Origin of the sequence: Paenibacillus camerounensis (assembly GCF_000723885.1) — a bacterium.
GTDB classification, from domain to species: Bacteria; Bacillota; Bacilli; order Paenibacillales; family Paenibacillaceae; genus Paenibacillus_AQ; species Paenibacillus_AQ camerounensis.
Genome location: NZ_CCDG010000019.1, coordinates 57,672 through 110,205 on the forward strand (window position 1 = coordinate 57,672; position 52,534 = coordinate 110,205).

At 54.1% G+C, this 52,534-nt stretch carries 52 protein-coding genes (1 of these 52 running past the window's edge); 41 read left to right on the plus strand and 11 right to left on the minus strand.

The window, feature by feature from the left end; genetic code table 11:
• Positions 1-279, minus strand: partial view of an NAD(P)-dependent oxidoreductase gene (locus BN3772_RS07590; protein ID WP_042198349.1) — the beginning only. It extends 624 nt beyond the left edge of the window; only the first 279 of its 903 coding nucleotides appear in the window; its start codon is at positions 277-279; its stop codon lies off the left edge, out of view.
• Positions 280-576: 297 nt separating this feature from the next.
• Here BN3772_RS07590 and BN3772_RS07595 point away from each other — a divergent pair, with 297 nt between their 5' ends.
• The 3 genes from BN3772_RS07595 to BN3772_RS07605 all read left to right on the plus strand — a co-directional run bounded on the left by BN3772_RS07595 (position 577) and on the right by BN3772_RS07605 (position 3,276).
• Positions 577-1,932 (plus strand): glucose-6-phosphate isomerase, encoded by a 1,356-nt coding sequence (locus BN3772_RS07595; RefSeq protein ID WP_042173636.1) that lies wholly within the window; start codon positions 577-579, stop codon positions 1,930-1,932.
• Between the two features lie 126 nt (positions 1,933-2,058).
• Positions 2,059-2,691: a YigZ family protein gene (locus tag BN3772_RS07600; protein ID WP_042173638.1), complete on the plus strand. Its 633-nt coding sequence runs from the start codon at positions 2,059-2,061 to the stop codon at positions 2,689-2,691.
• Between the two features lie 3 nt (positions 2,692-2,694).
• Positions 2,695-3,276 carry a TetR/AcrR family transcriptional regulator gene (locus BN3772_RS07605; RefSeq protein WP_042173639.1) on the plus strand — a complete coding sequence of 194 codons (582 nt, stop codon included), beginning with the start codon at positions 2,695-2,697 and terminating at the stop codon, positions 3,274-3,276.
• Positions 3,277-3,425: 149 nt separating this feature from the next.
• On the opposite strand, the gene BN3772_RS07610 is transcribed toward BN3772_RS07605, so the two are convergent.
• On the minus strand, positions 3,426-3,827 hold the full coding sequence (locus BN3772_RS07610; RefSeq protein WP_042198351.1) for a secondary thiamine-phosphate synthase enzyme YjbQ: 402 nt from the start codon (positions 3,825-3,827) through the stop codon (positions 3,426-3,428).
• A 192-nt stretch (positions 3,828-4,019) separates the two neighbouring features.
• On the opposite strand from BN3772_RS07610, the gene cysT reads away from it, so the two are divergent.
• From cysT to BN3772_RS07645, 7 genes are all read left to right on the plus strand, one after another.
• Positions 4,020-4,835 carry a sulfate ABC transporter permease subunit CysT gene (gene cysT, locus BN3772_RS07615; protein ID WP_042198353.1) on the plus strand — a complete coding sequence of 272 codons (816 nt, stop codon included), beginning with the start codon at positions 4,020-4,022 and terminating at the stop codon, positions 4,833-4,835.
• A complete protein-coding gene (locus BN3772_RS07620) occupies positions 4,832-5,629 on the plus strand; it encodes a sulfate ABC transporter permease subunit (RefSeq protein WP_042198355.1) in 798 nt (265 codons plus the stop codon). The genes cysT and BN3772_RS07620 overlap by 4 nt, the downstream gene beginning before the upstream one ends.
• 2 nt (positions 5,630-5,631) lie before the next feature.
• Positions 5,632-6,696: a sulfate/molybdate ABC transporter ATP-binding protein gene (locus BN3772_RS07625; RefSeq protein WP_042198357.1), complete on the plus strand. Its 1,065-nt coding sequence runs from the start codon at positions 5,632-5,634 to the stop codon at positions 6,694-6,696.
• 19 nt (positions 6,697-6,715) lie between these two features.
• The gene (locus BN3772_RS07630; protein WP_042198360.1) at positions 6,716-7,786 is read left to right on the plus strand and encodes a sulfate ABC transporter substrate-binding protein; all 1,071 of its coding nucleotides are present in this window, start codon (positions 6,716-6,718) and stop codon (positions 7,784-7,786) included.
• Positions 7,787-7,981: 195 nt separating this feature from the next.
• Positions 7,982-8,758, plus strand: a complete 777-nt coding sequence (locus BN3772_RS07635) for an MBL fold metallo-hydrolase (RefSeq protein WP_042198363.1) — start codon at positions 7,982-7,984, stop codon at positions 8,756-8,758.
• Between the two features lie 69 nt (positions 8,759-8,827).
• Positions 8,828-9,022, plus strand: coding sequence for a hypothetical protein (locus tag BN3772_RS07640; RefSeq protein ID WP_042198365.1), 195 nt, complete (start codon positions 8,828-8,830; stop codon positions 9,020-9,022).
• Between the two features lie 380 nt (positions 9,023-9,402).
• Complete coding sequence (locus tag BN3772_RS07645) at positions 9,403-9,984, plus strand: GNAT family N-acetyltransferase (protein ID WP_042198367.1); 582 nt, start codon at positions 9,403-9,405, stop codon at positions 9,982-9,984.
• 144 nt (positions 9,985-10,128) lie between these two features.
• Here BN3772_RS07645 and BN3772_RS07650 read toward each other — a convergent pair whose 3' ends face one another.
• Together BN3772_RS07650 and BN3772_RS07655 are read right to left on the minus strand one after the other, a co-directional pair.
• Positions 10,129-10,935 (minus strand): Cof-type HAD-IIB family hydrolase, encoded by an 807-nt coding sequence (locus BN3772_RS07650; protein ID WP_042198369.1) that lies wholly within the window; start codon positions 10,933-10,935, stop codon positions 10,129-10,131.
• A 97-nt stretch (positions 10,936-11,032) separates the two neighbouring features.
• On the minus strand, positions 11,033-11,269 hold the full coding sequence (locus tag BN3772_RS07655) for an EamA family transporter (protein ID WP_042198371.1): 237 nt from the start codon (positions 11,267-11,269) through the stop codon (positions 11,033-11,035).
• A 284-nt stretch (positions 11,270-11,553) separates the two neighbouring features.
• Between BN3772_RS07655 and BN3772_RS07660 the strand changes: the two genes are divergently transcribed.
• The 3 genes from BN3772_RS07660 (at position 11,554) to BN3772_RS07670 (ending at position 14,561) form a co-directional block, all read left to right on the plus strand.
• Entirely contained in the window at positions 11,554-12,270 is a 717-nt protein-coding gene (locus BN3772_RS07660) for a metal-dependent hydrolase (protein WP_042198373.1), read from the plus strand.
• 198 nt (positions 12,271-12,468) lie between these two features.
• On the plus strand, positions 12,469-13,419 hold the full coding sequence (locus BN3772_RS07665; RefSeq protein ID WP_042198376.1) for an ABC transporter ATP-binding protein: 951 nt from the start codon (positions 12,469-12,471) through the stop codon (positions 13,417-13,419).
• Positions 13,416-14,561, plus strand: coding sequence for an ABC transporter permease (locus tag BN3772_RS07670; RefSeq protein ID WP_042198378.1), 1,146 nt, complete (start codon positions 13,416-13,418; stop codon positions 14,559-14,561). The genes BN3772_RS07665 and BN3772_RS07670 overlap by 4 nt, the downstream gene beginning before the upstream one ends.
• Before the next feature lie 88 nt (positions 14,562-14,649).
• Here BN3772_RS07670 and lplA read toward each other — a convergent pair whose 3' ends face one another.
• Complete coding sequence (gene lplA, locus BN3772_RS07675) at positions 14,650-15,654, minus strand: lipoate--protein ligase (RefSeq protein ID WP_042198380.1); 1,005 nt, start codon at positions 15,652-15,654, stop codon at positions 14,650-14,652.
• A 270-nt stretch (positions 15,655-15,924) separates the two neighbouring features.
• On the opposite strand from lplA, the gene cobD reads away from it, so the two are divergent.
• The 4 genes from cobD to BN3772_RS07695 all read left to right on the plus strand — a co-directional run bounded on the left by cobD (position 15,925) and on the right by BN3772_RS07695 (position 20,415).
• Positions 15,925-17,025, plus strand: coding sequence for a threonine-phosphate decarboxylase CobD (gene cobD, locus BN3772_RS07680; protein ID WP_042198382.1), 1,101 nt, complete (start codon positions 15,925-15,927; stop codon positions 17,023-17,025).
• Between the two features lie 730 nt (positions 17,026-17,755).
• Positions 17,756-18,511: an adenosylcobinamide amidohydrolase gene (locus BN3772_RS07685; RefSeq protein ID WP_042198384.1), complete on the plus strand. Its 756-nt coding sequence runs from the start codon at positions 17,756-17,758 to the stop codon at positions 18,509-18,511.
• 229 nt (positions 18,512-18,740) lie between these two features.
• The gene (cbiB, locus tag BN3772_RS07690; protein ID WP_042198386.1) at positions 18,741-19,700 is read left to right on the plus strand and encodes an adenosylcobinamide-phosphate synthase CbiB; all 960 of its coding nucleotides are present in this window, start codon (positions 18,741-18,743) and stop codon (positions 19,698-19,700) included.
• A 10-nt stretch (positions 19,701-19,710) separates the two neighbouring features.
• On the plus strand, positions 19,711-20,415 hold the full coding sequence (locus BN3772_RS07695) for a histidine phosphatase family protein (RefSeq protein WP_052380414.1): 705 nt from the start codon (positions 19,711-19,713) through the stop codon (positions 20,413-20,415).
• A gap of 45 nt (positions 20,416-20,460) precedes the next feature.
• On the opposite strand, the gene BN3772_RS07700 is transcribed toward BN3772_RS07695, so the two are convergent.
• Positions 20,461-21,147: a sialate O-acetylesterase gene (locus tag BN3772_RS07700; protein WP_052380415.1), complete on the minus strand. Its 687-nt coding sequence runs from the start codon at positions 21,145-21,147 to the stop codon at positions 20,461-20,463.
• Between the two features lie 296 nt (positions 21,148-21,443).
• Between BN3772_RS07700 and BN3772_RS07705 the strand changes: the two genes are divergently transcribed.
• Positions 21,444-22,472, plus strand: coding sequence for a glycoside hydrolase family 88/105 protein (locus BN3772_RS07705; RefSeq protein WP_042198390.1), 1,029 nt, complete (start codon positions 21,444-21,446; stop codon positions 22,470-22,472).
• Positions 22,473-23,094: 622 nt separating this feature from the next.
• Here BN3772_RS07705 and BN3772_RS07710 read toward each other — a convergent pair.
• Positions 23,095-24,804, minus strand: coding sequence for a glycoside hydrolase family 2 protein (locus BN3772_RS07710; protein ID WP_042198393.1), 1,710 nt, complete (start codon positions 24,802-24,804; stop codon positions 23,095-23,097).
• Between the two features lie 152 nt (positions 24,805-24,956).
• Between BN3772_RS07710 and BN3772_RS31185 the strand changes: the two genes are divergently transcribed.
• The 9 genes from BN3772_RS31185 to BN3772_RS07755 all read left to right on the plus strand — a co-directional run bounded on the left by BN3772_RS31185 (position 24,957) and on the right by BN3772_RS07755 (position 34,685).
• On the plus strand, positions 24,957-25,799 hold the full coding sequence (locus tag BN3772_RS31185) for a helix-turn-helix transcriptional regulator (protein WP_052380416.1): 843 nt from the start codon (positions 24,957-24,959) through the stop codon (positions 25,797-25,799).
• Between the two features lie 99 nt (positions 25,800-25,898).
• The gene (locus BN3772_RS07720; protein ID WP_042198467.1) at positions 25,899-27,356 is read left to right on the plus strand and encodes an aminotransferase-like domain-containing protein; all 1,458 of its coding nucleotides are present in this window, start codon (positions 25,899-25,901) and stop codon (positions 27,354-27,356) included.
• A 21-nt stretch (positions 27,357-27,377) separates the two neighbouring features.
• Positions 27,378-28,445: a D-alanine--D-alanine ligase gene (locus tag BN3772_RS07725; RefSeq protein WP_086074452.1), complete on the plus strand. Its 1,068-nt coding sequence runs from the start codon at positions 27,378-27,380 to the stop codon at positions 28,443-28,445.
• Positions 28,438-29,625 (plus strand): aminotransferase class I/II-fold pyridoxal phosphate-dependent enzyme, encoded by a 1,188-nt coding sequence (locus BN3772_RS07730; protein WP_042198395.1) that lies wholly within the window; start codon positions 28,438-28,440, stop codon positions 29,623-29,625. Before BN3772_RS07725 ends, BN3772_RS07730 begins: the two co-directional genes overlap by 8 nt.
• Before the next feature lie 306 nt (positions 29,626-29,931).
• Positions 29,932-30,993 (plus strand): nicotinate-nucleotide--dimethylbenzimidazole phosphoribosyltransferase, encoded by a 1,062-nt coding sequence (gene cobT, locus BN3772_RS07735; RefSeq protein WP_042198397.1) that lies wholly within the window; start codon positions 29,932-29,934, stop codon positions 30,991-30,993.
• The gene (gene cobU / locus BN3772_RS07740; RefSeq protein WP_042198399.1) at positions 30,990-31,538 is read left to right on the plus strand and encodes a bifunctional adenosylcobinamide kinase/adenosylcobinamide-phosphate guanylyltransferase; all 549 of its coding nucleotides are present in this window, start codon (positions 30,990-30,992) and stop codon (positions 31,536-31,538) included. Before cobT ends, cobU begins: the two co-directional genes overlap by 4 nt.
• Entirely contained in the window at positions 31,535-32,347 is an 813-nt protein-coding gene (gene cobS, locus BN3772_RS07745; RefSeq protein WP_042198401.1) for an adenosylcobinamide-GDP ribazoletransferase, read from the plus strand. Before cobU ends, cobS begins: the two co-directional genes overlap by 4 nt.
• A gap of 395 nt (positions 32,348-32,742) precedes the next feature.
• Positions 32,743-34,356, plus strand: coding sequence for a cobyric acid synthase (locus BN3772_RS07750; protein WP_042198403.1), 1,614 nt, complete (start codon positions 32,743-32,745; stop codon positions 34,354-34,356).
• Between the two features lie 2 nt (positions 34,357-34,358).
• Positions 34,359-34,685, plus strand: a complete 327-nt coding sequence (locus tag BN3772_RS07755) for a YnfA family protein (protein ID WP_042198407.1) — start codon at positions 34,359-34,361, stop codon at positions 34,683-34,685.
• Positions 34,686-34,831: 146 nt separating this feature from the next.
• On the opposite strand, the gene BN3772_RS07760 is transcribed toward BN3772_RS07755, so the two are convergent.
• Complete coding sequence (locus tag BN3772_RS07760; RefSeq protein ID WP_042198409.1) at positions 34,832-36,520, minus strand: methyl-accepting chemotaxis protein; 1,689 nt, start codon at positions 36,518-36,520, stop codon at positions 34,832-34,834.
• A gap of 386 nt (positions 36,521-36,906) precedes the next feature.
• On the opposite strand from BN3772_RS07760, the gene BN3772_RS07765 reads away from it, so the two are divergent.
• A complete protein-coding gene (locus BN3772_RS07765) occupies positions 36,907-37,632 on the plus strand; it encodes a queuosine precursor transporter (protein WP_042198411.1) in 726 nt (241 codons plus the stop codon).
• Between the two features lie 124 nt (positions 37,633-37,756).
• On the opposite strand, the gene BN3772_RS07770 is transcribed toward BN3772_RS07765, so the two are convergent.
• Positions 37,757-38,851, minus strand: a complete 1,095-nt coding sequence (locus tag BN3772_RS07770) for a M24 family metallopeptidase (protein WP_042198414.1) — start codon at positions 38,849-38,851, stop codon at positions 37,757-37,759.
• Positions 38,852-39,057: 206 nt separating this feature from the next.
• On the opposite strand from BN3772_RS07770, the gene BN3772_RS07775 reads away from it, so the two are divergent.
• Entirely contained in the window at positions 39,058-39,903 is an 846-nt protein-coding gene (locus BN3772_RS07775) for an SDR family oxidoreductase (RefSeq protein WP_042198416.1), read from the plus strand.
• Positions 39,904-39,980: 77 nt separating this feature from the next.
• Positions 39,981-40,484, plus strand: a complete 504-nt coding sequence (locus BN3772_RS07780) for a GNAT family N-acetyltransferase (RefSeq protein ID WP_042198418.1) — start codon at positions 39,981-39,983, stop codon at positions 40,482-40,484.
• 48 nt (positions 40,485-40,532) lie between these two features.
• Here the strand turns inward: BN3772_RS07780 and BN3772_RS07785 are convergent, their stop codons facing one another.
• Positions 40,533-40,877 (minus strand): winged helix-turn-helix transcriptional regulator, encoded by a 345-nt coding sequence (locus BN3772_RS07785; protein ID WP_042198420.1) that lies wholly within the window; start codon positions 40,875-40,877, stop codon positions 40,533-40,535.
• Between the two features lie 90 nt (positions 40,878-40,967).
• Here BN3772_RS07785 and BN3772_RS07790 point away from each other — a divergent pair, with 90 nt between their 5' ends.
• From BN3772_RS07790 to BN3772_RS07830, 9 genes are all read left to right on the plus strand, one after another.
• Positions 40,968-41,228 carry a YqkE family protein gene (locus BN3772_RS07790; protein ID WP_042198422.1) on the plus strand — a complete coding sequence of 87 codons (261 nt, stop codon included), beginning with the start codon at positions 40,968-40,970 and terminating at the stop codon, positions 41,226-41,228.
• 361 nt (positions 41,229-41,589) lie between these two features.
• Positions 41,590-43,038, plus strand: coding sequence for an RtcB family protein (locus BN3772_RS07795; RefSeq protein ID WP_042198424.1), 1,449 nt, complete (start codon positions 41,590-41,592; stop codon positions 43,036-43,038).
• Between the two features lies 1 nt (position 43,039).
• Positions 43,040-44,326, plus strand: coding sequence for an AAA family ATPase (locus BN3772_RS07800; protein WP_042198426.1), 1,287 nt, complete (start codon positions 43,040-43,042; stop codon positions 44,324-44,326).
• Between the two features lie 173 nt (positions 44,327-44,499).
• Entirely contained in the window at positions 44,500-45,003 is a 504-nt protein-coding gene (locus tag BN3772_RS07805; protein WP_042198427.1) for a sigma-70 family RNA polymerase sigma factor, read from the plus strand.
• Complete coding sequence (locus BN3772_RS07810) at positions 44,996-46,207, plus strand: anti-sigma factor (RefSeq protein ID WP_042198429.1); 1,212 nt, start codon at positions 44,996-44,998, stop codon at positions 46,205-46,207. The genes BN3772_RS07805 and BN3772_RS07810 overlap by 8 nt, the downstream gene beginning before the upstream one ends.
• 185 nt (positions 46,208-46,392) lie before the next feature.
• Positions 46,393-46,899, plus strand: a complete 507-nt coding sequence (locus BN3772_RS07815) for a metallophosphoesterase family protein (protein ID WP_042173713.1) — start codon at positions 46,393-46,395, stop codon at positions 46,897-46,899.
• A 27-nt stretch (positions 46,900-46,926) separates the two neighbouring features.
• Positions 46,927-47,391 carry a GNAT family N-acetyltransferase gene (locus BN3772_RS07820; RefSeq protein WP_042198431.1) on the plus strand — a complete coding sequence of 155 codons (465 nt, stop codon included), beginning with the start codon at positions 46,927-46,929 and terminating at the stop codon, positions 47,389-47,391.
• A gap of 24 nt (positions 47,392-47,415) precedes the next feature.
• Positions 47,416-48,126, plus strand: a complete 711-nt coding sequence (locus tag BN3772_RS07825) for an HAD family hydrolase (RefSeq protein WP_086074453.1) — start codon at positions 47,416-47,418, stop codon at positions 48,124-48,126.
• A gap of 307 nt (positions 48,127-48,433) precedes the next feature.
• Entirely contained in the window at positions 48,434-49,378 is a 945-nt protein-coding gene (locus BN3772_RS07830) for an LCP family protein (protein ID WP_244444694.1), read from the plus strand.
• 61 nt (positions 49,379-49,439) lie between these two features.
• On the opposite strand, the gene BN3772_RS07835 is transcribed toward BN3772_RS07830, so the two are convergent.
• Positions 49,440-50,558, minus strand: coding sequence for an FAD:protein FMN transferase (locus BN3772_RS07835; protein ID WP_042198474.1), 1,119 nt, complete (start codon positions 50,556-50,558; stop codon positions 49,440-49,442).
• 279 nt (positions 50,559-50,837) lie between these two features.
• Here BN3772_RS07835 and BN3772_RS07840 point away from each other — a divergent pair, with 279 nt between their 5' ends.
• Together BN3772_RS07840 and BN3772_RS07845 are read left to right on the plus strand one after the other, a co-directional pair.
• Positions 50,838-51,410: a TetR/AcrR family transcriptional regulator gene (locus BN3772_RS07840; protein ID WP_042198436.1), complete on the plus strand. Its 573-nt coding sequence runs from the start codon at positions 50,838-50,840 to the stop codon at positions 51,408-51,410.
• A gap of 102 nt (positions 51,411-51,512) precedes the next feature.
• Positions 51,513-52,534, plus strand: a 1,022-nt coding sequence (locus BN3772_RS07845) for a YhgE/Pip domain-containing protein (protein ID WP_042198438.1), incomplete at its 3' end; no start/stop codon positions are given.

Sequence of the window (52,534 nt, forward strand, 5' to 3'; positions counted from 1 at the left end):
GTCAATGATTACGGCTCCCGGCTTCAGGACCGCCAGTATACCGTCTTCACCGTAAAAAACCTCCCGGATCGAATCATCGTTACTGATCATGGTAATAATAACATCCTTGTCCTGCGCTGCCGCCTGCGGGGTAGCTGCAACAGTTGCACCGGCATCCTCCAAAGGCTTGCACTTCTCTGCCGTACGGTTGTATACCGTAACCTGGTATCCGCCTTTCAGCAGGTTTGCCGCCATGGGAGCGCCCATCGTTCCGAGCCCGATAAAGCCGATCTGTTTCATTCCATCTCCGCCTTCACTCTTTAAAGTTCGCTGCCGGAGCAGAAGCGGCTTGTCCGCCGGTTCAGGTTCTCCAGCTGTGTTTTAATCATTCTATCACGGTACTTGGGGTTGTTCCACCGGGACAGTGGGCTATGTACGTCAAGCAAGCGCTTCCATGTAACTTTCGAAAACTTGTGCCAAAAGCCCGGGATGTGCCCTAAGACCTTGCCAGTCAAGACAAATTAAAGTATCCTAGATTATAATGTTGTAACAAACCGTGTCAAATCTAAAGAGATATACAGGAGGTTACCATAACCGATGTCCAAGAAGATTAATTTTGACTACAGCAAAGCCCTGTCTTTCCTTAACCAGCATGAAGTTGACTACTTTGCTGCTCCGATTAAACTAGCCCATGAGCAACTGCACAACAAAACTGGGGCCGGCTCCGATTTCCTGGGCTGGATTGATCTCCCGACCGCATATGACAAAGAAGAGTTTGCGCGTATTCAGGCAGCAGCCAAGAAGATCCAGAGTGATTCCGAGGTTCTGATTGTTATCGGGATCGGCGGTTCTTATCTGGGAGCACGTGCTGCGATTGAAGCCCTGACACATTCCTTCTACAATAACCTGACTAAGGAACAGCGCAAGACTCCGGAAGTGTATTTCGCAGGCAACAACATTAGCTCTACATATATCACACACCTGCTTGACCTGGTGGAAGGCAAGGACTTCTCCGTTAACGTTATCTCCAAATCCGGGACAACTACTGAACCGGCAATCGCGTTCCGCATTTTCCGCGCGGCGCTGGAGAAGAAATACGGCAAGGAAGAAGCACGCAAGCGTATCTACGCTACTACAGACAAGGAGAAGGGCGCACTCAAGAAGCTGGCTACTGAAGAAGGCTATGAGTCGTTCATCATCCCTGACGATGTAGGCGGACGTTATTCCGTACTGACACCTGTAGGACTTCTGCCAATTGCTGTAGCAGGCATCAACATTGAAGAAATGATGCAGGGAGCTGCAGCCGCAGCTGATGAGTTCAACAATCCGGATGTAGCGACTAACCAGAGCTACCAATATGCTGCAGTGCGTAACGCATTGTACCGCAAAGGCAAGACAACAGAAATTCTTGTTAACTACGAGCCTTCCCTTCACTTCGTATCCGAATGGTGGAAGCAGCTGTACGGAGAAAGCGAAGGCAAGGATTACAAAGGGATTTATCCTTCTTCCGTTGACTTCTCCACCGATCTTCACTCTATGGGCCAGTTCATTCAGGAGGGTAACCGTAACATTTTCGAAACAGTTATCCAGGTTGAGCAGGTTCGCCACCACATCACGCTGGAGAGCGATGCTGATGACCTTGACGGTCTGAACTTCCTTGCCGGTGAAACAGTGGACTTCGTTAACAAGAAGGCTTTCCAGGGAACGCTGCTGGCGCACACAGACGGACAAGTGCCGAACCTGATCGTGACAATCCCGGATCAAACTCCATATACTTTCGGTTATCTGGTTTACTTCTTTGAAAAAGCCTGCGGTATCAGCGGATACCTGCTTGGCGTTAATCCGTTTGACCAGCCGGGCGTGGAAGCATACAAGAAGAACATGTTCGCGCTGCTGGGCAAACCGGGCTACGAGAAAGAAAAAGCTGAATTGGAAGCCAGACTTACTGAATAGCATTACCGTACACCACAGAACATTCATACATTAGTAGTAACTGGGAGCAGTCCATAGGTTATCCATACCGGGGCTGCTCCTAAACTATATTAAGTTATCCCAAGACTAGGTAAGGAATGGAATAGGATGCTGGAACAATATCGGACGGTGCGTTCTCCCGGGTCCCGGGAAGTCGTAATTCGTAAGTCGCGTTTTATCGGGCATGTAATGCCGGTGGACAATGAAGAAGAGGCTATGCAATTTATTGAAGACATCAAGAAGCAGCACCGCAATGCCACGCATAACTGCTCTGCTTACATGATTGGCGAAAGAGATGAGATTCAAAGACAGTCAGATGACGGGGAACCGAGTGGAACGGCCGGTAAACCGATTTTGGAAGTAATCCGCAACCAACAAGTTAAAAATGTCGCAATTGTGGTTACCCGTTATTTCGGAGGCATTATGCTGGGAGCAGGCGGTCTTATCCGGGCTTATGCTGACGGCGCTGTGCTGGCGCTTGAGGCCGGTGAAGTCATTACCCGGGTGCTGAGGCGTGAGGTTTTTGTGCAGATTGATTATACGTGGCTGGGCAAAGTTGAGAATGAGCTGCGTGCTAAAGGCACCAAGACCGGTGAAACCTCCTTTACGGATACAGTGACACTGCTGTGTCTGCCGCGGAATGATGAAGGTGACGCATTTGTAGCATGGATAACGGATCTTACCCAGGGGCAGGCGCTGGTTACAGAAGGGCGGCGGCTTTACTTCAGCGAAGGGGAATAGATTATGGCAAGAAGAGCAGTGGAGCGGGAGTTGTCGAGAGAGAGGATTCTGGAAGCAGCCAGGCATTTGTTTATCACCAAAGGATACCGTGCAATTTCTATGCGCAGCATCGGACAGCATCTGGGATACAGCCATGGCTCGCTCTATTATCATTTCAAAGAAAAAGCGGAGCTGTTCTATGCTATCGTGGTTGAGGACTTTAATCACGTAGCGGGCCTGCTTAATGAGGCAATGAATAACCCGCCTGAACCCGGTATGACCCGGGTGGAGCAGCTGGTAATGGAATTTATCCGTTTTGGACTCGATCATCCGCATCAGTACGAGATTATGTTCATGATCCGTGATGAAGAGCTTCTGGCTTATTGCCGTGCAGAACAGGGACGATGTTTTGAGTTATTCGCAGGTATTGTACGCCGGCATATGAAGGAAGAGGGATATGTTTCCGAGGATTGGCAAAGTGTCCCGCTGACGTTGTTTTTATCTGCCCACGGATTTATTTCTTATAATATTCAGGATAAAGTTTCTTTTGATGATGTTAAGCAGGCCGCCCTTACTCATATTAAGGTGCTCAGCCGGAGTCTTTAGTTTTCCGCATTTTTAGGCCTCCTCACTTTAGAACTGTGCATTGGTATAACTTTGCATAGTGAAAGTGTTATAGAAGCTATAAATTGCATAGAAGCGGCTCCGCCGGAACTGGCGGAGCCGTGTTTAATTAGCTTTATTGACAAGTCCTATTATCCCTCAATAATCTTCACATAACATTGGCGGTGTCTCGGCCCGTCGAATTCACAGAAATAAATGCCCTGCCAGCGGCCGAGCAGCAGGGAACCCTCTTGGATAATAATGCTCTGGGAAGGACCGGCGGTTATTGATTTTAGATGGGAGGCTGTATTGCCTTCGCCGTGACGGTATTTCGGATGCTCCCAGGGGTACACCTCATCCAGCCTCATCAGCACGTCATGCTTTACATCCGGATCGGCATTTTCATTAATAGCAATTCCTGCAGTGGTATGCGGGCAATAGATTACAGCAATGCCATTTTGCACCCCGCTCTTTTTTACATAGGAAATAACTTCACGCGTAATATCACGCAGCTCATCCCGTTTGCTGGTCGAAATCTCAATAGTATGTAACATAATGTTATCCCCTCCCTGTAATATAAATAAAATATACTATAGTTTACCCCAAATTGAACGAAAGTAATTGACGGACACAGGCGGCTTTGGTAAAGTAATGATAATTATAATACCAAGTATATTAATAGGAATAATTATGGGCGTAATGGCTACTATACCGACCGGATATCCGGAGGTGGGGGGACTCTTAACTTGAATTCGCTGCTGAGACACAAGGGCTGGACCTGGGGATTTCGCACAACGATTCTGCTGTATTTTGTCGTGCTGATTGTTTTGCCGATTCTCGGCGTATATTACAATTCCTTTTCGCTGGGCTTCAGCACCTTTATCGAAGCTGTAAGCGACCCGATTGCCTGGAAATCGGTCCTGCTGACACTGAAGCTGGCAGTCATTGCTACTGTTATAAATGTCCTGCTGGGCACGATGATTGCCTGGGTGCTGATCCGCTACCGTTTCCCCGGTAAAGCACTGCTGAACAGCCTGGTCGATCTCCCCTTTGCCTTGCCGACAGCGGTCGGTGGTCTGATGATTCTGCTGCTGCTGGGGCCGGGCAGTCTGATTGGCAGGCTGGCGGAGAGACTCGGCTTCGAGATTGTTTTTCATCAGCCGGCTATTGTAATCGCCATGATCTTTGTAACGTTCCCGTTTGTCATCCGCGCGGTACAGCCGCTGCTGGAGGAGCTTGATCCTTCCGAGGAGGAAGCGGCCTATACGATGGGCGCCAGGAGCAGCCGGGTATTCCGGCGGGTGATTCTTCCCTCGATGGCTCCGGGGATGATCAGCGGCGGTATGCTGGCCTTCTCGCGGGCGCTGGCTGAATTCGGGGCAGTTGTGCTGGTTGCCGGCAATATTCCCGGACGGACGCTGGTGTCCTCAGTCTTTATTTTTGGTGAAGTGGAAAGTGATAATCCGGTTGGTGCTGCTGCGGTATCGGTCATTCTCCTGACCTTGTCCTTCCTGATCCTCTGGCTGATTAATCTGCTGCAGATGCGGGGGAGAAGATCATGAGAAAATTATGGATTATCCTTACCTATCTTGTATTTATCCTGCTGATTGCTGCTCCGCTGGGTAAAATGGCGACAGAGGCTTTCAGTGATGGCTTCAGCGGATTCTGGGCCTCGTTGTCTCGGCCGGAGGCACTGCATGCGCTGATGATGACCGGGTTCGTGGTTGTGGTGGTTACACTGCTGAATACCTTGTTCGGCATTATGCTGGCCCTGTATCTGGTGCGGGCGAACTGGCTGGGTAAACGGCTGAAAGGGCTGCTTAACAGCATTGTCGATCTGCCGTATGCCGTATCACCGGTAATCGGGGGGCTGATGATCGTCCTTCTGCTCGGCCCGGACAGCGCGCTTGGTGCGCTTTTTGAACAAATCGGAGTCAATATTGTTTATGCTTTTCCCGGAATGGTCATTGCCACGCTGTTCGTAACGTTCCCGCTGATGGTGCGTGAGGTGATGCCGGTGCTGCAGGAGATCGGTTCACAGCAGGAAGAGGCTGCTTCGACGCTCGGGGCGTACGGCTGGACAACCTTTTGGAAGGTGACCTGGCCTTCAATCCGCTGGGCGGTTATCTATGGCGTGATTCTGACGGTTGCCCGCTCACTGGGCGAATTCGGCGCCGTACTCGTTGTATCGGGTAACATTATGAATAAAACACAGACTGCAACCACACTGGTCTACCAGGATGTAGAGAACTTTAATGTAACTGCTGCGGGCGGTGTGGCGCTGGTGCTGGCCGCATTCTCCGCAGGCTTGCTGCTGCTGATGGAATGGAGTAAGAGACGAAAGGGTGTGCATTAGAGATGCATGTAGAGGTTCGGGGACTAAATAAGCATTTTGGAGATTTTCACGCCGTGAAGGACGTTAATTTCGGGATTACCAAAGGTCATCTGATCGGCCTGCTAGGCCCAAGCGGCGGCGGCAAAACCTCGATTCTGCGCATGCTGGCAGGACTGGAGACACCGGACAGCGGTGAAATTATTTTTCACGGCAAAACGGTCAACAATCTGCCGCCGCAGGAGCGCGAAATCGGCTTTGTGTTCCAGAACTATGCGCTCTTTAAGCACATGACTGTGTATGAGAATATCGCTTTTGGGCTGAAGGTCAAGAAAGCGAACAAGAATACGATCCGTGACCGGGTTACCGAGCTGGTTGAACTCACCGGACTCAAGGGATTCGAGAAGCGTTATCCGCACCAGTTGTCCGGCGGACAGCGCCAGCGGGTTGCATTTGCCCGGGCGCTTGCGCCTGAGCCGCAGCTGCTGCTGCTGGATGAGCCGTTCGCCGCCATTGACGCGAAGATCCGCCAGGAGCTGCGTTCCTGGCTGCGCGAGCTGATTGAACGTGTCGGCATTACCTCAATCTTCGTCACGCATGACCAGGATGAAGCGATTGAGGTGGCCGATGAGATTATGATCATCAATCAGGGGCGTCTGGAGCAGAAGGGGACCCCGTGGGATATTTACAAAGAGCCGAAGACGCCGTTTGTGGCAACCTTTATCGGTGAATCGACACTGATCGAGAGTGCCAGCGAGCTGAAGGGCTTCAACAATGCGGGCGGCGGTAAGCCGACCAAGGCGCTGATCCGTCCGGAGTATATCGAGGTAGGCCATCTGAATGAGTTTAAAATGGCTTCCGCCACAGAGCAGGGCGTCGTGAAGCACCTGCATTTCCGCGGCAGTGAGTGGCTGGTAGAGGTAGAGGTAAACGGGCATAAGCTGGTGACGTACCGGTCGCTTGAGAAGGAAACCCTTACGCCGGGCCAGGAAATTTCTGTGCTGGTCCACCGTGCCTATCTGTTTAACGACGACCGCAGCTGGATTCAGGAGAACGGGCTGAAGGAAGATCCGATGCCTGTGTTTATCTAAGTAAAGGATGTGTGCCGGTATGAGGGTTCACAAAAGGAGCAGACAACTGCACGGATGGCTGGCAGCCCTAATGCTGGCATTGCTCGCACTGGCTCTGGCCGGCTGCGGAGACAGTAAGGAAACGGTGGATGGTGCAGCGGCTCCGCAGCAGGGGGATCTGACTCTTGTAATCGGAGCCTATAGCGTGGTCAAAGATGCAATGGGTGACATTTTGCCCCTTTTTGCTGCAGACTGGAAAGCCAAAACCGGGCAATCCATCGTCTTTCAGGAATCTTACGAAGCCTCGGGTACGCAGGCGAGAGCGATAGCCGGCGGATTTGAAGCGGATGTGACCCTGCTGGCGCTGGAAGGGGATATCGGGAAGCTGGTCAAAGCCGGGCTGGTTGCGGATACCTGGAAGGAGCATGGAGCAGACGGGATGATCACCCGATCAGTGGTGGCACTGGGGACCCGTGAAGGCAATCCGAAAGGGATTAAGGACTTCTCGGATCTGGCTAAGCCGGGCGTGAAGGTGCTGTATCCTAACCCTAAGACCTCCGGCGGAGCACAGTGGGATATTAACGCCATCTACGGGGCCGGACTGAAGATGTCTGAGGAGCAGACCGGAGTGAAGGACCCTGCGGCTGCAAAAGCTTTTCTGGAGCAGGTACACGCTAATGTGGAATCTCTGGATAAAAGCGGGCGGGCCTCAATGGCGGCCTTTGAATACGGCGTAGGAGATGTTATCGTTACGTATGAGAATGAGCTGCTGGCGCGGATCGCCAAAGGCGTGAAGTATGAAGTAATCATCCCTAAGGATACGATTCTGATTGAAAATCCGGCTGCCGTTGTGGACAAATACGTGGATGAGCGGGGAACTCGTGAAGCCGCCGAGGCGCTGGTCAATTATCTGTCGACACCTGCTGCGCAGGAGGTCTTTGCCGAGTACGGCTTCCGTCCGGTGAACGAGCAGGTCTATGCAGCCAACGAGAGCCGTTACCCGATTCCCGCCGGGCTGTTCGGGATCGATTATCTCGGAGGCTGGACAGAGGTCAGGGAGACGCTGTATTCCAAGCGCGGAATCTGGTATCAGGTGCTGGCGGGGATTTAGCGGCTGGACTGCCGCTCAGGGAGCAAGAATGAAGGTAAGCGTAGCCGTTCCTCCAGAGCTGGAGGGCGGCTTTTTTTGATGCGGGAATGGGGAATGCCCGGGAAGCGGGATGAGATGAACTGTGATATGTAGTGTGATATGTACTATAATGAGGGTTACTAATCTTAGCTGTTGGAACTGAAGGAGCGAGTGCAGATGGATACGTTGGTGTTTTTGGGGACAGGTGACGCAATGGGCGTGCCCCGGGTGTACTGCAGCTGTGAGACCTGCATGGAGGCGAGAACAGGCAGGTTAAATGCCCGGCTGCGCTCATCCGTGCTTATAGATAACGGCAGTGATTTCTTTGCAATTGACTGCGGCCCGGACTGGCGGCGGCAGATGGAGCTGCAGGGGCTGCGCAGCATGCGCAGGCTGTTGATTACCCATGCCCATTTTGACCATATCGGCGGGCTGCCGGAATGGGCGGACGCCTGCCGCTGGATGGGCTACAAAGGAGAGCTGTATGCTCCGGCCGAGGTAATCCCGATTATTCAGCGGCAGTACCCGTGGCTGGGCGGTCATATTGATATGATTCCCTGCGACGAGGGGATTGAGCTGGACGGCTGGCAGATCAGCACCTGGCGGGTGAACCACGGTAAGAACGGCTACTCTTACGCGTACAAGCTGGAGAAGGCTGAGTATACATGGGTGTATTGCTCCGATTCCATCTCACTCGGACCGGAGGAGTACGCTCCTATGCACGGAGCCGACCTGCTGGTGCTGGGGACCAGCTTCTATTATGAAGCGGCTGAGCTGTCCACCCGCTCCGTGTATGATATGACGGAAGCGGCAGAGCTGCTGAAGGCGGTTCAGCCGGCGCGGACAGTCTATACGCATATGTCGCATGATGTGGACATCCGCAAGGATTACATTTTGCCGGAGGGTGTTATTTTGGCGGTCACTGGGATGAGGCTTGCGCTGGAGCGGGTGTAGAGTCGGGCTGAACGGTTAGGAGATGGAGGAAATGCCCTTGATTCCGGTGCAGATCGCGGAATAGGCGAAATGAAGGGCACAAATGCTTTTGATTCCGCCAAGGATGGCGGAATGAGCGAAATGAAGGGCACAAATGCTCTTGATTCCGGCGCAGACGGCGGAATGAGCGAAATGAAGGGCACAAATGCCCTTGATTCCGGCGCAAACGGCGGATTGAGCGAAATGAAGGGCAGAAATGCCCTTGATTCCGCCGCAGACGGCTAAATGAGGGAAATGAAGGGCACAAATACCCTTGATTCCGGCGCTAACGGCGGATTGAGCGAAATGAAGGGCAGAAATGCTCTTGATTCCGGCGCAGACGGCTAAATGAGGGAAATGAAGGGCATAAATGCCCTTGATTCCGCCAAGGATGGCGGATTGAGCTAAATGAAGGGCACAAATGCCCTTAATTCCGGCGCAAACGGCTAAATGAGGGAAATGAAGGGCATAAATGCCCTTGATTCCGCCGCGGATGGCCGAATGGGCCAAATGAAAGGCAGAAGTGCCTTTGATTCCGGCACATAAGATTTATCACTTCCAGAAAAAGGTTTTCCAAATATAATGCCGGAAAGGAGATTTGAATAGACAAATAGGAGGCTAACAATATGTCTGAACCGGTAATTCCAATTCTGCTTGATATTCCTGAAAGTATAGAGTCGGAGCGCCTGCTGATCCGGGCAGCACAATGGGGCGACGGGGCGGAGATGAACGCGGCTATCATGGAGAGTCTGAAGGAGCTGCAGCCTTGGATGATTTTCGCCCAAAAGCCGCAGCCGCCTGAGGAAAGTGAAATTTTCGTACGGGAAGCGCGGATCAATTACTTGAAGCGCACTAACATGCACATGGGCATCTATAACAAGACTGACGGAACGTTCGTGGGCTGCAGCGGGCTTCACCATATCAACTGGGATATCCGTTCTTTCGAAATGGGATACTGGATCAGAACCTCCTGCTCCGGAAAAGGGTATATGACAGAGGCCGTAAATGCAATCACGGATTTCGCCATCCACGAGCTTGAAGCTAACCGGATTGAAATCCGCTGCAGCGGACGCAATGCCAAAAGCGCTGACGTAGCAGAGCGTGCCGGTTATAAGCTGGATGGAATTCTGCGGCTCAGCATCCGCGGCTTTGACGGAGAGCTGCATGACAGCAAAGTGTATGCGAAGGTGCGCGGAGCGGAATTTTAGGCTGAAGCGGACGCCCGAGACGGCGTGGGATTTGCGTGTACCCGGATCGGCCTTATGAGAGTATGACATAACAAAAGAAGGGTGCGCTGCGCCGGTTGATTGGAAAACCGGCGGCAGCGCACCCTTTTGCTGTACATATATAAACTATTCTACTGTCTTCAAAATAAACTTGTCGATCGCATACTTCACGCCGTCTTCATTGTTGCTGAGGGTGACGAAATCGGCAATTTCCTTGAGCGCAGGAATGGCATTGGCCATAGCCACACCAAGACCGGCTGCCTCCAGCATCTCATGGTCATTCCAGGAATCGCCGACAGCAATCGTTTCGGACAGCTCGCAGCCAAAGTGGCCTGCCAGGAATTCAAGCGCGATGCCCTTGGTGCCTTCACTGTGCATGATTTCGAGGAAGTGCGGCTTGGATTTGGTAATGTGAACAGAATCGCCCAGCAGCTCACGCAGGACCGGGGACAGCTCGTCCAGGTAGGCCGGGTCGTCGATGATCAGCATTTTTGGGGTCTTCTGCGGAACAAGCTTGTTCTCCCAGTCTGGTTCAATGAAGTATTGGGTGCGGTTCAGCTGGGAATATTCAATCAGCTTCTGGTTCTCCTCGCGTGCATACAGCTTGTCGTCGATATAAGTCTGCAGGTGCAGATCATGCTCCACACAATACTGGAAAAGCTTGCGCACTGCGTCCTGCGGTACATAACGCTCGTAGAGCACTTTTTCGTCCATCAGGTTCTTAACCAAAGCGCCCTGATAAGTAATAATCGGCACATTAAGGCCGGTCTGGCGGGCAATAGCCTGGGCAGAAGCATAAGCGCGGCCGGTTGCCAGTGTAACTACAACGCCTGCAGCAACAGCCTGTTCGAGCGCGGTCTGTGTAGCAGGGGTTACTTCCTTGTCATCATTAATCAGTGTGTCATCGATGTCGATAGCAATCAGTTTGTACATTCGGGTTCTCTCCTAAAAGTTATTGTTCTAGTATAAATGAAATGATCCGTCTGATGAAGCTAAAGGAACGGCATCCTCTTCTGAGCGTCCGTCCTTGTCAGGCGCAGGACTGCTCGGCAGTAAGCATCGCTGCAAGGATGAGCAGGCAGCCAAGCCCGGCGGAAAGCCCGGGCTTCTCACCGCCAAAGACAAGTCCGGTAAAAGCGGCGAACACCGGCTCCATCGCGTAGATAATGGCCACCCGGGACGGTGTGGTGTATTTCTGGCAGGCGGTCTGAATCCAGAACGCAAATGCGCTGGTCGGCCCGATGGAGATCAGCAGCGCCCAGAGCACATCGGGCTCCCTGAGCAGCCCGACAACAGCAAGCTGCAGCGATTCGCGGGCGGCTCCAAGTCGTCATCCTTTCATGAAATACAGAAAACGTATTAAGTTGTCCAAATTGTATCCTAAAACACAGGGGAGGACAAGCCAAAACTAAAAGGAAGCCCGGCGGCTAAAGGGTTTTGAAGTGAATATTACAGCCGCAGGCTAGACAAAAAAACGCTCTCTTAGTATACTTTGGTAACCGCACATTTGTTCTTATTTTTTTGACAGCTTAGAAAGGGGCGGTTTCAAAGATGATGGGCAAATCCCATTTTATTATCAGCACCGGGATTACGCTCTCTGTGATGAATCTGCTCGGCTATGAGATCACAGTTCCGGCGGCTGCTGTGGCGGCGGTCAGCTCCCTGCTGCCCGATATTGATGAGCCGAACTCGCTGCTGGTACGCAGTGCTGTACCGGAATCGGCGTTGAGGCTGCTGCAGGTGGCGTTGATCGGCGCGGCGATTTATCTTTATTTTGCCGGCATCGCTGAACCGCCATGGCATATCGTGCTGGCACTGCTCGTGGGCAGTGTATCGTTCCTTCCGGGCAGAAGGCTGCGGCAGCTGGTTATGCTGCTGATCGCCCTCGCGCTGTTTGCATTCGCTGACGATTATGATCCTTGGAACTATATCGCGGCCTGCATCCTTGTTGTAGCTTCCGTTGTACCGCACCGGGGGATCACGCATACGTTATATGCGGTTGCAGGCTGGGGCGCGCTGCTCTATTTTGTCTCTCTCGGCATGAATGACGGCGGCAGCCTGTGGATTGCCGGCGGCCTGTCGTATGCGCTGCATCTGCTGGCCGACTCGCTGACCCAGCGGGGGATTACCCCGCTGCCGCCGCTGCCCTTCAAGCTGCGCCTGAAGCTAATGAGCACCGGGACGAAAAAGGGCAGTAAGGTTGAGAAGGTGTGTATTGTACTTACGCTGCTGCTCGTCGCGTATGTATTCGTGATAACTCCCGTTTGATGGGAAAGACCCGGTAAGGCAAGGCCTAAAAAGGTTCTCCGCTGTGTGAAGCGGGAGCCTTTTTTGTCGTTTAGACAGGCTAGGTTGGTGAAGAAGCGGTTCATCCGGACAATGAGCGGTAGCTCACTGCCTCTGCGCAAAAGCTCTGATACATTGGTTGTATCACTATTTTGAAATAAATGGAATAAGAGGTGCTGCATGGAGAATGAGGCGGTTCTGGCGGAGACGGGTCTGAGCAAGCAGTACGGGACGGTGTCTGCCGTAGACAACATAAGCTTCACAGTGCACAAAGGGGAAGTATTCGGCCTGCTGGGGCCCAACGGAGCCGGTAAAACGACCACGATTAGGATGCTGTGCGGGCTGCTAAAAGCGGACTCAGGCTGGATTCATATCAATGGCATGCCAATGACCTCCGGCAGCTATGACCGGATTAAGCCGATGATCGGATTATGTCCGCAGGAGATTGTCATCTGGGAGCTGCTGACCTGCCAGGAGCAGCTGCGTTTCGCAGGTATCGCTTACGGACTCTCTTCCAGGGCAGCGGGCAACCGGGCAGACCATCTGCTGCATGCACTGGGCCTCTGGGACAAAAGAAATAAGCTGGCCCGGACACTCTCTGGAGGGATGCAGCGGAGACTGAATATCGCGCTGGCGCTTGTCCACGATCCGCAGCTGATCATTCTGGATGAGCCGCAGGCGGGACTGGGCCCGCAGAGCAGAATTCTGGTGCGTGACTTCATCAGAGGACTGGCCCGGGATAAGACGGTAATCCTTACTACATATGACATGGACGAAGCTGACAGACTGTCGGACAGGGTAGCCATTATGGATCACGGAAAAATACTGCTGCTGGACACCCCTGCCAGGCTTAAGGCCAAGGCGGGTACGGGAGAGATTGTGCAGCTCAGGGTGACCGGAATCAGCAGGGAGCAGGCTGAGAAGGTTCTGCAGACGATGCCGCCGGAATGCACAGAAAGAACCTACACTGATGGGCTGTTTCTGCTTGGCGGAGGTAACGTACTTGAGTGGATTGGACAGGTGCAGAAGCGGCTAAGGGCTCACCATATTCAGACTCTGGATATGACGATCCGCAAACGGACGCTTGAGGATGCATTCATTGCACTGACCGGAAGGGAGCTGCGGGAATGAAGCTTATAGCAGCAGTTAACAAGTCCGTCAGGGAGAGTATCAGAGACTGGAAAATGCTCGCTATGGTGTTGCTGTTCTCGCCGTTTTTTCTGCTGCTGATGTCCTTTTTTTACGGAGGAGAGGCGGTTACCTATAAGCTGGGCGTTCTGAATCTGGATGCGGGGCGTGCGTCGGCTCAGCTTATCAGCAGTCTGGAGCAGATGGAGGGGCAGGCGGGCGGGTCTCCGGTATTTAATATAAGAGGCTTTCCCAATCGAGATGAGCTGCAGGCTAAGGTGAAGCAAAAGGAGATCGATATCGGCCTGGTCATTCCCGAGGACTATTCAGCGGCACTCGCGTCCGCAGCCAAAGGGGACAATATCAGCGCGGCGCAGGTAAGCTTTTACGGGAGTATGGGGAATGTGAGGTATCCTGTGGCAGCAGTCTGGGCGGCCGAGCAGGTGAACAGGCAGGGAATGAGCGCAGCAGAGATCACGCTTCCGGCTGTTATACAGGAAACCTTTGTTGAGAAAAAGCAGCCCCTAAACGAATTTGAAAGCTACGTCCCGGGGCTGATCTCTCTTGCTGTACTAATGGTTCTGTTCACAGCCTCGGCCTCCATTGTGAAAGAAAATGACAATAAAACACTGCTAAGGCTTAAGCTCAGCCGGCTTGGCGCTTTTAATTTTCTGGGCGGAATCTGTATTACCCAGGCGGCAGTTGCCTCCGGTGCGGTTGTTCTGTCATACTGGACGGCCCTTGGATTAGGTTATGAACCGGAAGGGCATTTTGGCGTTATTCTGGCTGTTGGAGTACTGTCGAGTATCGCTATGGTTGCAGTGAGCCTGATTGTGGCCAGCTTTTTGAACACGGTATTTGATGTGCTGACGGTTGGCTGCTTTCCGTTTTTTATACTGATGTTTTTTTCGGGCAGCATGTTTCCCCTTCCGGAGCTGAATCTCATTACTGTACACGGGCGCGCTTTTAGCATAACAGATCTGCTGCCGCTTACGCATACTGCCAGTGCCTTTAATCAAATTCTGAATGATGGTGCGGGTCTGGCGGAAGTGGGATGGGGGCTTATTATGATCACACTGCTTACTATGGTTTATTTTGCGGCAGGACTCCTGCTGTACCGGAAACGCAGACTAGCCAAGGAATAGGCGGATTGTATTAAAAAACCAGCCGACCCCGGATGCCCGGAATTGGCTGGTTTTATTGTATCAGCGAATAAAAGATAGGCCCGATCGGCTATTCCTCCAGGAATACAAGTCCGATAAAGTCCTCCGGCTCAATCCGTCCAAAATAATGCTTCAGATCAAGCCCGGACAGCGCCTCTCTGACCTCAGCATCCTCGTAACGCTTGCCGCGCAGCGCATTTTCGACATCCGCTACGTCACCGACGCCGAAGAAATCGCCGTAAATCTTGATATCTTTAATGAGGGAATCCTCAATATCCATACGGATATCGACGAGACCGGCCGGGAATTTGCGGGTGTGCTTCACATTGCTCTTCGGCGACAGGCCGTAGTTCCAGTCCCAGTTCTGGTAATGCTCCTTGGAGATTTCATTGATGCGGACCCAGTCATCCATTGTCAACTTGTACTGCGGAACCTCGGAAGCCTCCATGCCAAAGATCGAGCGCAGCAGCCCCTCACGGAACTCCTCAATGGTCATTTCTGTATTGCCGAGCAGGTCTTTGATGTTAGCAACCCGGCTGCGCACGGACTTGGTGCTCTTGGATTTGAACTTCTCCGGGTTCACGTTCAGGGAAGCTTGTACATCATCGAGATTCAGATCGAACATCAGGGTACCATGGCTGAACATCCGTCCGCGGGTGGAGAACTGGGCGTTGCCGGAGATTTTGCGCTCGCCGACCTGCAGGTCGTTGCGTCCGCTCAGCTCAGCATTGACTCCCATGGACTGCAGATAGTCGATGACCGGCTGGGTGAATTTGAGGAAGTTGTGGAACGATTCGCCGTCATCCCTGGTGATGAAGCTGAAATTCAGGTTGCCAAGGTCATGGTACACCGCTCCGCCTCCGGAGAGCCGGCGCACGACCTGGATGTTGTTTTCTTTTACATATTCCTGATTGATCTCTTCGATTGTATTCTGGTGCTTGCCGATGATGATGGACGGGCTGTTGATATAAAAGAGCAGATAGCTGTCGTCCATCGGGAGGTTTTTGAGCGCGAACTCCTCAATGGCCAGGTTGATCGAAGCGTCTGTAATGCCGGTGTTATCAATAAAGAGCATAGTATATTCCTCCGCCTGTACATGGTTAACTTCTGCATTTATTCTAAACTAAAAGCCCGGATTTCACAAAATAGAAAGTGTATTTCAGCTGATATATGAAAGTTGGAACAATTTGGAGCAGGTGCAGGGGACTCAGAGCAGGTCCGGATTAAGGCAGACCGGTTACATTGGCAAAAGAGTCCCACATCCATCATTGACGCGCTTCTGCGGGAAAGGCAATAATTGGGGCTATGGGTAACTCAATACGAGACTGGCAGAGGGAGTGTAACGATGCTTGAAAAATATGGCCACGGCGGGGATCTGCTGACGGCAGCGGAGCTATATGGGGGAGGCAGCGGGGACAGGGATAGCGCTTTTGTTGATTTCAGCGCCAATATTAACCCGCTCGGTCCGCCGCCTGCCGTGCTGGAGCTGCTGCGGGATGCTGAAGCTGCCGTCACGGCCTATCCTGATCCGGGGCACCGCCGGTTAAAAGCGCTGCTGGCCGCCGAACTGGGCGTCAGCACGGAATGGATTACTGTGGGCAACGGGGCTGCGGAGTCCATGGCGCTGCTGCTGCTGGCTGCAGCCCCGCGCCGGGTGGGGATCGTCGAGCCCTGCTTCTCCGAGTACCGCCAGCTGGCCGAGCAGTTCGGCGCGGAGGTGCTCTCTGTACAGGGGACGGCGGAGCAGGCATACCGGGCGGATGCGGAAGATATCGCCGGACTGCTGGAGCAGGTCGATCTGCTGTTCCTCGGCCAGCCGAACAACCCCAACGGCGTCCAGTATGCGCTGGACGACCTGCGGCTCCTGGCCCGCAAGGCAGAGGCCTGCGGGACCTTGCTTGCCGTGGATGAAGCGTTCATCGACTTCATCCCGGAGGAGCGGCGGCAATCGCTGCTGCCGGAGCTGGCCGGGTTCCGTCATACGGTGCTGATCCGCTCGATGACGAAGTTTTTTGCCATTCCGGGGCTGCGGCTGGGCTTCACCATAGCAGCCCCGGAGCTTGCCGCGGGGATGAGCGGCAAGCAGGTGACCTGGAGCGTGAACGGCCTGGCGCAGCTGGCCGGAGAAGCCTGCCTGCGCAGCGGGCGCGGGTATGCGGCGCGCACGCGTGCGCTGATCGCAGCAGAGCGGGAGCTGCTGCGGGCGGGCTTGCGGCGGCTGGGCTGCAGCGTGCCGCCGGGCGAAGCGAACTTCCTGCTGGCGCAGCTGCCGGAAGGGTGGACAGCTGCGGCCATGCAGGAGCAGCTTGGCCGCCGGGGCATCCTCGTGCGCAGCTGCGCGATGTATCCCGGCCTCGCCGCCGGGCATATCCGCGTGGCCGTCAAGGGGCATGAGGACAATGCCCGGCTGCTGCAGGAGCTGGAGGCGGCTCTGTCAGGGAGGTGAGCCTGTAGCGGCCGGCTGCCGCGAAGGCTAATTAGTGCTGTTGTATGCTACTGAATGCTGATGAATGCTGATGAATGCTGATGAATGCGATAAATGCCGCTGAATGCGAATGCAGCTGCTAAATGCTACTGAATGTGTATACAGACTGTGAGAAAAATGGCAAGTGCTGATGAGTTCTACTGAATACTGCTCTATGCTGCTCTATTCTACTAAACGCTGCTGAATACTAAAAGATATGGGAGCAAGCTAATCAATCCTGCGAATGATATAGTTGCTTACCAATGCCAGTGACTACTGCTGTTTTGCAGAAATACAGGCGTCCAGGCTAATGGAGCGGTTACGGTGGGCATTTCGTTAGAAGGCAGGTAAATATTGCAGGTGAAGGATGCTCAGCTGAGTATTTCTGAATCGGATTAGGTGGAAAAACGCCATCTATTTTGGGGACCGCTACAGATAAGAGGGAGTTAGGTGGAAAAAGGTCACTTAATTCTGCTGTTTTTGCCTGTTAGGAGGTGACCAGACGAAAATAAGTGAGTATTTTTCAAATAATCCTCAAAAATCCGGAGAAATGAAGGTATTAAATGGAGAAAATCCAACTAAATATCTGTGTTAGTGTAGCGGAAGTGGCACAGCCGATATGGTGGGCGGAGTGATTGAGTTGGAAGCAGCATAGAATCAGTGGAGTAAAAGTAAAGTGAAAGTATATGAAAAGTAAAGGGCGTGAATTGATATGGCAGAAGTAAAGATTCCCTTTAAGCTTGCTGGCGGGGAGCGGTCGTTCTACTCCAGCATCTGGCCGGGACTGGTGCTGGAGTGGAAAGAGGAGCATCTGCTGCTGGAATTTCCGGCAGAGGCGGACAGTATTTCCAGTGCAGTATACGGCGGAGGAATGAGCCGGCTGAAGCGGGCTGTGAACCAGTATGTCAGCCGCGACTATGAGTGCAGTAATCCTGTACGTGATATGGAGAACAAGCTGACAGAATGGGGTTACCCGCTGGAAGGCTGCGCGGGTCTAATGACGGCAGTGCCGCTGGAGCATGCAGCTGTTGCTGAGGAGAATACAGGATCGGCAGGAATCTTTTGCTGCGTGACTGCGGCTGCGGGCAATGCGGCACGCGCCGGGGTGGAACGGAATGTGCTGAAGGCCTACCGTCCGGGTACGATCAATATTATGCTCGGCATAGACGGTCTGCTTACTCCGTCAGCGATGGTGAACGCCGTGATTACGGCAACCGAAGCCAAGGCCGCAGCCCTGTCCGACCTTGGGATCACCGATTCCGAGAACGGGCTGACAGCTACAGGTACGACTACGGATGCAATTGTGCTGGCAGTCAGCGGGAGCCGCGGCTATGGGGCGGAGCATGTGTACGCCGGTACAGCGACTGATCTTGGGGGAGCGATTGGCAGGCTGGTGTATGCAGCGCTAACAGGCAGCCTCCGCTCGGTACAAGCTGAGCAGGAGCAGGCAAGGATGAACGGCGAATGAGCATTCATCTGCGCCGGATCTTTAATAACCGGCAAATGCACACCCCGTTGAACCCGATATGGCGTGCTGTGAATACAGTTGCCGCACATTACCGATTAGGGAATGCCAAGCCAACATACACCGGCATGAGCCGGATGTGGAGAGCTCGCCAAGCGGAGCATGCGCTGCGCCGGATAGGGCAGTCTCGGCAATTAAGCATTGCGCCGGGCCGGCCATGGAGAACCTGTTCATGACGGCCGCAATCCTGTTGCTTGCCGCCTATGTGCTTGATCGTCTTATTGGCGATCCGAGGAGCCTGCCTCATCCCGTTATACTCATGGGAAAAGCAATCACCCTACTTGAGCGGGCAATCCGCCGCTGCTTCCGCCAGCCGCGCAGCCTGAAGCAGGCCGGTGTCCTGCTGCCCCTGCTGGTAGCAGGCGGCAGCTGGCTGGTAACAGCCGTATTACTCTGGCTCCTGTCACAGATCTCGCTATGGCTGGCATTAGCGGCTGAAGCCTGGCTGATCTCTACAACCATTGCCTCCAAGGGACTTAAGGATGCCGGGATGGCGGTCTATGCAGAGCTGCGGAAAGGTGACCTTCCGGCAGCCAGACAGGCGCTTGGCATGATCGTCGGGCGCGACACGGCTCAACTGGATAGTCCGGAGATTGTACGGGGTACGGTAGAGACGGTTGCCGAGAATATTGTGGATGCGATCATTTCTCCGTTATTCTACGCGCTGCTTGGCGGCGCACCGCTTGCTATGGCCTATCGCGCCGTGAACACACTGGATTCGATGGTCGGCTATAAAAACGACAAATATATTAATCTTGGCTGGGCCTCTGCCCGGTTGGATGACGTTGCTAATTACATACCGGCGCGTATAACAGCGCTGCTGTTAACCCTCTGCGCAAGGCTGCTCCGGCTGGACTGGCGCAGAAGCTGGCAGACCGTGCAGCGTGATGCCCGCCTTCATCCGAGCCCCAACAGCGGCTATCCTGAATCAGCAGTAGCCGGAGCGCTGGGCATCCGTCTCGGCGGAGTGAATGTCTACCACGGTGTGGCCTCGTTCCGCGCCTATATGGGTGAACCAGTCCGCAGTCTGGAACCGGATGATATTATTGTTACTTCCCGGCTGATGCTGCTTTCTTCTACTCTTTTTGTACTCCTTTGTGCAGCAGCAGCCTTCTTATGGAACGGAGGGTGAGCAGGACATTATGAATGGTCTGGCACGGGGAGCATCACACGGAACGCGTCTAATAGAGCTGGTACTACTGCGCCATGGGCACACGCAGTGGAATAAGGAGCGCCGTTATCTGGGGAGCAGTGATCTGCCGCTGCTGCCCGAAGAACGGGAGAAGCTGGCTGCGTACAAAGCGCTGCCGGAGCTTACCGGGGAGTTCTGGCGGATATACTGCAGCGATCTGCTGCGCTGCAGAGAGACTTTGGAGGCAGTGGTGCCATCACTGGCAGCCCGGGCTATATACGATTCAAGGCTGCGGGAGACCTCCTTCGGGGAGTGGGAGGGCTGCACATATGAACAGCTCTGCGATAATCCGCTATACAGAAGCTGGATTGATGATCCGGCGGCGGTTACGCCGCCTGGGGGAGAAGCCTGGGCAGCTTTTGCGGCCCGGCTGGAGCAGTTCCTGGCAACGCTGCTTAAGGAAGCGGAAGAATCAGAACCATCAGGCGTACACCGCCCTGAACCCCATATGGGAAGCGGACAGCAAGGCAGTAAGGAGGCCGCCCCTCACGGTCATGAACCGCATAAGCTGCGCGTCCTTATCGTCACCCACGGCGGCGTAGTCCGCCACTGGTTGGCTAAGATACAGCCGGGGCTCACGTTCCGCACTGCAGCAGCTCCGCCTCCGGGAACGGCGGTAGTCATTCGGCTGCAGCATACGCCAACCCGCGCTTAGCGCGGGTTGTTTGCTTTTCAAGCCTTCGGGCAGAGCAGTCTTATTTTACTGGAAAGTCAGCCAGCCCTCAGCCATGCGCCGGCCGAGCTCTTTTGCCGAAGCAGCGTCGTAATGCAGATAGTCGCCTTTATGGGTGAGCCCAGCCGAATCCGCCAGAAAGAACCTGTCATAAACCGCCGCTGCTGACTCCAGCGCCCGGTTAATCTGATCTGTATAAGGGTATTCTTCCGGCAGGATGAATCCGCCCAATTTTGCTGAGATAAAAGGAACGTCCCCTGCATTCAGCTCCTCCCGCAGGCTGGTGATCAGCTTGAATAAATGGTCTTTATAAGCTGAGGCGTCTGTCTCCAGCTCGGAATCGCTCTCCCCCTGAGCCCACAAAATGCCGCTGAGCTGACCGCTCTCCATAGCCAGACGTGCCCGTGTAACAGCCCGCTCATACAGATCCCCTCCGGGTACCCAGCGTTCAATCTTCGTTCCGCCTACTGCACAGGGAATCAGCCCTGCCGTTTCTCCGTTCAATGTACCCAGCACAATCCGGGCGAAAGTCAATCCCGGTCCTACACCCACCAGTGCAGGCTTATCATTATGAACGGGCTCTTTTGCTTTCAGCCACACCCCGTTATCGTCCAGCTTATAGATATTCCTCTCAGGCTCTGCGTTGGTATCAGGCCCTTCCAGTGGTCCTCTGCCTGCCATATTGGATTGTCCGATTAACAAGAATAAGCGCATGCTGCAACACTCCTGTTCTGATTGTTCAAAACGCTGAATTTCACAAGGATACTAGCATACAAAGTTTAGAATGACAATGACCAGGGATACGTAGACCGGAAGGCCGCCAGGTCAGCAGATAAAAAGCTCGAATCTTACAAATGAAGCTTATTTTTTTCCATTCCAGTGCTTGGGCGGAGCATGATAGGATTCTTATATTAAGAGATTTGTACAGGAGGCAGAAGGCTGTTCTCGTGTATTGAAGGCAGCAAATGTAGTAACGGTAGTACATAAACAACGGGGAGGCTTTTTGAACAATGAAGCTGGACTTAACGGATATTGACCTGAAAAAGGTTACCGACAGCGTAGTCAATTACACACTCGGTATGGATCTGACCTGGAACTGGCCTTGCGGTGTTGCTTATTACGGAGTCAGCCGGGCTTTTGAAGTCACGGGGGAGCAGAGCTATCTGGAGCGGATGGCCGACTGGTGTGCGGAATATATAGAGGCAGGGCTGCCGGCTGAGTGGACGGTTAATACCTGCGCGATGGGCCATATGCTGCTTACACTGTATGAACAGACCAAGGAACAGAAATATCTTGATCTGATTGTAAGCAAGCTGGATTATCTGCAGAACCGGGCTTTGCGATTCGGGGACAGTGTGCTTCAGCATACGGTTTCAGCCAAAAATGACTTTCCGGAGCAGGCCTGGGCCGACACGCTGTTCATGGCAGCGTACTTCGAATTGCGTGCAGGCGTGCTGCTTGGGGAGAAAAAGTGGATTGACGACGCGCTCCGCCAGTTCTTCTGGCATATCAACTACCTGCAGGATGAACACACAAGCCTGTGGTATCACGGTTACAATCACATTGAGGACAATCACATGTCCGGCCTCTACTGGGCACGCGCCAACGCCTGGGCAGCCTACACCATGTCCAGAGTCGGCAAAATCCTGCCAGAAGCCTACCTGTATCCGCCGTATATGCACATTTCCAGCTCACTGCGTGACCAGCTTGCCGCCATCAAAAAGCTGCAGAAGCCTGACGGCCTCTGGGGCACCGTGCTCGACCATATGGAGGCGTATGGCGAGGTATCGGCTACAGCAGGTATTGGTGCGGCTATGGTCATGCAGGGGAATCCGCTGCACGGGAAATATGTTAACCAGGCGCTGCAAGGCCTGCTCGATAATATCGCCGACAACGGCCGTGTGCTGAACGTATCCGGCGGAACGGCAGTAATGAACGACCTGGCCGGCTATCTGGGCATCGACCGGAAGTGGGCGCAGGGCTGGGGGCAGGGGCTGGCACTGGCGTTCCTGTGTGCGGTGATTGAACAGACGCGGTAAGCGGGAACGCCCGTTTAGCATCTGTATCCTGCTCGCAAAAAGTCAGGCGAAGCAAAAGTTAGGTTTCGTTAGGTAACTATTTGCCAAAAATTCAGGTGGAGCATCAGCGAGACTGTGTTAGATGACTTTCGCCAAAAAGGCTAAACGGAGCAGTGTAGCTCTTCATAGGATTATGCCGCAAAAGCCCGGCAGAACAGTGTGGCTCCTTCATTAAGTAACTATTTTCAAAAAAAAACAGGCGGACCAGCGTTACTCCTTGGATGGAGGCGCTGGTTCGCCTGTTTAAATTGTGGCCGGCTCCGCTAACAGACCCAGGAGGCGTTTTTACTGTAGAGTTATCAGTAAGAAAGCCTAGCAGTAAAGATAGGTGCTAGAGTCCAACAGTGGCGTCTAACAGTAGAGTCTGGCACTAAAACCCAGCAGCAGAATACGGCATTAGACTTCTGCGATCTTCTCTCAGCCAGTGAACTCGAACGAACTTGTACGAAATCAGCACCTGCCAGCCAACGGCAGAGAGCCGGAGCCACACAAGATACAGAAAAAAAGCCCGCGCCGTCAGACGTGGGCTTCTAAGCATTAAACACTAAACATTAATCACCAACCGCCAACCGCCAAACAAACCTCAGTCAGTCCATGACTGATAAATCCGCCGCACCTCGCGGAACGACTGCTTGGGCTTGCGGTATTCATTGACGAGGCCCTTGTTGTTGAAGCCGCGGGCCCGGTCGCGGAAGTTCTTGCTGCTGCTCTTCAGGTCGCCGCGGATGTCGGCGAACTGCCAGATGTAGGTGCCGCCGATCTTCGGATCAGCGCGGAAGATGTTCAGCGCTTCGGTCACGATATGCGCCTGATAGTCCTCGCTGAACAGCCGCGGCTCCCAGCCGACATCCCCGAACAGTCCGGCACCGCCGAACTCGGTCATCAGCACCGGCGTGTCGCCCGCTCCCAGCTGCTCCGCACGCTTATGGAACTGCTCCAGCATGCTCTTGAAGCCGCTGACCTCGCCTTCGTACCAGCCAAAGTATTTGTTGATGCCGATCACATCAAACAGCGGCAGCAGAATGTCCTCCAGCGGATGCATGGTCGCATAGGTGACAAGCCTTGAGGTATCCAGCTTCCGCACAAGTCCGATCAGTGCCTCTGTAAAGGCATAGGCTTCCTGCGTGCGGGTATCAATTTCATTGTGCACAGACCAGAATACCACGCTCGGATGATGATAATGGGTCCCGATCATCTCTTCAATCATGGTTAGGGCGCGGTCCCGGAACAGCGGCTCGCTGACGGTCTCATTCGGCAGGAAGCAGCCCCAGATCGGAATCTCGCTCCAGAAAACAAGCCCGTTCTCATCGAGCAGGTCGAGCCAATAGGCGCTTTGCGGATAATGGGAGCCCCGGACGGTGTTGCAGCCCAGCTCCAGAATAATATCCAGCTCTTTATGCATCAGCTTCGGCGGAAAAGCAAAGCCCCACTCCGGATGCTCTTCATGCCGGTTCACGCCCTTCAGATAGACCGGGGCGCCGTTGATCAGAATCCGGTGGTCGTTGGTCTCAATTGTGCGGAAGCCGATCCGCTCGATCTTGTCGTCATGCTCTGTCCGCAGCTGGAACGTATACAATTCCGGCTGGCCGACATTCCACAGACGCACGTCCGCCAGCCGCAGCTTGATCACATGATTTAATATTTGACCAGCTTCGACCTGCACATCCTGCGTATGCAACTCCTGTCCGCCTTCACTGAGCACCAGACGGGTCGCCAGCGCAGTCGTCAGCAAAGAACGCAACTGCACATGAACAGACACCTCAGCCTCTCTACCCTGCAGCTCATAATCAATCTTCAGCTGTTCGATATAGAGGTCCGGCAAAAACTGCAGCTCCACCGAGCGGATAATGCCGCCGTAATGGAACCAGTCCACCTGCTCCGTCGGAATAGTGAAGCGGTCCAGCGTGCTGTCCGTGCGGATAATCAGCTCATGCTCTCCTGCAGCCAAAGACGGCACAAGGAACTCAAAAGGCGTAAAGCCGCCGTAGTGGTAGCCGAGATGCTGCCCGTCCAGATAAACATCGGAGTGGCCCTGCACCGCGTGGAAAATGAGCCGGACATGCTGCTCACTGCCCAGCACGATTGTTTTGCGGTACCAGCCGACGCCCTCATATTCATACATTCCCAGCTCATTGTTCCAGCAGGAAGGGACGTAGAGGGTCTGCGGAGAATGTGGAAAACGCTCAAACCATTTTTTCTCAAGGCCTTCATTCAAAGGATCTTTCGCGAAATCCCAAGGCCCGTCCAGTAGCTCTGTTACGCGGATATTATGCTGACGAAAAGTTCTTAACAAGTGTGTGTGCCTCCCCGTTATTATGCGATGGCATTGTCTTTTGCAGACATCGTGTTAGTATGGATAGTATCATTTACCACTCGGGCATTGAATAGAAAAAAACAATAATGTCTTGTATAAATCGCGCCTGAAGCAGCAAAGGGGAGACTGTCTTGGAAGAGAATGCCTATAACCTGAATGATCTTAGCGTGCACATTCATTTTGTGCTGGATAAAGTGACTTTTCCGGGCTGGGAGGACATCCGTAACATGGTCAATGTGCATAGCCTGTACTGGATTCATGAGGGGGAGGGGATCTTCCGGACCAATGTGGAGCATAAGGTGCAGGCTGGAATGCTGGCTTATCTGAAGCCCGGCCTCAAAATGTCCATGCGTTCAGAAATGGAAGCCCCGCTGCGCATCACGATGCTGCTGTTCGATTGTGCGGAGCTCGGCTATGATGCGGTCTGGAGAAACGTCAGGCCGATAGAGACACTCCGGCTTCCTTTTCTGAGCCAATATGGCCCCGGGCAGGCTGAGGAGATCGGCGCTATGTTCCGGGAGATTAACCAGGAGTGGCTGCCGGGGCAGACTGCCGGAACGGCCGTTTCCCGCGCCAAAACACAGATTTTGCTCCATAAGCTGCACCAGAGCGTCCGGGCGGACTGGAATCTGATGGAGTCGGGGGCTTTTGCCGCTTTTGAGCAGATTAAGAGCAAGCTTGAGAATGCCTACATGGACCATCACCGGATCGAGAAGTTGGCGGAGGAGTACGGTATTTCGGCCTCGTACCTGCGCAAGCTTTTCCTGAAATATACCGGCATGGGGCCGAAGGAATATCATATGCACATCCAGAACCAGCAGGCGCGCCGCTATCTGACGTTTACGGATTATCCGGTGCGGGAAATTGCTAAGCTGTGCGGCTTCTACGAGGAATACCATTTCAGCAAAATGTTCAAGCAGCTGAACGGCGTATCGCCGACAGCCTACCGCAGCAGCCAGCGGACCGGGGAGTAAGCAGACAAGAGGAACCACAGGCGGGAGAAAATGCCGGGTCTGTGGTTCTTTTTTTACGGAAAAGATTATGCCATGATAGCTACAGGGGGCGAAATATCGATGTTCAATGATTTCAGGCTCATTGCCGGGCGGCCGGTCTATGTGCAGGTTAAGGATTATATGAAAAGCCTTATTCTGAGGGGTGCCCTCCAGGGGGAGCAGAAGCTGCCCTCTACCCGGGAACTGAGCCTGCTGCTCAAGGTCAGCCGCAACTCTGTGATCTCTGCCTACATGGCGCTGGAGGATGACGGGTTCGCTTATACCGTACAGGGGCAGGGGAGTTATGTTAGTAACGCGGCCCTCCCGGAAAATACAGCAGCGCCCGTCTGGAGCGTGGACTGGAAAAGCCGCTTGAGCAGCAGGGCGCTGCTGGCCGAAGAGCTGGATATTATGAAACGCGGCATCCGCGCGGGGAAGGACACGATTTCTTTTACCAGCATCGCACCGGATGAAAGCCTGTTCGATCTGGACAATGTAAAACGCGCCTTTCTGGAGCGGATGTCGGTAGAAGGCAATGTTCTGCTGAACTATGGCTATGCCAAGGGGTATAAGCCTTTAATAGATTATTTGCGGCAATACATGGAGCACAAGGGCGTAGACATGCGCGGCAAGGACCTGCTGATTACGAACGGGTTCACGGAGGGTTTTGATATTGTGCTGTCAGCGTTAGGCCAGCGGCACGGGAAGGTGCTCTGCGAGAATCCGACCCATCATACGGCGCTCAAAAACCTGCAGCTGAACGGCTTCGGCATCCGCGGGGTAGCCATGGAACGTGACGGCATCCATCTCGGTGAGCTGAAGCAGGCGCTGGAGGAAGGGATGTATGATTGTGCCTACCTCGTGCCGTCCTACCACAATCCAACCGGAATTGTCATGTCCCCCGAGAAAAGACTGGGCGTGATGAAGCTGATGGCCGACTACGGTGTGCCGGTGATTGAGGACGGGTTCAATGAGGAGCTGCGCTATTCCGGCTCGCATGTGGCTCCGCTGATCGCGGCGGCCGGGGGCGGCAACAGTGTGATCTATCTGGGGAGCTTTTCCAAGGTGCTGTTCCCCGGGCTTAGAGTAGGCTGGGTGCTGGCGGACCAGGAGCTGATCTATTATCTGGAAAGTGTCAAAAGAGCACGCAGCATCCACACCTCGACGCTCGACCAGTCTATACTGTATCAATATTTGCTCGGCGGGAATTTGGAGAAGTATCTCAAACGGGCCAGAACGGAGTACAAGCGGAAATATGAGCTGACGATGGCTTGCTGCAGGGAGCTTTTGCCGGATTGCAGGGTGAGCGGGGACGGGGGATTGCATCTGTTCGTCACGTTTACGGAGGGCTTCAGCACACGAGAGCTGCTGGCGGCGTGCCGGGAGCAGGGGATTATTTTTACAGTTGGGGATATGTTCTTTACAGACGGAACAGGACAGAACACGCTGCGGCTGGGCTTTTCCAGGGTGGCGGATGACGATATACGCAAAGGAATCGGGATTATCGGCAGGACAGCACGGCAACTATTACTCGGATGAGATGAAAAGGGGAATGGGGATATGTTAAAAGTAGGCGTAATTATGGGCGGAGTGTCCTCTGAATACGAAGTGTCGCTGAATACCGGCAAAGAGATGCTTAAACATCTGGACCGGAGCAAATATGAGGCGGTGCCGGTTATCATTGAGGAGCGCGGACAGCTGGTTGATGCGGTAAAAGGGCTGGACTTCGCGCTGCTGGCGCTCCATGGTGCCTACGGCGAGGACGGAACGGTCCAGGGAACGCTGGAAACGCTCGGTATCCCCTACTCCGGGAGCGGTGTGCTGGCGAGCAGCCTGTGCATGGATAAGCATCTGTCCAAAACCATTCTCCGCAGCAAAGGTGTGCCGACCCCGGGTTGGCTGTGCTGGGAGAGCATGGAGGATTATTCTGAGGAAGCTGTGGGACAACTGGGCTACCCGGTTATGGTAAAGCCCAATGCCGGCGGCTCCAGCATCGGCATGTCCAAGGTGGATAACGCTGAGGGGCTGCGTGTGGCGGTGGAACAAGCTTTTGCCGAGGATCGTGCGATCCTGATCGAGGCCTTCACCGAAGGGCAGGAGATTACCTGCGCCATCCTTGGCGGGGAGCTGCTGCCAGTGATCGGCATCCAGTCGCTGGGTGTGGAATGGTTCGATTACAGCGCCAAATACGAGCAGGGCGGGGCGGATGAGCAGGTTATCCAGCTGTCACTGGGCACACATGAACGGGTGCGGACGGCGGCGTTCGCCTGCTACAAGGCACTGAAATGCTCTGTCTACGCCAGAGTGGATATGCTGCTGAAAAAGGGCGTGCCGTACGTGCTTGAGGTAAATACGCTGCCGGGCATGACCGGAACGAGCCTGCTTCCGCGCAGCGCTGCCGCTGCCGGGTATACGTTCAGCGGGCTATTGGATGCGATTATTGAGGGCTCGCTGCGGGAGCGCGGGGAAGGTGCGGGGCGGAGTAAGGGCGCTGCCGGGGAGGAAGCGCCGGATGTGACGGCAGAACATAAGCAGGCTGCAAAGGGGCTTAACACAGGAGCCGCGGCGGCCGCAGCACATGCAGCAACAGAAGGAATAGGCATAAGGGAGGTGACCAGCCATGTTTAATGAGCCGGTGTTTGCGCACACGCAGGGGTGGATCGCCCCGCGTGTGCGGGAGATTGCGCCTTCGGGAATCCGCGCTTTTTTTGACCTTACAGCGGGTAACAATGATATTATTTCACTTGGTGTGGGGGAGCCTGACTTCAAAACGCCGGAGCATATCCGGGCTGCCTGTATCCGCGCTCTGGAGCGCGGCGAGACCACTTATACGCCTAACAGCGGACTGCCTGAGCTGCGGGAGGAGATTGCGCGTTATCTGTCTAACGGCTTTGGACTGAGCTATCACGCTACCGATGAGGTGATCGTTACCGTAGGCAGCAGCGAAGCGCTGGACCTGGCGCTGCGTGCGTTCACTGCTCCGGGTGACGAAATTATTATCCCTTCGCCCAGCTATATCGCCTACTCGCCGATAGCCCATCTGAACGGGGGCACGCTGGTCGAGGTGGAGACTACGGCGGAGCAGGGCTTTAAGCTGACGGCTGAAGCTCTGGAAAAGGTGATCACACCGCGCTCCAAGCTGCTGATGCTGAACTTCCCGAGCAATCCGACCGGTGCGGTAATGTCATACGAAGACTGGCTGCCTATAGCTGAGCTGGTGAAGCAGCATAACCTGCTGGTCCTGTCGGATGAAATCTATGCCGAGCTGACCTATGACAGCAGGCATGTCAGCATTGCCTCGCTTCCCGGCATGCAGGAACGGACGATCCTGATCAGCGGCTTCTCCAAGGCGTTCGCCATGACCGGCTGGCGCGTCGGTTACGCCTGCGGCAACCGCGAGCTGCTGGCTGCGATGCTTAAGATCCATCAGTACACCGCGATGTGCGCACCGGTGCTGGGCCAGATCGCAGCCCTGGAATCGCTGCGCAGCGGTCTGGCTGACAAGGACCGGATGAAGGAAGTCTTCCGGCAGCGCAGAACGCTGTTCGTGGAAGGCCTGCGGACTATCGGGCTGGACTGCCGCGAGCCGGAGGGGGCGTTCTATGCTTTCCCTTCGATTGCCCGCACCGGAATCGGGTCAGAGGAATTTGCGCTGCGGCTGCTGCAGGAAGCCGGGGTCGCTGCTGTACCGGGGCATGTATTCGGAACCGGCGGCGAAGGCCATATCCGCTGCTCTTATGCAGCTTCTACAGCCAAGCTGAATGAGGCACTTGAGCGGATGGAGGGCTTTCTGAAGGTAAAAATGTAATTGTAAGATCATGGCGTATCCCCTATAATCCTTGAAGAAGAAAAAGGGATAGGCAATGAGACGTGTGCTGATGCATAACGGCGGCAGACGGGCGCTCCCTTCTTCGGATGGGGGCTTTTTTGCGTGAAACGGGCTGCCGGTCATAGGTTGTGGGGCTGGGATCGCCTAATACTTCCCGGGGTCCTTGGAATCCTGGACCTATATCTTCTGAAGCTTTCTGAGCCAGCTTGGCTGATGTATGCTCTATTCAGGATACGCGGCAGATCGTATGAAATATGAGATAGACGATACATAGGAGGAATTGCGATGCAAGCAGTTATTGATCAAGTTATCAGTAGGATTACACCGGTTGATCAGGAAGCAATACGGCGGGCGGAGCAGCGGCTCGATATTTTGACCAAGCCGCCGGGTAGCCTTGGGCGGCTGGAGGAGCTGGCGGTGCGGCTGGCGGGAATTTCCGGTACGGAGCAGCCGGCTTACGGCAAGCGTACGGTAGTTGTTATGGCTGCTGACCACGGCGTGTGTGACGAAGGGGTCAGCGCTTTTCCGCAGGAGGTCACGGTTCAGATGGCCTACAATTTCCTCAGCGGCGGCGCAGGGGTGAATGTGCTGGCCCGCCAGGCCGGAGCAGAGGTGAAGCTGGTTGATATCGGCATAGCGGCGGATGTCAGCCATCCTGAGCTGATCGCCCGTAAAGTACGCTACGGCAGCGGTAATATGGCGCAGGGGCCGGCGATGAGCCGGGATGAGGTGCTGCAGGCTATTCTGGCCGGAATCCGTGTGGCTGAGGAAGCGGTATTGGGCGGAACAGAGATTTTTATTACCGGTGAAATGGGCATCGGCAATACAACAGCCAGCGCAGCAGTTCTATGCGGGCTTGAAGGGATTCAGGCGGAGACGGCAGCCGGACGGGGCACGGGCATTAATGATGAACGGCTGCGGCATAAGATTGCCGTTGTGGAGCGGGCGCTGGAGCTTAATGCGCCTGATCCGGACGATGCTGTTGATGTGTTATCCAAGGTCGGCGGGCTTGAGATCGCCGGTCTGGCCGGGCTTATATTGGGCGCTGCGGCAGCCCGTGTTCCTGTGGTGCTCGACGGCTTCATTTCCGGGGCAGCGGCGCTTGTTGCCAAGGCGCTTGCGCCGGAATCTATCCACTATATGATTGCTTCCCATATCTCCGGTGAGCAGGGGCATAAGCTGATGCTGGAGCGGCTTGGACTGACGGCGCTGCTTGACCTTGGGCTGAGACTGGGTGAGGGGACAGGCGGCGTGCTCTGCCTGCATCTGATTGAAGCAGCCAGCCGGATTATGCGCGAAATGGCTACCTTCGAAAGCGCAGGCGTCTCGGGCGCGGAGAGCCGATGAGCATTCTGGTTACAGGCGGTGCGCGCAGCGGCAAAAGCGGCTTCGCCGAGCGGCTGACGCTGTCTCTGGCAGAGCAGGCGGTATATGTGGCGACAGGACAGGCCTTCGACGAAGAGATGAAGGAACGGATTGCCCTGCACCGCCGGCAGCGTGAGGACAGCGGCGGACAATGGGCGACGGTGGAGGAGCCGCTTGACCTGCCGGGGCTGCTGCAACAGCTCTCCGGGGGCAAGGCCGTGCTGGTGGACTGTCTGACCCTCTGGCTGTCCAATGTGCTGCTGGCTGTTGAAAACGAGCCTGACAGGCAGGAGCGGGTGGAGCAGGAGCTCGCCCGGCTTGAGGACAGTGTGTCATCCTTCCGGGGGACTCTGGTGCTTGTAACGAACGAAGTCGGTGACGGAATTGTACCGGAGTATGCGCTCGGACGGCTGTACCGGGATCTGTCCGGCAGGATGAATGCAAGGCTGGCGGCACGCGCTCAGCAGGTTTTTCTGGTCACTGCCGGTATCCCGGTAGAACTTAAGAGCCGGGAGTATAAGCTGTGAGCGCGCGCAGGGATGCCGCTGCCGCGTTTCAGTTTCTGTCCCGCTTTCCGGTCAAGGACGGCGGTGATTTCTCAACGGAGCTTCTGCGGCGCAGCGTAGTCTATTACCCGCTGGTCGGGGCAGCCATCGGGCTTAGCGCTGCGGCAGCAGCCGCGGCTTCCGTGTGGCTGCTGCCGGTCTGGCCCGCTGCTGTCATCACCCTCATCCTGTGGGTGGGACTGACCGGCGGGCTGCATCTGGACGGCTGGATGGACAGCGCCGATGCGCTGCTCAGCTACCGCTCAAGGGAGCGGATGCTGGAGATCATGAAGGACAGCCGCGTAGGAGCCATGGGCGTGCTGGCCTGCGTGCTGCTGCTGCTGCTGAAGGCAGCGCTCCTGGCAGCGTTCATCGGGGGCAGCCGTTACTACGAGCTGCCGCTGCTCCTGCTGCCGCCGGTGTGGAGCCGCTGGTACATGGTGCGGGCGATGGCCCGCTTCCCCCTGGCCCGCGGCAATGAAGGCCTGGCAGCGAGCTATGACGCGCTGCCGGTCCGCCAGGAGCGGCGCGCCATGCTGCTCGCCGCTCTGCTGACGCTTCCCGCAGCCGCAGCACCGCTGGTGCTCGGCGCGGGAGGCGGGGCGTGGCCGCAGCATCTGGCGGCGGCCTGCCTGGCGCCGCTGGCCGCCGTGGCCTGCGGCGGATATGCGGCGCGCAAGATCGGCAGCCGGCTCGGCGGGCTCACCGGCGATGTGTACGGCGCGCTGAACGAGCTGCTCGAAGCAGCCTTGCTGCTGCTTCTCGTGCTGCTGCAGCATAACCTGCTCTAGCGACCTGATGCAGCCATAAAAAGGGAAGCCGGCCGGGCAACCCTCTTTCTTGCCGCTGTTGTTAACTAACAGGGTGTTGATTATATTAGGCAGAAATTCTCCATCTATTTTTCCCTCCGACAGCTGATATACAGGACTAATTGGAAAAACTCTACTTAAATGTGCCCAATTCGCCTCTAGAGGGATGTTTGGATAGGATTAGATGGAGTTTTTCCGCCTAATCCTCTTCAAATTTAAATAATTATGGAATTAGGTGGAGGAAATCCACCTAATCTACGTGCATAACCTACAAGTTCAAGGGAGAGGGAAGCTGTATCCTTAAGTCCGTCATTCAGCAGCAGCCCCTGCCGCACGCACGCAGCAATCTAAGAGAGGAAGGAGCGGGGAATATTCACATGGAGAAGCAAACCAAGAAGCAAACAGATACATATGCACAGCGGCAGCCTGCGGCGGTGCTGATGATCCAGGGGACTGCCTCAGATGTCGGCAAAAGCCTCGTCACCGCCGCCATCGGACGGATTATGGTGCAGGACGGATACCGTGTAGCTCCGTACAAATCACAGAATATGGCGCTGAATTCCTACGTTACCGCGGACGGCAAGGAAATCGGCCGGGCCCAGGGGATGCAGGCTGAGGCCTTTGGTATTACTGCAACCACCGATATGAATCCGATTCTGCTGAAGCCGTCGGGGGAGATGAGTGCGCAGATTGTAGTGCATGGTGTGCCGCATACGGCGCTTAGTGCCAGAGAATACCGCGAGAAATTTCTTCCGGAGGCCAAGGATACGGTAATGTCTGCGCTTGGCAGGCTGCGCAAGGCCTATGATGCTGTGCTGATGGAGGGCGCAGGCAGCCCGGCGGAGATTAATCTGAAGGCACGGGATATCGTCAATATGAATCTCGCCGGCTGGGCAGACGCCCCGGTTATTTTGGTTGCGGATATTGACCGGGGAGGCGTATTTGCTTTTCTTGTAGGTACGCTGGAGCTGCTTGAGCCGCATGAGCGGGCCCGGGTCAAAGGCTTTATCATCAATAAGTTCCGCGGGGATCTTTCGCTGCTGCAGCCAGGTCTGGATTGGCTGGAGCAGCGTACCGGCATTCCGGTGCTCGGGGTGCTTCCGTTCCTCCCGCAGCTGCGGATTGAGGCGGAGGACTCTGTAGTGCTCGATGCAGCCCCGGCGCAGCTGTCCGGCAGCGCCAAAGAGCTGGATATTGCGGTCATCCGCTATCCGCGCATCTCGAACTTCACTGACTTCGATCCGCTGCAGGCTGAGCCGGATGTCTCAGTGCGTTATGTAAATACTGCCGCAGAGCTGGGGACGCCGGATGTTATCATTCTGCCGGGCACGAAGAATACCGCGGCGGATCTCACATTCCTGAGGCAGCAGGGATTTCCGGCAGCAATCGCGGCTGCACTCCGCCAGGGGACCCTGCAGCTGGCCGGTATCTGCGGCGGCTATCAGATGCTGGGACAAAGGCTGCTTGATCCGGATGCTGTGGAGAGCGCAGAGCCGGGGGAAAGCGACGGGCTTGGTTATCTGCCGCTGTCCACGGCATTTCTGCAGCACAAAACGACTGTACGGGTAACAGGTACGCTGGCTGACGGCCATCCGCTGCAATTAGGCGGGATGAATCTGCCGGAGGCCGCAAAACCTGCTGTCAGCGGATACGAAATCCATATGGGAGCAACAACGAATCATGATGCTGCTGCGGTCCGCAGCCTGTTCAGACTGGAAAGGGAGGACGGGCAGGAGGAGCTTGAGGGCTGGGGAACCCCTGACGGGAGAATATGGGGAACCTATCTGCACGGCCTGTTCCATAATGACCGGCTGCGCCGCAGCTGGCTTGATGGCATACGTCAGGCTAAAGGGCTTATACCGCTTGAAGCTACCTTCTCGGCAGCAGGTCTGCGTGAGCAGGAGTTCAACCGGCTCGCCTCATCCGTGCGGGAGAACCTGAACATGGAAGCTGTATATGCAATAATGGGCCTGCCCGGAAAAGAGGAATAGCAATGTTGATGGCAATTCTGCTGTTTGTAGTGGCCGGTCTCGCCGAGATCGGCGGCGGTTATCTGGTCTGGCTGTGGCTGCGTGAATCCCGCCCGCTCTGGTACGGGCTTACAGGCGCAGTCATCCTGATCGCATACGGTATCATCCCGACCCTGCAGAAATTCCCGTCCTTCGGGAGAGTGTACGCGGCATACGGGGGCGTGTTCGTCGTATTGGCAGTCCTGTGGGGCTGGCTGGTCGACAAAAAAACACCGGATGTGTACGACTGGATCGGCGCCGCCATCTGTATAGTGGGTGTATCAGTCATCCTGTGGGCGCCACGAAGCTAATTCCTATTACTGTGAACAGCTGTCTGTTGAGCACGGGGGATTCTTGAGCTTTAGCGTTCACAGCTATTCCTTTATAGAAAAACGCAACTAAAAAGGACCCTCTGGAAGCGCCGCTTGGCGGCAAGCTTCCAGAGGGTCCTTTATTCTTAAATCTTGAACTGGGCTACAGCCTTCTGCAGCTGGATAGCCTGCTCATGCAGATGCTCAACAGTCAGAGCGTTGCTTTCCAGCTCCTCATGCTGCCGCGCAGAATCTCCGGCCAGCGAATCTGCGATCGTCTGCGACATCGCAGTGATCTGTGCAGCCTCTTCAACGGAGGCGCTGACTTCCTCGGTCCCGGCGGAGATTTCCTGGGTAGCAGCCGATACGGACTGGATGCTGTGGCTGATGCTCTGAATCAGAATGAGCAGGTGGCTAAAGGCGTCGCCTGCGGCAACGACCTTGCCAACTCCGGAGGACACCTCTGCGTTGACGTGGTTCATTTCCTCTACCGAACGGTTCATATCCTGCTGCAGGCTGAGCAGGAATTCCCGGATCTGCTCGTTGGATTCCTTGGACTGCTCAGACAGCTTGCGTACCTCTCCGGCAACTACGGCGAAGCCCCGGCCATGCTCACCGGCACGGGCAGCTTCGATGGATGCATTCAGAGAGAGCATCTGAATCTGCTTCGTAATCTCGGTAATGCCCTGAACCACTTCGCTGATCATCTGCGACCGCTCATTCATGATGCGGAACTGCTCAAGGGAATGCACGGAGGCAAGCTCTACCTGGCGCATCTGCTCCACAGCACTCTGTGCGATTTCATTACCGCCGCTTGCTTCTGCAGATGCCTCGGTAATCTGCTCGGTTACTTCGCCCGCTGCTGAGGCGATATGCTGGATGCCGACATTGATCTCCTCCATCGCTCTGGAGTTCTCAAAGGCACTGCTGGCAATGGTTGCGCTGCCCTTGCTGATCTCAGTCACGGACTCGGCGGAGCGTTCAGCCATCCCGTTCAGCACCTCGACCCTTGTCTTCAGATCATTGGCATCTGTAACAACAGTATCGGAGGTTTCAAGCACCTGGCCGATCATATCCTTCAGCTTGTGGCCCATGCTGCGGAAGCTTTCAGCCAGCTGGCTGACCTCGTCATTCCCCCTGACCGTCAGCTCCTGGGTGAAATCGCCCCCTGCCAGCTTGTTGCTGTAGGCTGTGAGCTGGGTGAGCGGCCGGGTGATTCTGCGGGTCATGAAATAGGCGGCAGTGAGGCCGACAATAAGGGAAGCAAGGGTGATGGCGATACTGGTCCAGACGATGCTGTCGATTTTATCCTGGACAAAACCCACATCATAGCTTACCCCAACCAGCATGGTACTGCCGGGGACGCCTACATATGCAGTTCTATGTATACCGTAGTTGTCACTATATGTATCGCTGATTCCTTGCTTGCCTTTTGAGGCCTGGGTCATTATTGCATTTACGGCAAGACTGTCACCCGGCTTCAGTTTGGAGTCTTGATCAGCAGCCAGCACAGTTGCTTTGCCTTCGGCGAGACTGATCAGGAAGATGCTCTCCACATCATGCTGTGCCCGTTTATCCTTAAAATAGAATTTAAGATTGGTTGCAGCCTGCTCGCTCTGGTTAAGGGTCTGCTGGGCATGCGTTGCATTCATGCCTTTGTAAGAATCCTGGGCCGCTGCCGTTAAATTCTTGTTAATCTGCGGCATAACATAGCTGTCGATAGTACTCATGGAAATAAAGTAGAAGCTGATACTTAGCACAAGAGACGTTAGCAACAATACCGCAAACAAAAGAAGCGTGAATTTGCGGCTGATCGAATTTTTAAAGCGTACCATTTCATTCTCTCCTTTATCGTTTGGATGCATCGTATATCCCACTGCGCTTCTCTGTAAAGCAGACACAGTATATTCCGCAGGTATAGGTCATATTAAGGATATAGGTTTAGGCAATACGGTTGATAACTATTTTATAGAATTAACCTCCGGTTGAATAGTGAAATATACAATAATGATGCACAATTTTCTGAAATAATTTAATAATTACCGGATGTAATTCGTTATTTGCGAAAATATACAGAGAAATGGATGAATTTGCTGTATCAAAATTTCATGGCGTGTAAGCTTTTATTATGGTAGAGTAATAATGTTTTGTTCCGGCATAACATCATAACCGCGGTTCGTAACCATCCCGCGTAACCAAAACTAGGAGGATTTACAGATATATGTTTAATTTGCTGTGGGGAATTTTGTTTGTGATTGTCAATTTTGCTTTTTTTCTGGTCTGTTACCGCCTGTTCGGCAAAAAGGGGCTGTACGCCTGGGTGGGAATAGCGACGGTTATTGCTAATATCCAGGTCGCCAAGACGATTGAGATGCCCTTTGGAATTGTAATGACGCTCGGCAACACAATGTATGTCACCTTATATCTGACCAGTGATCTTCTGAATGAGAAGCACGGCCGGGCTGAAGCCCGTAACGCGGTCTGGTTCGGATTCTTCACGCTGCTGATGACCACGGCGATTATGCAGATGGTGCTTGTATTTGAGCCGCAGGAGACGGATATTGCCCAGTCCTCCCTGACAACGATCTTCGGCTTAATGCCGAGGCTGGCGCTGGGCAGTCTTACCGCCTACTTTATCAGCCAGTTTCTGGATGTACGCCTGTACGCCTGGATCCGCAAATATTACGGCAGCTCCCGCCAGCTATGGATTCGTTCAAACGGCAGCACGATGATCAGCTCCTTTGTTGATACGCTGATTTTCTGCACAATTGCCTTTGCCGGACTGTATGATCTGAAGGTGTGGACGGAGATTCTGCTTACAACCTATCTATCCAAGTTCCTGCTGACCGGCGCCGGCACGCCTATCCTCTACATCGCCCGTTCCTTCAGCTTTGCTGAAGAGACCGGAGCCAAGAGGGATAATGACGGTGCAAAGCTTGAGCTGTAAAAGAATACGTATGCCTCAGCGGGCACGACAGCCCGCTGAGTATATATAAAAAGCAGCTGGTCCCCCGGAATTGGGCCAGCTGCTTTTTTATGCAGAAATAAGTTGTTAAACAGCCTGCGGCTGCCTACAGATGAAGTACAGTGAGTTCTTTAGGGAAGCTGGTCAGGGTGACCGGTCCTTCGGACGTAATGAACACATCATCCTCGATGCGAACTCCGCCGAGACCCGGCACATAGATGCCAGGCTCAACAGTGAATACATTGCCGTGCTCAATAATATCGGTGTTTAGTCCATGCATGGACGGATATTCATGGGTATCCATGCCGAGGCCGTGGCCGACCCGGTGCATGAAATATTCGCCGTAGCCTGCTGCCTCAATAACATCCCGGGCAGCCTTGTCCACCGAGCCGAAGGTGGCTCCGGCCCGGGAAGCATCAATGCCGGCCATGTTGGCGGCCAGAACCGTATTGTAAATCTCAACCAGCCTGCTGTCGATTTCGCCGACTGCAAAGGTACGGGTAATATCGGAGGCATAGCCTGCCGCGTATACGCCCATATCGAACATCAGCAGATCACCGGGCTGGATGATCCGGTCGCCCGGCACGCCATGCGGCAGCGCTGTATTCGGACCGGAGAGCACCATGGTATCGAAGGAGGGGCCGGAGGCGCCGACCTTTTTCATCAGATACTCAAGCTCGGCAACCAGCTCAATTTCAGTCACTCCGCTTTTGATATGGCCCAGTCCGCGGCGGAGAACTTCTTCAACCAGTTCGGCAGCATGCTTCATCCGGCTGATCTCCTCAGGAGTCTTTCTGGCGCGCATAGCACGCAGCAGGTGACCGATGTCGCTGAAGCTGCCGGCAGGCACTGCCGCTGCCAGCAGTTCATAGCGGCTTACAGAGAAGTGCTCCTTTTCAATGCCGAAGGCTCCGGGTGCTGTGCCGCCAAAACGGGACTGGAGCAGCTCATACGGGTTATCCGTATCGCTGTGTGTCAGGATTGTAGTGACCGAGGAAGCCGCATGTGCCGCCTCACTGTCAAGTGCCGGGACAATCAGGACAGGCTCTTCACCGCGGATCAGCAGCAGGCCCAGAAACCGCTCGTGCGGGTTCGAGGCGAATCCGGTCAGATAGTATACATGCTTGGGATCGGTAACCAGCAGGGCATCCAGCCCGCCGGCCGCCATTCCCTGCTCCAGACTTTTCAGAGCATCGTTCATTTAAAATATTCCCCTTTCATATACACGTTTGAACAGCAATATTCCTATTATAGCAGGGATGCGCCCAAATCTCCTGAAAGTTTCGGAGCTGTCCTTTTCTTAACCCTCTGGTATGATGTAACATAATCATTAGAATATCTGACTGGTAAAAGCCAGGCCGGGACTGCAGTCGGCAGGTCCCGTACAGGAGAGGAGAATGAGCGGCTATGCATAATAAAATTGTGCTCGTCACCGGCGGCAACTCCGGTATGGGACTGGCTACAACGATTGAGATGGCCCGCCGGGGAGCGAAGGTGATTATGGCCTGCCGCAGCCGGACGCGGGGCGAAGCAGCACTGGCTGAAGCCCGGCGGCAGAGCGGCTCGCAGGAGATTGAGCTGATGCTGTGTGATCTGGCTTCATTTGATAGCATCCGCAGCTTTGCAGAGGAATTTCTGGCAGCCTATCCGGTACTGGATGTGCTGATTAACAACGCAGGGGTGGTTACTGTTAAGCGGGAGCTGACGCCGGACGGCTACGAGATGGATTTGGGCGTCAATCACCTGGGGCATTTCCTGCTGACTAATCTGCTGCTCGGGGCGCTGAAGAAGGCGGAGCAGGGCAGGGTCGTCGTTGTAGCCTCCGGTGCCTACAAGCTTGGCAAGCTCTATCTGGAAGACCATACGCTGTCGCGGGGGTTCAATCCGGCCAAGGCTTACGCCCGCTCCAAGCTGGCCAACATCCTGTTCACGCGTGAGCTGGCTGCCCGCCTGCAGGGCACCGGAGTTACGGTTAATGCAGTCCATCCGGGAGCTGTCGGAACAAGCATCGGAGTGAACCGGGAGACCGGCTTCGGCCGTTCAGTGCTGAAGCTGCTGTCGTACTTCTTCCTGACGCCGGAGCAGGGGGCAGATACCGCCGTTTATCTGGCGACGGCTCCCGAGCTGAGCATTATCAGCGGACAGTATTATTACCGCCGCCAAATTCAGGATTTGGGGCCAAGGGCGGCAGATACACAGGAAGCAGCACGCCTGTGGCAATGGAGCCTGGAGCAGACAGGACTGGAATTGTAAGAAACTAAGAGGCAGTACAAAACAGCAATATTCTTAGTTCACTTTAAATAGGATAAATCACTAGGGGGAACAGCAGTATGGCCTGGAACAATTACAGCGTAGAGGATGCAACAATTGAGGATTTAGGGGCAATCGTGGAAATTTATAACTCTACAGTAGCAGGAAGAATAGTTACCGCAGATCTTGAGCCTGTAAGTGTGGAGGACCGGCTGAATTGGTTCCATGAGCACAACAGCCATCACCGTCCGCTATGGGTATTGAAGCATGAGGATGAGATTGCCGCCTGGTTCAGCTTCCAGTCCTTCTACGGGCGCCCTGCGTATAACGCAACTGCTGAGATCAGCGTCTATGTAAATGAAAAATACCGCGGCAAGGGAGCCGGCAGCATTTTGCTGACCAAAGCACTGGAGGAATGTCCGCGCCTTGGTCTCCAGAATCTGGTTGGCTTTGTGTTCGGCCACAATGAGCCGAGTCTTGCCCTGCTGCGGAAGTTCGGCTTCAAGGAATGGGGGCTGCTTCCCGGTGTTGCTGTAATGGACAGTACCCCGCGTGACCTGGTCATTATCGGAGTCAAGCTGTAGCTGCCTGAGCTGTGCAGGAGTAGCCTGCTTCCTGGAGGAAGGCTGCTTCTACTGTGGCGGAGCCGCTTGAGAGGAGCACTCCGCAGGATCAATCCAGGCGTCCGACCACTTTTCCAGATCACGCATCACGGATTCCAGACCCCGTCCTTTATCGGTCAGGGAATATTGAATCCTTACAGGTGTTTCGGGAAAGACTTCACGCAGCACGATGCCCTCCTGCTCCAGTTCCTTAAGCCGTTCAGACAGGAGCCTGCCGCTGACGGGCAGCGCGGACTCAATGGTGCTGAAACGCTGCGGACCCTGGAGAAGCTGATAGATGATTAAGCCCGTCCAGCGTCTGCCGATAATATCCATGCTTTTTTGCAGCTTCGGACACAGGTCTACGGATTTCATAAGGCTCACCTCTTACTGTACATTATAAACGGAATGACTGCCCGCTAAAACAAATTCGAAGGAAATACAGAATCTGAAAGGAAGATTACCATGGCTAAAAAGAAGCAAAATACCAGTGCTCCGCGCCCTGTAGCAGCAGATGCTCCGGCTACCCTCAAGGACTTGCTGAGCAGTGATGTATTGAGCAAGCTGAAGGCGCAGTCGGATGCGCTGAAGGCAGAGGAACAGGATAAGAAAGAAGCTGTACGCAAAGCGGCAGAGGATCAGCGCAAGGCTGAACAGAAGCGGCTGGAGAACGATTTTGCCCATCTTTTGGAGAACAGCAATCAGGATTGGCACAAATTTAAATAATTTTTTACCGGACTGCCGGGTTGACAATTTACACCAGCTCCGATTATATTGGGTTTACTAAGAACAGAAGGGAGGCCGACGGGTCATGATTGGAACAAATGCACAGACACTGCCGCTAAGCCACATCACAACCGCATATGAACAATCTGATCCTACCGCCTTCGTCCGGACGACATGATACGCAGTCTGCTTATCCTGTCTCAATTGAATTAGGGTATGCTTTGAGCCGGCGCTGCCCGGAGCCTGGGGCCGCCCTGCCTTACCCGGAGCCGTATGATCAGAATCTGATCTGCGGCTCTTTTTGTTGTATCTGCAAACAAAACTTGTATACTAACCAATCTGAGAGGAACTAATACTATTTATGAATACTACAGAACAGCAAGCGGGCTATGAGCCCCGCTATAAACATGAGATAGCCCTTCCGGGCGGTGATCTTAAGGTGTATGCCAGTGAGCAATTATTCGGTACGCTGGATTACAAGGTATTGGAAATGGCCAACAACAATCTGCAGATTCCGGGTATTGAATATATGAGCTACACGCCGGACGTGCATGTCGGCGTCGGAACATGTATCGGTACTACCGCAGTCTGGGATGCAGCATCGGGCTACGTCTCACCGTCCATCGTGGGCAGCGACATCGGCTGCGGCATGCGGGTCCACCTGACCAATCTGCATAAGGATGATCTGCGAGAGGTGAAGCTGCGCCGCAAGCTGGTGCGTGCGATCGAGAGATACCTGCCGATGGAGCAGCAGCAGCGCGGCCATTATGGTGATATCCGCCTGGAGAATATTGTCCGCAAGGGCCTGCAGGGACTGCCGAACAAGTACATTCCTGACAGCTACACGCCGAAGAAATCGAGCGCGCTGTCACATGTCGAGATCAAGAGGCTCGGCTTTGACGAGGAGATCCTGAACGAGCTGCCTGATATGGCCTGGCACCGCGGCCACCGCCAGCTCGGCACACTCGGCGGAGGGAACCATTTCGTAGAGATTCAGGCGATTGAAATTGCTGAGGAACAGCGGGCCGTGGCTGAAGCCTGGGGGCTGAAGGACGGGCAGATTGCCGTGATGATCCACTCCGGCTCCCGGGCCTGGGGCGGAATGGTGAACCAGTTCTGCACGCCCGCCTTTGCCAAGGTCATGGGCCAGCTGGGACTTGGCAGCGCCGACCCGCGGCTGATTTATGCGCCGCTTGCCCACCCGCAGGCCCAGCGGTACGTCAACCTGATGTACTCCGCGCTGAATTATGCGGTGGTGAACCGCCACCTAATTGCTTACGGTGTGCGTGAGGCCTTCCGCGATGTGTTCGGCACCAAATGCGAGCTGCGGACGTTGTACGACTTGATGCACAATTATGCCTGGGAGGAACGCACCTCCTCCGGCACGAAATTTGTACACCGCAAAGGGGCAACACGGGCATTGCCCGCCGGTCACCCGGATAACCCGGCTGTCTATGCCGCGACCGGCCATCCGGCGCTCATCCCCGGCTCTATGGGAACTGCTTCGTATATCATGGCCGGCCAGAGCGGCGGGGAAGAAAATTACTACTCCATCTGCCATGGGGCCGGCCGGATCCGTTCCCGCTCAGCCACAAAACGGCTGGTGTCAGTCCAGGAATTCTCCCGTTCACTTAACGTCGGCAAGGAGGATGAGATTGTAGTCAATCAGCATTCCCTAGAATCTATCATTGACGAATCCCCTCAAGCCTATAAGAATGTAGATGAGATCATAGAAAGCGTTACGGGCGCAGGCCTGGCTGCCGTTGTAGCCAAATGTAAGCCGCTCGCAGCAATAAAGGGGACGAAATAGGATGAAGCAGGAGTATGAGAAGCAGGCTGTAATTTTTCCTTATGATGCAGGTGCCGGCGGTCTGATCAAGGGCTATGACGTATATGCCCGGCTCGTTGACGGTATTCTTGAAGCCCTTTATACACGCTATAATGTCCGCTATGAGCTGTACGCCAGCGATGATCCGAACAGTGAGTACTGGAAGCTGCTGCAGGATGATGTCCAGTCAGGCAACCCGCAGGTTGAGCATGTCGCGCGGATTTTTGACCGGCTGGAAGACAGAACCTTCGTATATGACGATGACAAGGAGCAGCCGGAGTACAGTATCCATCTGTCGATCCGCAATAATGTGCTGGCCTATCCGTCAATGGGGGTAGCGCTTGCCAGGGTGCCTGTATTCCAGGAAAACGGCATTAATTTTCAGGATTTTGTGTTCGCCGCATCGGATAGCCAGCTGCAGGACTTTCTCGGCAATGTGCGCAAACGGCAGCGGGAGCAGAACATCAACAAGGTTACGGTATTCACTGACCGCCGCAACGGGGTCTGCCGTGAGGATGAACCGATTACCCGGGCGGCTTCCCGTGAGGAGGTCGTGCTGGATGCAGCAATTAAAAAGGAGATATTCCGCTCGCTTGACCAGTTCTTTGATGCTGACCGCAGCTTTTATGTCAAATATGATATTCCGTACAAAAGAGGCATTCTGCTCTACGGACATCCCGGCAACGGCAAGACTACGCTCGTCAAATCTATTGCAGGCAGCGTGTCCGGCCCTGTGGTGTATTGGCAGATTACCGAGTATACCAGCAGCGAGTCGGTAAATGAGGTGTTTGAGGCTGCGGCCCGGCTTGCACCGGTGGTGCTGGTCATTGAGGATATAGACTCGATGCCGCAGGAGGTCCGTTCTTTCTTTCTGAATACACTGGACGGGGCAACCTCGAAGGAAGGGATTTTTCTGATCGGTACGACCAACTATCCGGAGAAAATCGATCCCGGTCTCATGAACCGCGCCGGGCGCTTTGACCGGGCCTATGAGATCAAGATGCCGAATGAGGCGCTGCGGCTGGAGTTTTTGCGGCTGCGCGGTTTCTCCGCTTTTGCCGGTGAGGAAGGGGTCAGCCTGGCTGCCCGCCTGACCGGAGACTTCTCGCTCACCCAGCTTGGCGAGCTGTATGTCAGCGCCGCACTGGAGTGGCATGAGAACGGCAAGGCCGACGTTGAGCAGCTCGTCCGCGGTATGCGCGGCGAGCTGGATAAGGGCCGCAAGCGCGAATGGATGCGGGATGCCTCATCCTCGATCGGATTTTATTAATACTAAAGCCGTATACGAGCCATGCTGTCTGCCGAAGTTGAGGCGGACAGCATGGCTGTTTTCTGTTATCCGGTAACCTACATAAGTACGTTCTATAATGAATCTATAAGCATTTTAGATAAAGGGTGTAACTTTTAACCCGTTAAAACGTGGTTAGTGTGAGGGGGGAGGGAATGAAGCCGGATTCGCTGGATCATCACTATCAGAGTTATGTTCACGATATACACCGTTATTTGTACGCCCTCTGCCGCAATCACCACCTCGCCGAGGAATTGACACAGGAGACGTTTTACCGGGCCTATCTGTATCTGGAGGATTGCCGGGAGGAGCGGATCAAGCCCTGGCTGTTCCGGGTAGCCTACAATGCTTTTATTGATCACACGCGCAAGGCGCGCCGCAGTGTTCCGGCACAGGACGGGTATTTCAACGCTCTTCCGCACCCGGATACAACGGAAGAGGTGTATATGCGGAGGCAGAGAATGGAGGCGCTGGCTAACTCTGTCGGCAGGCTCCCTGAGGCGCAGCGTCATGCGCTGCTGCTGCATGATTTTCACGGAATCGCTTATAAAGATGCGGCTGCCATCATGAAGGTGAGCCTGGCGCAATATAAAATACTGATTTTCCGGGCGAGGCAGAAGCTGCGGGAAGAAGATCGGAGGAATAGCGGACATGAGTGAGGAGTTTAAGGAAAGGCTGCGCAAATACAGTGAAGGCAGCCTGCCGGAGGAAGAACGGGCCGGAATGGAGCAGGAGCTGGAGAAGCTGGAGGCCTACCAGGGCTATCTGGATGAGCTGATGGAGCAGGAGGATAAGCAGTCTGCGCAGAAGGCTGCATGGAAATCCGGAGAGATGCCGGCTCAAGGGGGGGCTAATCCGCAATTAAAGAAGAAAAAAAAGGCGGCATCCAAGGAGAAGCGGATCATCAGCCGGGGGAAGTGGAAGGCCCGCATCTCAAATACCATGACCGTGCTGTCTGCCTTTCTGACCATTACGGTCATCAGTTCGATCATAACGGCTGTGTATTACAGCACCGGAGAACGGGGAGAAACGTACAGGGACGTTATCTCTTCAGCCATTGCAGTTTCGAGTCCTAATACAGTTGTGCATTTAAATTCCAATGCCAAAACTTTTTTTAGAATGAATTATTCAGGCAGACTGCTGAAGCAGGTCGGAGGTGATCAGGTCGATGCAGGCAGCTACTCTACCCAGATGCTGTTCGGGCTTGGCGGAGTAGGAACCTATAACTGGACCGATGAGCGTAATGCCCGCCAATTCTTTACCTATCCGCAGGATGCCGGGTCCCAGGGCATTGAAGATAGTGAGCAGTGGGAGCGCCTTGATAAGCTACCGGAGGGAACGGTGGCTGAAGCCTATCTTTCCCTTGATCAGCTATATAGCACCGCTGAGCTGCTGAGCAAGCTGGAGCCGCTGAATGTAATGCCTGTGTGGTTCGCTGTGGATGATGGCCTCAGTACAAATGACGTTGTGGTAACGAGCCCCCTGGGCTTCCCGTATCAGCCGATCTGGCATGCTAAGGATATGACAGTACAGTCGACTACAACAGAAAAGCGGGGCTGGTTCGGCAGTGTAACCTCCAGCTCCTCCAGTTCACCTTCCGTTGAAGCCTATGGCAGCAGTGAGCTCCGTGAGAGGAACTTTCTCGATACACTGCGGCTGCTGGGAGAATATAAACTTCTGTCCCGGAATGCCGGGTTTTTCTTAAAGCTGGACGAATCGTTAAGCTATATTGAGAAGAACGGGGTACAGCTATATGGTGTGGTTGTTACAGGACCGGTTAAGGAACTGCTGAAGCTGCAGGAGGATGCCTGGGTCAGCCATATCCGGATCGGTGAGGTGCGGCTGTGGAACTGGCGGGACTAAGGCGGAACGAAGTCAGAGCATAGCTGTAACAGGGGCAGACCTTTCCGCGGAGAGGCTGCTCTGTCTGCGGATGATAGCGCTTTACTTGCTTCTGCCTGCTGCAAATCGTACAATTATCTGAAAATATGCATTCGCTAAAAACGGTGACAGATGTACGAGATTATGCAGATTAGGAGCTGAATCAGATGAAAATAGGAGTCGTATCCGATACTCATTTATCGCGGTCGGCCAAGGCGCTGCCGCAGACGCTTGTGGAGGAATTCCGTCAGGTGGACCAGATTCTCCATCTCGGAGACTGGGTGGCAATGGAGATCTATGACCTGCTGGCCGAGCTTGCCCCTGTAGAGGGAATTGCCGGCAATAATGACGGCCAGGAGATTATCCGCCGGTTCGGGGAGCAGAAGATTGTTACCCTGGACGGAGTGCGCATTGGAATGATCCACGGCCATGCTCCATATTCCCGTAAAGGGACGGACGGCAACGCACTGCTGGCTTTTGAGGGTGAAGAGGTGGATTGCATCCTGTTCGGCCATTCGCACCAGCCGCTGATGCGCAGGGAGAACGGCGTCCTGCTGTTTAATCCCGGCTCGCCTACCGACAAACGGCGGGAGAAGCAGTATTCCTTCGGAATCCTGGATATTGAGGACGGTAAAATCAGCGCCCGGCATGTCTTCTACGACTCCAAAGAGTAGCGGAAGATGGAAAAGAGGGAATAAAGGATGGAAGCTTACCGTTTGGTGCAGGCGGAGTGGCAGGATGCGGAGCTGATTGCCCCGCTGTTCAATGATTACAGGGTATTTTACGGGAAGCAGCCCGATTCTGCAGGAGCTTTGCAGTTCATACAGGAGAGGCTGCGGGCAGAAGAGTCGGTTCTTTTTATGGCGCTAAAGGATGAGGCAGGCAGCAGTCAGGCCGGCGGTTTTGTACAGCTCTATCCGTCGTTCTCTTCGGTGACCATGCAGCGGCTGTGGATACTGAATGATCTGTATGTAGCGGAGCATTTGCGCGGACTGGGTCTGGGCAAGCTGCTGCTGGAAGGCGTACGCGAGTATGCCGTGAACAGGGGAAGCAAAGGGCTGACGCTGACCACCATGACGGATAATATCCGGGCACAGCGCCTGTATGAAGCTCAGGGCTATATAAGGGATGAGGAATTTTATACGTATGATCTTATTTTTAAATGAAAGCTTCAAGTAAGGAGAATTGTAGTGGATAACAGTAATAAATTAGCCGTGTTTTTTGATCTGGATGATACGCTGTACGACCATCTGGTGCCGTTCCGTGAAGCGGTGCGCGAGGTACTGGCGCCGGATGAGGATTGCCTGGATTACGCGGAATTATTCTATACGGTAAGGCATCACAGCGATCTGCTCTGGCCGAAGTACCTCAGCGGTGAGCTTGAGCTGGAGGTAACGCGGGTGCTGCGGCTGGAGCTGGCTTTTGCCGAGTATGGTATAGCGCTCAGCCGGGAGCAGGCAGAACGTGTGCAGGCAGCCTATATCGGGCGGCAGTACACCATTGATATGATTGACGGTGTGGAGGAGCAGATCAGGCACTTTCTTGCACGCGGGCACAAGGTCGGCATTATCACCAACGGGCCGGAGGAGCATCAGACGAATAAGCTGCGGGGCCTCGGCATCGACAAGCTGATTCCGCCGGAGATGATCTTCATTTCGGATGCGGTCGGACTGGCTAAGCCGGACCCGGCGATTTTCAGGCATGTCAATGAGGCTACTGGAACCACTCCGGACCATTCGCTCTATGTCGGTGATACCTGGGATAATGACGTGGTTGGCGCGCTGTCGGCCGGCTGGAAGGTATGCTGGTACAATCCACGCGGCAGACAGCCGCGTACAGCGCATGTGCCGAGCTATATTTTTGCGGATTACAAGGAATTCAGCAGGCTTCCCCTGATCTGAGGGGCTGGCGGAAAACAAGGATAACAGAAAGCGGCGGAGCCTGAGGCTCGGCCGTTTTTTGTTATTCACAAATACTTGCAGAGAAAATTCATATAGCATGATAGAAAGCATACTCGCCGGGGAGTCATTAATTGTAAAATAGAGTAAAATAATAGAACAAGGAAAGGTTCGCTGATACATGAAAAAGAATAATCCGCTCCCGTCATCGCCCTTACAAAGAACAGGCAGGAGCATACTAAAAAAGAAAAGTAAGCGAAGAAGAAAGGTATGGATCACGATTCTGGCGTTTATTTTTATTGCAGGCATCTTGTCCTTTATATTCCGCAAAGAATTATTAATGTTCGGGTTTGATCATGTTGTTGCGCCGACCGTAGAAGGCACGCTTAAACATTCATATGTTCCGCTCAGCCATAACAATGATGAAGAAGAGGCTGCTTCAATAAAGCTGGATAAAAGCCCGCCGTTCTCTCTGCTGCTGTTAGGTACAGATCAGCGGGGCAAAGAGAACGGGCTGTCCGATTCGATTATTTACACCGTAGTCCGGCCGAAAGAGAATAAAGTCCTGTTCGTTTCGATTCCGCGTGATTCCTATACGAGAATTGTCGGGGCGGAAGAGGTTAAGGGAGCAAGAAAAAATACCAAAATAAATGCAGCCCATTCGTACGGCGGCGCACAGATGAGTGTGGATACGGTTGAGCATCTGCTGGATGTACCGGTAAATTATTATGCAACGATTAATTTTAGCGGACTGGTTGAGGTGGTGGATGCAATAGGCGGAGTCGAGCTGCCGATTACTAAGCTGATTGAAAATAAAAATCCGGCGCATGAGAAGCTTCGTATTGAACCTAACAAGCCGATTTATACAGGAAACGAAGCCTTAATGTATGTAAGGTACCGGGAGGATTCTGATTTTAAACGTACAGAGCGGCAAAGAATCTTCCTTAAGGCTGTTTTGGACCGGATGAAAAAGTTCAGCAATATCGCTAATATCAAAGATATTATGGGGGTTGCCGGGGATAACTTCAAAACAAATATGAGAGCAGAGTTCATGCTGGAGCTGGCGAAGAGGGTTGTTTTTGAAAGCGGCACTCCGCAAATTAACAGCCATATGCTGCAGGGGACCGATAAGTGGACGGATCAGTGGTACTATATTTTGGATGATGAAGATGTGCAAAGGACTCATGAAAGGATTGAATTGTGGCTGAATCCGGATATGGCAGCGGGTGAACTGATTTCGGAGGACAGTGAATAGCAGGGAGGATACAAATAAGAGGGGGCACTCAGCCCCCTCTTATTTGTACAGGAATATAAGGTTAATCCGCAAACGTATAGGTCGGATCAGTCAGCTGGAGCCGCTCCCGGATACCTGGCGTAGCATAGATCTTGTTGTCATCGGTAATAAAGAAGGCCTCAACATCTTCCGGAAGTGACTGCAGATAAGCCATCCCTTCCTCCAGACCCATCAGGAATACGCCGGTGGACAGGGCATCTGCATCTGTCGCGCTTGGGCTCATAATCGTGATGCTCTTCAGACCGTTCTGGGAAGGATAACCTGTCCGCGGGTCAAGAATATGGTGGTAACGGACGCCGTCCTGCATGAAATAGCGCTCATACACACCGGAAGCATCAATGACCTCATCGGTGATTTTGATAGTGCCCAGCTGGGTGCCGCGGCTCTGGTCCGGGTCCTGCAGGCCGATATTCCAAGGGGAGCCGTTCGGCTTGTTGCCAAGGGCGATAATGCTGCTGCCGCCAAGGTTAATCATCGCGCTGTCCAGTCCCTGCTCCTTCAAATAATCGGCGATCCGGTCTGCAGCGTAACCTTTGCCGATCCCGCCCATATCGAGCACCATGCCTTCTCTGGTAAGCTTGATGGTCTTGGCGTTCTCATCAATAATAATATCCTTATAGTTGGCCAGGCTCTTCGCGGTGTCAATTGCAGCCTGGTCCGGTACACGCTCGCCGCCTTCGCCAATTGCCCACAGATCCACCAGTGGTCCGATTGTCGGCTCATACAGCCCGTCCATCTCTTCGGCGTACTTGATAGACAGCTTCACAATATCGAGGGTTTCGTCGGATACAGCTACGGCTTCTTTGCCGGCCGCCCGGTTCACGGCATACAGTTCTCCGTCTTCCTTGGTACGGCTGAACTGGGTATCCATCCGCTCCAGCATGCTCTGGATATCATCCATATTCTGCTGGGTGGCATCGTTGCCGAATATCTTGATGTTCACAACGGTATCATAGATATAAAAAGTCTGCGCCAGCGCTTTGGTGCCGCCTTCTTCGGTTACGGTTGCGCCTCCCGGGGTTTCGGTTGCAGCGGTATTGCCGCTGTCATCCCCTTTACCGCCTACAGCAAGCCAGACAACAACAGCCGCAACAATGACCAGACCGGCCAGAATAAGCAGCATTTTTTTGTTTTTAAACATATTCCACCATCCATAATGTAGTTTCTCGATCACATCCTTCTTATCATACCCCAGAAAAGACGGCAATGGATACTCCTTTCATGACATTTTACGGAGATCAGAGCAGCGCCGTTAGACATACGGCAGATAAAGAGCCAGCGGCTAATTCGCAAAAAAAATCAAATTTTAAATAAATGGTTGTCAACTGCCGGCAGACATGTTAAATTAATTACTGACCGTATGACCGAAAAAATAATTTAGTCATTTTTGCTGTTATAACCTTAGAAGGGAGTCCGATCTATGTCTATCGACCGCAAGTCATTAATCCTGTTGGCGGCAACCAAATCCTTTGTCCAGTTCGGTTATAAAGCGACGACAATGGAGCAGGTCTCCAAGATCGCGAATGTCGGCAAGGGAACAATCTATACGTTCTTCAAGACCAAGGAAGAGCTGTTTGAAGAAATTCTGGACAAGGCCACCCAGGAGTTAACCTCGGTTATGAACCGGATCGCAGCTGAGGATAACACCTTTATTCATAAACTGTTTAATCTGCTTGACTCCATTCTGGAGTTCCGCTCCGATCATGAGCTGTTCGTCAAGCTTGCCCAGGAAGTGCGCGATATCGGTACAGTGCAGGCGCTGGAAGGGGTTAAGCGGATGGAGGACTATGCACTGGACTTCCTGAGACAGCAGATTGAGAGAGCAATCAGCAGCGGTGAAGTGAAGCCCTGCGATTCCAGTGTGGCTGCGTTTATGATCCTGCGTCTATACCTGGCACTGACAACGGAATGGAATAAAGCCCATGAGCCGCTGGATGAAGCCCGGATCAAGGAGCACATGATGCTGTTTATTTCAAACGGCATTCTCAAGTAATAATGAACATCCTGGCCTGTAGCGGGCTATTTTTTTCCGCTAATAATGAATGTTTATGAAAGTTTTCATGTATTTACAAATAAAAGATTGAGGGTGAAGCCTGTGAGAGCCATTAATGTGTTCTGGAAGGATTTAAAAAACCTGCTCGGGAAACCGATGCTGCTGATTACGCTGCTTGGTGTGGCGGCACTGCCGATGCTGTACAGCGGATTCCTTGTTGAAGGCTCCTGGGACCCTTACGGAAATACAGGCAAGCTTCCCGTCGCTGTAGTTAACCTGGATAAGGGGGCGCAGTACGAGGGGAAAACGATGGATGCCGGTGATGATTTTGTGGATGAGTTAAAATCAAACACCGACTTCAACTGGAAATTCGTAGATGCCGCTGAGGCGGAAGACGGCATGGCGCATAACCGCTATTATATGACGATTACGATTCCTGCTGATTTCTCGCAGAACGCGACTACCCTGACGCAGGAAAAGCCGGTGCAGGCGGAGATTATTTTTGAACCGAACAGCGATTATAACTTTGTCGCCGGCCAGATCGGCAACAGTGCAATGAATAAGCTGAAGTCGAAGCTGTCCGCCAAAATAACTGAAGCGTACACACGGAGCATGTATGATCAGGTAGATACAATTGCTGCAGGGCTTGGTGATGCCGGCAGCGGGGCAAGTGAGCTGCAGGAGGGGGCGGACAAGCTGACAAACGGCTTGTCTACGCTCAAAACCAATCTGAGTAAGCTGTCGAGCGGCACAACGGAGCTTCAGAGCGGCCTGAAGCTGCTCTATAAGGGAGCAGGCACGCTGAATGACGGCACAGGCACACTGACAGACGGTACCGCTGACCTGGCCAGCGGCCTGAGCCAGCTCTCCAAGGCGGAGCAGCAGCTCCAGGAAGGCGCTGCGAAGTCGCAGAGCGGAGCCTCACAGCTGGCCGCCGGGCTGGCGGATGCCAAGGACGGCAGCGGCCGGCTGACCGCAGGGCTAACAGCCTCGGAGGCGGCGAGCGGCCAACTGGCTGCCGGTGCAGAGCAGGTAGCAGCCGGGCTTGAGCAGATGCTCGCGGCGACGCCGGAGCTGCAAGGCAGCGAGCAGTTCCAGCAACTGCTGGCTGCGAGCAAGCAGGT

Excerpts from the sequence above, each read along its gene's own strand:
- BN3772_RS07595 (WP_042173636.1), top strand. The coding sequence starts at position 577 with ATGTCCAAGAAGATTAATTTTGACTACAGCAAAGCCCTGTCTTTCCTT.
- BN3772_RS07600 (WP_042173638.1), top strand. The coding sequence starts at position 2,059 with ATGCTGGAACAATATCGGACGGTGCGTTCTCCCGGGTCCCGGGAAGTC.
- BN3772_RS07605 (WP_042173639.1), top strand. The coding sequence starts at position 2,695 with ATGGCAAGAAGAGCAGTGGAGCGGGAGTTGTCGAGAGAGAGGATTCTG.
- BN3772_RS07610 (WP_042198351.1), bottom strand. The coding sequence starts at position 3,827 with ATGTTACATACTATTGAGATTTCGACCAGCAAACGGGATGAGCTGCGT.
- BN3772_RS07620 (WP_042198355.1), top strand. The coding sequence starts at position 4,832 with ATGAGAAAATTATGGATTATCCTTACCTATCTTGTATTTATCCTGCTG.
- BN3772_RS07625 (WP_042198357.1), top strand. The coding sequence starts at position 5,632 with ATGCATGTAGAGGTTCGGGGACTAAATAAGCATTTTGGAGATTTTCAC.
- BN3772_RS07630 (WP_042198360.1), top strand. The coding sequence starts at position 6,716 with ATGAGGGTTCACAAAAGGAGCAGACAACTGCACGGATGGCTGGCAGCC.
- BN3772_RS07635 (WP_042198363.1), top strand. The coding sequence starts at position 7,982 with ATGGATACGTTGGTGTTTTTGGGGACAGGTGACGCAATGGGCGTGCCC.
- BN3772_RS07640 (WP_042198365.1), top strand. The coding sequence starts at position 8,828 with ATGAAGGGCACAAATGCTTTTGATTCCGCCAAGGATGGCGGAATGAGC.
- BN3772_RS07645 (WP_042198367.1), top strand. The coding sequence starts at position 9,403 with ATGTCTGAACCGGTAATTCCAATTCTGCTTGATATTCCTGAAAGTATA.
- BN3772_RS07650 (WP_042198369.1), bottom strand. The coding sequence starts at position 10,935 with ATGTACAAACTGATTGCTATCGACATCGATGACACACTGATTAATGAT.
- BN3772_RS07660 (WP_042198373.1), top strand. The coding sequence starts at position 11,554 with ATGATGGGCAAATCCCATTTTATTATCAGCACCGGGATTACGCTCTCT.
- BN3772_RS07665 (WP_042198376.1), top strand. The coding sequence starts at position 12,469 with ATGGAGAATGAGGCGGTTCTGGCGGAGACGGGTCTGAGCAAGCAGTAC.
- BN3772_RS07670 (WP_042198378.1), top strand. The coding sequence starts at position 13,416 with ATGAAGCTTATAGCAGCAGTTAACAAGTCCGTCAGGGAGAGTATCAGA.
- lplA (WP_042198380.1), bottom strand. The coding sequence starts at position 15,654 with ATGCTCTTTATTGATAACACCGGCATTACAGACGCTTCGATCAACCTG.
- cobD (WP_042198382.1), top strand. The coding sequence starts at position 15,925 with ATGCTTGAAAAATATGGCCACGGCGGGGATCTGCTGACGGCAGCGGAG.
- BN3772_RS07685 (WP_042198384.1), top strand. The coding sequence starts at position 17,756 with ATGGCAGAAGTAAAGATTCCCTTTAAGCTTGCTGGCGGGGAGCGGTCG.
- cbiB (WP_042198386.1), top strand. The coding sequence starts at position 18,741 with ATGACGGCCGCAATCCTGTTGCTTGCCGCCTATGTGCTTGATCGTCTT.
- BN3772_RS07695 (WP_052380414.1), top strand. The coding sequence starts at position 19,711 with ATGAATGGTCTGGCACGGGGAGCATCACACGGAACGCGTCTAATAGAG.
- BN3772_RS07700 (WP_052380415.1), bottom strand. The coding sequence starts at position 21,147 with ATGCGCTTATTCTTGTTAATCGGACAATCCAATATGGCAGGCAGAGGA.
- BN3772_RS07705 (WP_042198390.1), top strand. The coding sequence starts at position 21,444 with ATGAAGCTGGACTTAACGGATATTGACCTGAAAAAGGTTACCGACAGC.
- BN3772_RS07720 (WP_042198467.1), top strand. The coding sequence starts at position 25,899 with ATGTTCAATGATTTCAGGCTCATTGCCGGGCGGCCGGTCTATGTGCAG.
- BN3772_RS07725 (WP_086074452.1), top strand. The coding sequence starts at position 27,378 with ATGTTAAAAGTAGGCGTAATTATGGGCGGAGTGTCCTCTGAATACGAA.
- BN3772_RS07730 (WP_042198395.1), top strand. The coding sequence starts at position 28,438 with ATGTTTAATGAGCCGGTGTTTGCGCACACGCAGGGGTGGATCGCCCCG.
- cobT (WP_042198397.1), top strand. The coding sequence starts at position 29,932 with ATGCAAGCAGTTATTGATCAAGTTATCAGTAGGATTACACCGGTTGAT.
- cobU (WP_042198399.1), top strand. The coding sequence starts at position 30,990 with ATGAGCATTCTGGTTACAGGCGGTGCGCGCAGCGGCAAAAGCGGCTTC.
- BN3772_RS07750 (WP_042198403.1), top strand. The coding sequence starts at position 32,743 with ATGGAGAAGCAAACCAAGAAGCAAACAGATACATATGCACAGCGGCAG.
- BN3772_RS07755 (WP_042198407.1), top strand. The coding sequence starts at position 34,359 with ATGTTGATGGCAATTCTGCTGTTTGTAGTGGCCGGTCTCGCCGAGATC.
- BN3772_RS07760 (WP_042198409.1), bottom strand. The coding sequence starts at position 36,520 with ATGGTACGCTTTAAAAATTCGATCAGCCGCAAATTCACGCTTCTTTTG.
- BN3772_RS07765 (WP_042198411.1), top strand. The coding sequence starts at position 36,907 with ATGTTTAATTTGCTGTGGGGAATTTTGTTTGTGATTGTCAATTTTGCT.
- BN3772_RS07770 (WP_042198414.1), bottom strand. The coding sequence starts at position 38,851 with ATGAACGATGCTCTGAAAAGTCTGGAGCAGGGAATGGCGGCCGGCGGG.
- BN3772_RS07775 (WP_042198416.1), top strand. The coding sequence starts at position 39,058 with ATGCATAATAAAATTGTGCTCGTCACCGGCGGCAACTCCGGTATGGGA.
- BN3772_RS07780 (WP_042198418.1), top strand. The coding sequence starts at position 39,981 with ATGGCCTGGAACAATTACAGCGTAGAGGATGCAACAATTGAGGATTTA.
- BN3772_RS07785 (WP_042198420.1), bottom strand. The coding sequence starts at position 40,877 with ATGAAATCCGTAGACCTGTGTCCGAAGCTGCAAAAAAGCATGGATATT.
- BN3772_RS07790 (WP_042198422.1), top strand. The coding sequence starts at position 40,968 with ATGGCTAAAAAGAAGCAAAATACCAGTGCTCCGCGCCCTGTAGCAGCA.
- BN3772_RS07795 (WP_042198424.1), top strand. The coding sequence starts at position 41,590 with ATGAATACTACAGAACAGCAAGCGGGCTATGAGCCCCGCTATAAACAT.
- BN3772_RS07800 (WP_042198426.1), top strand. The coding sequence starts at position 43,040 with ATGAAGCAGGAGTATGAGAAGCAGGCTGTAATTTTTCCTTATGATGCA.
- BN3772_RS07805 (WP_042198427.1), top strand. The coding sequence starts at position 44,500 with ATGAAGCCGGATTCGCTGGATCATCACTATCAGAGTTATGTTCACGAT.
- BN3772_RS07810 (WP_042198429.1), top strand. The coding sequence starts at position 44,996 with ATGAGTGAGGAGTTTAAGGAAAGGCTGCGCAAATACAGTGAAGGCAGC.
- BN3772_RS07815 (WP_042173713.1), top strand. The coding sequence starts at position 46,393 with ATGAAAATAGGAGTCGTATCCGATACTCATTTATCGCGGTCGGCCAAG.
- BN3772_RS07820 (WP_042198431.1), top strand. The coding sequence starts at position 46,927 with ATGGAAGCTTACCGTTTGGTGCAGGCGGAGTGGCAGGATGCGGAGCTG.
- BN3772_RS07835 (WP_042198474.1), bottom strand. The coding sequence starts at position 50,558 with ATGTTTAAAAACAAAAAAATGCTGCTTATTCTGGCCGGTCTGGTCATT.
- BN3772_RS07840 (WP_042198436.1), top strand. The coding sequence starts at position 50,838 with ATGTCTATCGACCGCAAGTCATTAATCCTGTTGGCGGCAACCAAATCC.